General features: G+C 55.5%; 60 protein-coding genes and 1 other annotated feature (2 of these 61 cut by a window edge). Of the genes, 33 read left to right on the top strand and 27 right to left on the bottom strand.

Annotated features, from left to right (window positions below):
- Positions 1-1,338, bottom strand: partial view of a protein kinase YeaG gene (gene yeaG, locus CU081_RS18735; protein WP_006809140.1) — the 5' portion only. It extends 597 nt beyond the left edge of the window; the window shows 1,338 of its 1,935 coding nt (coding positions 1-1,338); its start codon is at positions 1,336-1,338; its stop codon lies off the left edge, out of view.
- A 432-nt stretch (positions 1,339-1,770) separates the two neighbouring features.
- Here yeaG and CU081_RS18730 point away from each other — a divergent pair, with 432 nt between their 5' ends.
- Positions 1,771-2,517, top strand: coding sequence for a MipA/OmpV family protein (locus CU081_RS18730; RefSeq protein ID WP_022650867.1), 747 nt, complete (start codon positions 1,771-1,773; stop codon positions 2,515-2,517).
- A gap of 67 nt (positions 2,518-2,584) precedes the next feature.
- On the opposite strand, the gene CU081_RS18725 is transcribed toward CU081_RS18730, so the two are convergent.
- Positions 2,585-3,469, bottom strand: a complete 885-nt coding sequence (locus CU081_RS18725) for a D-hexose-6-phosphate mutarotase (RefSeq protein WP_022650868.1) — start codon at positions 3,467-3,469, stop codon at positions 2,585-2,587.
- Positions 3,470-3,543: 74 nt separating this feature from the next.
- Positions 3,544-4,539 carry a glyceraldehyde-3-phosphate dehydrogenase gene (gapA, locus tag CU081_RS18720; RefSeq protein WP_006809136.1) on the bottom strand — a complete coding sequence of 332 codons (996 nt, stop codon included), beginning with the start codon at positions 4,537-4,539 and terminating at the stop codon, positions 3,544-3,546.
- Positions 4,540-4,880: 341 nt separating this feature from the next.
- On the opposite strand from gapA, the gene msrB reads away from it, so the two are divergent.
- Together msrB and CU081_RS18710 are read left to right on the top strand one after the other, a co-directional pair.
- Positions 4,881-5,294, top strand: a complete 414-nt coding sequence (msrB, locus tag CU081_RS18715; RefSeq protein WP_003857865.1) for a peptide-methionine (R)-S-oxide reductase MsrB — start codon at positions 4,881-4,883, stop codon at positions 5,292-5,294.
- 41 nt (positions 5,295-5,335) lie between these two features.
- Complete coding sequence (locus tag CU081_RS18710) at positions 5,336-5,614, top strand: YeaC family protein (protein WP_003857863.1); 279 nt, start codon at positions 5,336-5,338, stop codon at positions 5,612-5,614.
- 60 nt (positions 5,615-5,674) lie between these two features.
- Here the strand turns inward: CU081_RS18710 and CU081_RS18705 are convergent, their stop codons facing one another.
- From CU081_RS18705 to sppA, 4 genes are all read right to left on the bottom strand, one after another.
- A complete protein-coding gene (locus CU081_RS18705) occupies positions 5,675-6,931 on the bottom strand; it encodes a glycoside hydrolase family 18 protein (RefSeq protein WP_022650869.1) in 1,257 nt (418 codons plus the stop codon).
- Between the two features lie 219 nt (positions 6,932-7,150).
- The gene (gene pncA, locus CU081_RS18700) at positions 7,151-7,792 is read right to left on the bottom strand and encodes a bifunctional nicotinamidase/pyrazinamidase (protein ID WP_022650870.1); all 642 of its coding nucleotides are present in this window, start codon (positions 7,790-7,792) and stop codon (positions 7,151-7,153) included.
- A 9-nt stretch (positions 7,793-7,801) separates the two neighbouring features.
- Entirely contained in the window at positions 7,802-8,818 is a 1,017-nt protein-coding gene (ansA, locus tag CU081_RS18695; protein WP_023303507.1) for an asparaginase, read from the bottom strand.
- A 62-nt stretch (positions 8,819-8,880) separates the two neighbouring features.
- Complete coding sequence (sppA, locus tag CU081_RS18690) at positions 8,881-10,737, bottom strand: signal peptide peptidase SppA (protein ID WP_022650872.1); 1,857 nt, start codon at positions 10,735-10,737, stop codon at positions 8,881-8,883.
- 167 nt (positions 10,738-10,904) lie between these two features.
- Here sppA and CU081_RS18680 point away from each other — a divergent pair, with 167 nt between their 5' ends.
- From CU081_RS18680 to CU081_RS18665, 3 genes are all read left to right on the top strand, one after another.
- Complete coding sequence (locus CU081_RS18680) at positions 10,905-11,456, top strand: NAD(P)H nitroreductase (RefSeq protein WP_003857859.1); 552 nt, start codon at positions 10,905-10,907, stop codon at positions 11,454-11,456.
- Positions 11,457-11,572: 116 nt separating this feature from the next.
- Entirely contained in the window at positions 11,573-12,616 is a 1,044-nt protein-coding gene (selD, locus tag CU081_RS18670) for a selenide, water dikinase SelD (RefSeq protein ID WP_022650873.1), read from the top strand.
- 4 nt (positions 12,617-12,620) lie between these two features.
- Complete coding sequence (locus CU081_RS18665) at positions 12,621-14,528, top strand: DNA topoisomerase III (protein ID WP_022650874.1); 1,908 nt, start codon at positions 12,621-12,623, stop codon at positions 14,526-14,528.
- A 71-nt stretch (positions 14,529-14,599) separates the two neighbouring features.
- Here the strand turns inward: CU081_RS18665 and gdhA are convergent, their stop codons facing one another.
- Positions 14,600-15,943, bottom strand: coding sequence for an NADP-specific glutamate dehydrogenase (gene gdhA, locus CU081_RS18660; protein WP_022650875.1), 1,344 nt, complete (start codon positions 15,941-15,943; stop codon positions 14,600-14,602).
- Positions 15,944-16,168: 225 nt separating this feature from the next.
- Here gdhA and CU081_RS18655 point away from each other — a divergent pair, with 225 nt between their 5' ends.
- The gene (locus CU081_RS18655; protein WP_022650876.1) at positions 16,169-16,441 is read left to right on the top strand and encodes a YnjH family protein; all 273 of its coding nucleotides are present in this window, start codon (positions 16,169-16,171) and stop codon (positions 16,439-16,441) included.
- Here the strand turns inward: CU081_RS18655 and CU081_RS18650 are convergent.
- Positions 16,401-16,817, bottom strand: a complete 417-nt coding sequence (locus tag CU081_RS18650; RefSeq protein ID WP_022650877.1) for a pyrimidine (deoxy)nucleoside triphosphate diphosphatase — start codon at positions 16,815-16,817, stop codon at positions 16,401-16,403. The two genes, CU081_RS18655 and CU081_RS18650, sit on opposite strands and share 41 nt — an antisense overlap.
- Before the next feature lie 75 nt (positions 16,818-16,892).
- Here CU081_RS18650 and CU081_RS18645 point away from each other — a divergent pair, with 75 nt between their 5' ends.
- Together CU081_RS18645 and CU081_RS18640 are read left to right on the top strand one after the other, a co-directional pair.
- Positions 16,893-17,465 carry a carboxymuconolactone decarboxylase family protein gene (locus tag CU081_RS18645; protein ID WP_022650878.1) on the top strand — a complete coding sequence of 191 codons (573 nt, stop codon included), beginning with the start codon at positions 16,893-16,895 and terminating at the stop codon, positions 17,463-17,465.
- Entirely contained in the window at positions 17,455-18,072 is a 618-nt protein-coding gene (locus tag CU081_RS18640) for a CDP-alcohol phosphatidyltransferase family protein (protein WP_022650879.1), read from the top strand. The genes CU081_RS18645 and CU081_RS18640 overlap by 11 nt, the downstream gene beginning before the upstream one ends.
- Here the strand turns inward: CU081_RS18640 and CU081_RS18635 are convergent.
- From CU081_RS18635 to xthA, 6 genes are all read right to left on the bottom strand, one after another.
- Complete coding sequence (locus CU081_RS18635) at positions 18,069-19,376, bottom strand: sulfurtransferase (RefSeq protein ID WP_022650880.1); 1,308 nt, start codon at positions 19,374-19,376, stop codon at positions 18,069-18,071. The genes CU081_RS18640 and CU081_RS18635 overlap by 4 nt on opposite strands.
- Before the next feature lie 73 nt (positions 19,377-19,449).
- Positions 19,450-20,070 carry an ATP-binding cassette domain-containing protein gene (locus tag CU081_RS18630; protein WP_022650881.1) on the bottom strand — a complete coding sequence of 207 codons (621 nt, stop codon included), beginning with the start codon at positions 20,068-20,070 and terminating at the stop codon, positions 19,450-19,452.
- The gene (locus CU081_RS18625; RefSeq protein ID WP_022650882.1) at positions 20,070-21,599 is read right to left on the bottom strand and encodes an ABC transporter permease subunit; all 1,530 of its coding nucleotides are present in this window, start codon (positions 21,597-21,599) and stop codon (positions 20,070-20,072) included. Before CU081_RS18625 ends, CU081_RS18630 begins: the two co-directional genes overlap by 1 nt.
- Positions 21,572-22,732, bottom strand: a complete 1,161-nt coding sequence (locus tag CU081_RS18620; RefSeq protein WP_032645884.1) for an ABC transporter substrate-binding protein — start codon at positions 22,730-22,732, stop codon at positions 21,572-21,574. Before CU081_RS18620 ends, CU081_RS18625 begins: the two co-directional genes overlap by 28 nt.
- Positions 22,733-22,747: 15 nt before the next feature.
- The gene (locus tag CU081_RS18615; protein ID WP_032645828.1) at positions 22,748-23,431 is read right to left on the bottom strand and encodes a TVP38/TMEM64 family protein; all 684 of its coding nucleotides are present in this window, start codon (positions 23,429-23,431) and stop codon (positions 22,748-22,750) included.
- A 6-nt stretch (positions 23,432-23,437) separates the two neighbouring features.
- Entirely contained in the window at positions 23,438-24,244 is an 807-nt protein-coding gene (gene xthA, locus CU081_RS18610) for an exodeoxyribonuclease III (protein ID WP_022650885.1), read from the bottom strand.
- Positions 24,245-24,677: 433 nt separating this feature from the next.
- On the opposite strand from xthA, the gene astC reads away from it, so the two are divergent.
- The 7 genes from astC (at position 24,678) to ves (ending at position 32,257) form a co-directional block, all read left to right on the top strand.
- The gene (gene astC / locus CU081_RS18605) at positions 24,678-25,898 is read left to right on the top strand and encodes a succinylornithine/acetylornithine transaminase (RefSeq protein ID WP_022650886.1); all 1,221 of its coding nucleotides are present in this window, start codon (positions 24,678-24,680) and stop codon (positions 25,896-25,898) included.
- Positions 25,895-26,929 carry an arginine N-succinyltransferase gene (astA, locus tag CU081_RS18600; RefSeq protein ID WP_022650887.1) on the top strand — a complete coding sequence of 345 codons (1,035 nt, stop codon included), beginning with the start codon at positions 25,895-25,897 and terminating at the stop codon, positions 26,927-26,929. The genes astC and astA overlap by 4 nt, the downstream gene beginning before the upstream one ends.
- Positions 26,926-28,413: a succinylglutamate-semialdehyde dehydrogenase gene (gene astD, locus CU081_RS18595; protein WP_022650888.1), complete on the top strand. Its 1,488-nt coding sequence runs from the start codon at positions 26,926-26,928 to the stop codon at positions 28,411-28,413. The genes astA and astD overlap by 4 nt, the downstream gene beginning before the upstream one ends.
- Positions 28,400-29,725 carry an N-succinylarginine dihydrolase gene (astB, locus tag CU081_RS18590; protein ID WP_022650889.1) on the top strand — a complete coding sequence of 442 codons (1,326 nt, stop codon included), beginning with the start codon at positions 28,400-28,402 and terminating at the stop codon, positions 29,723-29,725. Before astD ends, astB begins: the two co-directional genes overlap by 14 nt.
- 9 nt (positions 29,726-29,734) lie before the next feature.
- The gene (gene astE, locus CU081_RS18585; RefSeq protein ID WP_022650890.1) at positions 29,735-30,700 is read left to right on the top strand and encodes a succinylglutamate desuccinylase; all 966 of its coding nucleotides are present in this window, start codon (positions 29,735-29,737) and stop codon (positions 30,698-30,700) included.
- Positions 30,701-31,037: 337 nt separating this feature from the next.
- A complete protein-coding gene (spy, locus tag CU081_RS18580; protein ID WP_015570753.1) occupies positions 31,038-31,532 on the top strand; it encodes an ATP-independent periplasmic protein-refolding chaperone Spy in 495 nt (164 codons plus the stop codon).
- Between the two features lie 167 nt (positions 31,533-31,699).
- Positions 31,700-32,257: an environmental stress-induced protein Ves gene (ves, locus tag CU081_RS18575; protein WP_022650891.1), complete on the top strand. Its 558-nt coding sequence runs from the start codon at positions 31,700-31,702 to the stop codon at positions 32,255-32,257.
- Here the strand turns inward: ves and cho are convergent.
- Together cho and nadE are read right to left on the bottom strand one after the other, a co-directional pair.
- Positions 32,235-33,113, bottom strand: coding sequence for an excinuclease Cho (gene cho / locus CU081_RS18570; protein ID WP_057979962.1), 879 nt, complete (start codon positions 33,111-33,113; stop codon positions 32,235-32,237). The genes ves and cho overlap by 23 nt on opposite strands.
- Positions 33,114-33,228: 115 nt before the next feature.
- Positions 33,229-34,056 carry an ammonia-dependent NAD(+) synthetase gene (gene nadE / locus CU081_RS18565; protein WP_022650893.1) on the bottom strand — a complete coding sequence of 276 codons (828 nt, stop codon included), beginning with the start codon at positions 34,054-34,056 and terminating at the stop codon, positions 33,229-33,231.
- Positions 34,057-34,287: 231 nt separating this feature from the next.
- Between nadE and osmE the strand changes: the two genes are divergently transcribed.
- The 7 genes from osmE (at position 34,288) to chbG (ending at position 40,141) form a co-directional block, all read left to right on the top strand.
- Positions 34,288-34,632: an osmotically-inducible lipoprotein OsmE gene (osmE, locus tag CU081_RS18560; protein WP_003857836.1), complete on the top strand. Its 345-nt coding sequence runs from the start codon at positions 34,288-34,290 to the stop codon at positions 34,630-34,632.
- A gap of 281 nt (positions 34,633-34,913) precedes the next feature.
- Positions 34,914-35,231, top strand: coding sequence for a PTS N,N'-diacetylchitobiose transporter subunit IIB (gene chbB, locus CU081_RS18555; RefSeq protein WP_015570750.1), 318 nt, complete (start codon positions 34,914-34,916; stop codon positions 35,229-35,231).
- 80 nt (positions 35,232-35,311) lie between these two features.
- Positions 35,312-36,670, top strand: a complete 1,359-nt coding sequence (chbC, locus tag CU081_RS18550) for a PTS N,N'-diacetylchitobiose transporter subunit IIC (RefSeq protein ID WP_017384664.1) — start codon at positions 35,312-35,314, stop codon at positions 36,668-36,670.
- A gap of 48 nt (positions 36,671-36,718) precedes the next feature.
- A complete protein-coding gene (gene chbA, locus CU081_RS18545; RefSeq protein WP_003857835.1) occupies positions 36,719-37,066 on the top strand; it encodes a PTS N,N'-diacetylchitobiose transporter subunit IIA in 348 nt (115 codons plus the stop codon).
- Between the two features lie 30 nt (positions 37,067-37,096).
- Positions 37,097-37,915, top strand: a complete 819-nt coding sequence (gene chbR / locus CU081_RS18540; RefSeq protein WP_017384663.1) for a transcriptional regulator ChbR — start codon at positions 37,097-37,099, stop codon at positions 37,913-37,915.
- A gap of 109 nt (positions 37,916-38,024) precedes the next feature.
- A complete protein-coding gene (locus CU081_RS18535; RefSeq protein WP_022650894.1) occupies positions 38,025-39,380 on the top strand; it encodes a 6-phospho-beta-glucosidase in 1,356 nt (451 codons plus the stop codon).
- 11 nt (positions 39,381-39,391) lie between these two features.
- Positions 39,392-40,141 (top strand): chitin disaccharide deacetylase, encoded by a 750-nt coding sequence (gene chbG / locus CU081_RS18530; RefSeq protein WP_022650895.1) that lies wholly within the window; start codon positions 39,392-39,394, stop codon positions 40,139-40,141.
- 109 nt (positions 40,142-40,250) lie between these two features.
- Here chbG and katE read toward each other — a convergent pair whose 3' ends face one another.
- The gene (katE, locus tag CU081_RS18525; protein WP_022650896.1) at positions 40,251-42,500 is read right to left on the bottom strand and encodes a catalase HPII; all 2,250 of its coding nucleotides are present in this window, start codon (positions 42,498-42,500) and stop codon (positions 40,251-40,253) included.
- A 203-nt stretch (positions 42,501-42,703) separates the two neighbouring features.
- Here katE and cedA point away from each other — a divergent pair, with 203 nt between their 5' ends.
- A complete protein-coding gene (gene cedA / locus CU081_RS18520) occupies positions 42,704-42,943 on the top strand; it encodes a cell division activator CedA (RefSeq protein WP_022647825.1) in 240 nt (79 codons plus the stop codon).
- A gap of 48 nt (positions 42,944-42,991) precedes the next feature.
- On the opposite strand, the gene tcyP is transcribed toward cedA, so the two are convergent.
- From tcyP to hxpB, 4 genes are all read right to left on the bottom strand, one after another.
- A complete protein-coding gene (gene tcyP / locus CU081_RS18515; protein WP_022647826.1) occupies positions 42,992-44,383 on the bottom strand; it encodes a cystine/sulfocysteine:cation symporter in 1,392 nt (463 codons plus the stop codon).
- A 127-nt stretch (positions 44,384-44,510) separates the two neighbouring features.
- Entirely contained in the window at positions 44,511-45,101 is a 591-nt protein-coding gene (locus CU081_RS18510) for a metal-dependent hydrolase (protein ID WP_015570742.1), read from the bottom strand.
- Between the two features lie 95 nt (positions 45,102-45,196).
- Positions 45,197-45,958 (bottom strand): 2-dehydro-3-deoxy-D-gluconate 5-dehydrogenase KduD, encoded by a 762-nt coding sequence (gene kduD / locus CU081_RS18505; protein ID WP_022650898.1) that lies wholly within the window; start codon positions 45,956-45,958, stop codon positions 45,197-45,199.
- A gap of 128 nt (positions 45,959-46,086) precedes the next feature.
- Positions 46,087-46,758, bottom strand: coding sequence for a hexitol phosphatase HxpB (hxpB, locus tag CU081_RS18500; protein ID WP_003857825.1), 672 nt, complete (start codon positions 46,756-46,758; stop codon positions 46,087-46,089).
- A gap of 140 nt (positions 46,759-46,898) precedes the next feature.
- Here hxpB and CU081_RS18495 point away from each other — a divergent pair, with 140 nt between their 5' ends.
- Positions 46,899-47,435: a YniB family protein gene (locus CU081_RS18495; RefSeq protein ID WP_003857823.1), complete on the top strand. Its 537-nt coding sequence runs from the start codon at positions 46,899-46,901 to the stop codon at positions 47,433-47,435.
- 36 nt (positions 47,436-47,471) lie between these two features.
- Here the strand turns inward: CU081_RS18495 and CU081_RS18490 are convergent, their stop codons facing one another.
- The 3 genes from CU081_RS18490 to pfkB form a co-directional block, all read right to left on the bottom strand.
- A complete protein-coding gene (locus CU081_RS18490) occupies positions 47,472-48,332 on the bottom strand; it encodes a fructosamine kinase family protein (protein WP_022650899.1) in 861 nt (286 codons plus the stop codon).
- Positions 48,333-48,437: 105 nt separating this feature from the next.
- Positions 48,438-48,728 carry a type V toxin-antitoxin system endoribonuclease antitoxin GhoS gene (gene ghoS, locus CU081_RS18485; RefSeq protein ID WP_003857822.1) on the bottom strand — a complete coding sequence of 97 codons (291 nt, stop codon included), beginning with the start codon at positions 48,726-48,728 and terminating at the stop codon, positions 48,438-48,440.
- 91 nt (positions 48,729-48,819) lie between these two features.
- Positions 48,820-49,752 carry a 6-phosphofructokinase II gene (pfkB, locus tag CU081_RS18480; protein ID WP_022650900.1) on the bottom strand — a complete coding sequence of 311 codons (933 nt, stop codon included), beginning with the start codon at positions 49,750-49,752 and terminating at the stop codon, positions 48,820-48,822.
- A 296-nt stretch (positions 49,753-50,048) separates the two neighbouring features.
- On the opposite strand from pfkB, the gene CU081_RS18475 reads away from it, so the two are divergent.
- Both CU081_RS18475 and CU081_RS18470 read left to right on the top strand, forming a co-directional pair.
- Positions 50,049-50,807 carry a DUF481 domain-containing protein gene (locus CU081_RS18475; protein ID WP_100185529.1) on the top strand — a complete coding sequence of 253 codons (759 nt, stop codon included), beginning with the start codon at positions 50,049-50,051 and terminating at the stop codon, positions 50,805-50,807.
- 263 nt (positions 50,808-51,070) lie between these two features.
- Complete coding sequence (locus CU081_RS18470) at positions 51,071-51,301, top strand: hypothetical protein (protein ID WP_022650901.1); 231 nt, start codon at positions 51,071-51,073, stop codon at positions 51,299-51,301.
- Positions 51,302-51,450: 149 nt separating this feature from the next.
- On the opposite strand, the gene yniD is transcribed toward CU081_RS18470, so the two are convergent.
- A complete protein-coding gene (gene yniD / locus CU081_RS18465) occupies positions 51,451-51,558 on the bottom strand; it encodes a small membrane protein YniD (protein WP_003857815.1) in 108 nt (35 codons plus the stop codon).
- Between the two features lie 98 nt (positions 51,559-51,656).
- Complete coding sequence (yncL, locus tag CU081_RS18460; protein WP_071785204.1) at positions 51,657-51,749, bottom strand: stress response membrane protein YncL; 93 nt, start codon at positions 51,747-51,749, stop codon at positions 51,657-51,659.
- Positions 51,750-52,073: 324 nt separating this feature from the next.
- Here yncL and thrS point away from each other — a divergent pair, with 324 nt between their 5' ends.
- From thrS to pheS, 6 genes are all read left to right on the top strand, one after another.
- Positions 52,074-54,002 carry a threonine--tRNA ligase gene (thrS, locus tag CU081_RS18455; RefSeq protein WP_003857814.1) on the top strand — a complete coding sequence of 643 codons (1,929 nt, stop codon included), beginning with the start codon at positions 52,074-52,076 and terminating at the stop codon, positions 54,000-54,002.
- 3 nt (positions 54,003-54,005) lie between these two features.
- Positions 54,006-54,548 (top strand): translation initiation factor IF-3, encoded by a 543-nt coding sequence (gene infC, locus CU081_RS18450; protein ID WP_023616141.1) that lies wholly within the window; start codon positions 54,006-54,008, stop codon positions 54,546-54,548.
- 97 nt (positions 54,549-54,645) lie between these two features.
- Positions 54,646-54,843, top strand: a complete 198-nt coding sequence (gene rpmI, locus CU081_RS18445) for a 50S ribosomal protein L35 (protein ID WP_001124225.1) — start codon at positions 54,646-54,648, stop codon at positions 54,841-54,843.
- Between the two features lie 50 nt (positions 54,844-54,893).
- Complete coding sequence (gene rplT / locus CU081_RS18440) at positions 54,894-55,250, top strand: 50S ribosomal protein L20 (protein ID WP_000124850.1); 357 nt, start codon at positions 54,894-54,896, stop codon at positions 55,248-55,250.
- Between the two features lie 117 nt (positions 55,251-55,367).
- Positions 55,368-55,492: a sequence feature (Phe leader region), on the top strand.
- Positions 55,373-55,417, top strand: coding sequence for a pheST operon leader peptide PheM (gene pheM, locus CU081_RS26165; RefSeq protein WP_001386830.1), 45 nt, complete (start codon positions 55,373-55,375; stop codon positions 55,415-55,417). (Overlaps the previous feature by 45 nt.)
- Before the next feature lie 62 nt (positions 55,493-55,554).
- Positions 55,555-56,284: the 5' portion of a phenylalanine--tRNA ligase subunit alpha gene (pheS, locus tag CU081_RS18430; RefSeq protein WP_033145275.1), read on the top strand. The gene runs 254 nt beyond the window's last position; 730 of the gene's 984 nt are visible here — the first part of the coding sequence; the start codon lies at positions 55,555-55,557; its stop codon lies off the right edge, out of view.

Genomic DNA, 56,284 nt, shown 5'->3' with positions numbered 1-56,284 from the left:
CAGATGTACCGGGTTGGCGGCCACCTCCGCGTGGTCGAAGTTAAAGACGCGGGAGAGGATCTTAAACGCGAAACGCGTCGACAGACCGTTCATCCCTTCGTCGACCCCGGCGTAATCGCGGTATTCCTGGTACGATTTCGCTTTCGGGTCGGTATCCTTCAGGCTTTCGCCGTCATACACGCGCATTTTTGAGTAGATGCTGGAGTTTTCCGGCTCTTTCAGGCGCGACAGGATCGAGAAGCGCGACAGCGTTTCCAGCGTTCCCGGTGCGCAAGGGGCATGGACCAGCTCACTGTGGTTGAGCAGTTTTTCGTAAATCTTGATCTCCTCGGAGATCCGCAGGCAATAAGGCACTTTGACGATGTACACACGGTCAAGGAACGCCTCATTGTTTTTGTTGTTACGGAAGGTCACCCATTCAGATTCGTTAGAGTGGGCAAGGATAATCCCGTTAAACGGCAGGGCGGAAATACCTTCCGTCCCGTTGTAGTTCCCCTCCTGGGTGGCGGTCAGCAGCGGATGCAGCACTTTGATCGGTGCTTTAAACATCTCGACGAATTCCATAATCCCCTGGTTGGCACGGCACAGCGCACCGGAATAGCCGTAGGCATCCGGGTCGTTTTGCGCGTGATGCTCCAGCTTACGGATATCGACTTTACCCACCAGCGCCGAGATATCCTGGTTGTTCTCGTCACCGGGTTCTGTTTTGGCAATGGCGATCTGCTCGAGGATAGACGGCCACACTTTCACGACGCGGAATTTGGTGATGTCCCCGCCAAACTCGTGCAGACGTTTTGCCGCCCACGGCGACATGATCGTACCGAGATAGCGATGCGGAATGCCAAACTCTTTTTCCAGAATTTGCGCATCCTCTTGCGGATTAAACAGGCACAGCGGATGGTCATTGACCGGGCTGCGCTCGCCGTTGGCGCTCAGCACATAGATCGGCACGCGCTGCATCAGCGCTTTCAGCCGTTCAGCCAGGGAGGATTTACCCCCACCGACAGGACCCAGCAGGTAAAGGATCTGCTTCTTCTCTTCCAGCCCCTGAGCGGCATGCTTCAGGTAGGAGACGATCTGCTCAATGGCATCTTCCATGCCATAGAACTCTTCAAACGCCGGGTATCGGGCGACCACCCGATTCGAAAAGAGACGGGAAAGCCGTGGCTCCAGGGCAGTATCAACCATGTTTGGCTCACCAATAGCCATCAATAGCCTTTCTGCCGCATTGGCATAGGCACTGCGATCTTGCCGACAAATGGTAAGAAACTCCTGCAGTGTGAACTCTTCGTCCTTGGCAGCTTCGTAGCGCTGGCGATAGTGATCGAATATATTCATGGCATGCCGTCCTTTCGTTTTTTAGCACAGGATAAGAGCCGTTCGTATGAGTAGTGGAGGCTCCCGGAAGAGAATTTTTCGCACCTCACTGCCAGAGCAGCAACCTGTGTGCCAGGTCGAAGGCTATGAACCGCAGGGTGTTCAGCAAAACCTCTTCTTAAATTAAAGCGTAGATGGCAATTGCAAAACTTGCATACGGATAAAATCTACTTTCAATGACATATCAATAACTCATCCAAAAATTTCCACTGCGGTTATAAGCGAAAAGCGGGTTTTTCATTTATCGGTCACATAAATGAAAGCGGGATGTCATCTGAAAAATGAAAAATAACGGGTTAATCAAACGGATTAGTGCGCAAAAAATTTTGGGATGTACGGGAATGGCGGTTACACTTCACCCGCTGATTATTTGACTACAGGAAAGAATGGATTGTGACCAAACTCAAACTTCTGGCATTGGGCATCCTTGCCGCTACCGCAGCGAGCACCGTACAGGCTGAGAGCCAGTGGACTGTTGGCGCGGGTGCTGGCGTGATTAACAGCCCGTACAAGCAGTATGACCGCGACGTTTATCCTGTCCCCGTTGTCACCTATGAAGGCGATAACTTCTGGTTCCGTGGGTTGGGCGGCGGCTACTATCTGTGGAACGATACGGCCGATAAGCTCTCCATCATGGCCTATTACGACCCAACGCACTTTAAACCAGGCGACAGCGACAGCAATGCGCTTCGTCAACTGGACAAACGCAGAAGCTCACTGATGGCGGGGCTTTCTTACGTCCATAATACCGAGTATGGCTTCCTGCGCACTGCGCTGGCGGGCGATACCCTGGACAACAGCAACGGCTTCATCTGGGATCTGGCGTGGCTTTACCGCTATACCAACGGCGCAGTGACGCTGACGCCGGGTATCGGTGTGCAGTACAGCAGCGAAAATTACAACGACTACTACTATGGCGTGTCTAAAGCGGAGTCTCGCCGCAGTGGTTTGAATAGCTACAGCGCGGATGATGGCTGGGACCCGTACCTGGAACTCACCGCATCGTATAACTTCCTCGGTGACTGGAATGTGTACGGTACTGGCCGTTACATTCGTCTGAGTGATGAAGTGAAAGACAGCCCGATGGTCGACAAGTCCTGGTCTGGCATCTTCTCCGTGGGTGTGACCTACAAGTTCTGACCAGAACGTGATGCATTAAAACGGGGCGCTAGCGCCCCGTTTGTTTTTTTATGATGCCTGAACAATATTAGCGCTTCACAATCTTGATCGTCTGGCCTAAGCGGGACGGTTTTTCTTCGCTGGTTTTCTGCGGCGCGGTCACGCACGCGGTTTCCACGCACACGAAGGTCTTGTAACCGTCATCCGAGATATCCGCCATGCTGATGGAAAGGGCAGGGCCCGGGTTCCAGCCCACCACGTTGCTGTGGTGGTGATGAACCACATCAATACCGCGGTTCAGCGCGCTGTCGTGGATGACGCTACAGGCTTCCGGGTGCAGATACACGCGGTCGGTACGATCCGGGAAAGTCTGCACGCCGTCGTCCAGCTTGCCTTCTTTCGCGTTATCCACTTTGTCGATAAAGGTATCGCCAAGTCCGCTCACCTTAACGGCCTGAATGTCGCCTACGTTGAAATAGGTGTGCAGGGCGGACGTTGTTTCGAATTCGCCGTGCGCTTCCAGTTCAATCTCGCAGGTTTTACCCAGCTTGAAGCGGGCATACAGGGTGAATTCATGTGGCCACAGGGCGCGCGTTTCATCATTCGCCTGGAGCTCAAAGGTCAACACCGCGCCGTTTTCATCTTCGTTGTGGGCTTTCAGCGTCCACTGCTGGTTACGGGCGAAACCGTGAGACGGTAATCCCTGCTGCGCTGACGGGCCAAACCATGGCCAGCAAATCGGTACGCCGCCGCGGATCGCCGCCCCTCTTTTGAACGAGGTGGCCTCGCTCAGCCACAGGCCTTCTTCTTCACCTTCTGGTTTCCAGGAGAGCAGGTGGGCGCCGTTGAGCGCGACGGAGGCTTTAACGCGCGGATGATCAACGACGATGATATCGGCACCGTCAATCTGACGGCGGGAGAGCACAGGGGTAAGTTGTTCGACTACCGGAAGTGCAAAAATTTTATTAATCATTAAGCAATCCTCTGTCTAAAAACAATAAAAAAGGCGACCGAAGTCGCCTTTTAGGATCAAGCACTCATCTCAACTTATTTGGAGATGTGAGCGATCAGGTCCAGTACTTTGTTAGAGTAGCCAGTTTCGTTGTCGTACCAGGAAACCAGTTTCACGAAGTTGTCGTTCAGTGCGATACCTGCTTTAGCATCGAACACGGAAGTGCACACTTCGCCGTTGAAATCGGTAGATACAACGTCGTCTTCGGTGTAACCCAGAACGCCTTTCATTGGGCCTTCGGAAGCAGCTTTGATTGCTTTCTTAATTTCTTCATAAGAAGCAGCTTTTTCCAGACGAACGGTCAGGTCAACAACGGATACGTTAGGAGTTGGAACGCGGAACGCCATACCAGTCAGTTTGCCATTCAGTTCTGGCAGTACTTTACCTACTGCTTTAGCAGCACCGGTAGAAGATGGGATGATGTTCTGAGCCGCGCCACGGCCGCCGCGCCAGTCTTTGTGAGACGGGCCATCAACGGTTTTCTGAGTAGCGGTGGTTGCGTGAACGGTAGTCATCAGACCTTCGATGATGCCGAAGTTGTCGTTGATAACTTTAGCCAGCGGTGCCAGGCAGTTGGTGGTGCAGGATGCGTTGGAAACGATGTCCTGGCCAGCGTAAGTTTCGAAGTTTGCACCGCGAACGAACATTGGGGTGTTGTCTTTGGAAGGACCAGTCAGAACAACTTTCTTCGCACCCGCAGTGATGTGTTTACGTGCAGTTTCGTCGGTCAGGAAGATACCGGTAGCTTCAGCTACAACGTCAACACCGATTTCGTTCCATTTCAGGTTAGCTGGGTCTTTCTCAGCAGTAACGCGGATGGTTTTGCCGTTAACAACCAGGTGGCCGTCTTTCACTTCAACGGTGCCGTCGAAACGACCGTGAGTTGAGTCGTACTTCAGCATGTACGCCATGTATTCAGCGTCCAGGAGATCGTTGATACCAACGATTTCGATGTCAGAACGTTTCTGAGCAGCACGGAAAACAATACGGCCGATACGGCCAAAACCGTTGATACCTACTTTGATAGTCATATATTCCACCAGCTATTTGTTAGTGAATAAAAGGTTGCCTGTAAAATTACAAAAACCTTACGCAGCGTCAAGCGGAATCGTGTCAATCATTGCGACAAATCAATCCTGTGACTAACGTTTGTGCGACTGACTCGCCTCACTTTCCCTTTGAGCTAGCAACCACATGGGGGCTGCGCCCGGAATTTTAAAGGCCTCGCAGGATTAAAATGTGAAATTGATCACAATTGCCTGACCGCCTTTTCGCGACACATAAGTTTAGAACAAAAGTGCACGCGCGGGTGTTAATGTTTTGTTAGAATCTGGGTTAAAAGATGTCTGTTTCAACAGCGAGATGTAAGCATATGTCGAACCAACGTAACCCCGACGATTTGAAAAAAAACCTTACAGAGATGCAGTTTTACGTGACGCAAAATCACGGCACAGAACCGCCGTTTTCCGGGCGTTTGCTGCACAATAAACGGGAAGGCGTCTACCACTGCCTGGTGTGTGATGCACCGCTGTTTAACTCCCAGACGAAGTACGATTCTGGCTGCGGCTGGCCGAGTTTTTACGAGCCTGTCAGCGATGATGCGATCCGCTATCTGACGGACACCTCGCACGGCATGGTGCGCACCGAAATTCGTTGCGGGAACTGCGACGCCCATCTCGGGCATGTCTTCCCGGATGGCCCGCAGCCGACGGGGGAGCGTTTCTGCGTAAATTCGGCTTCCATGAGCTTTACCGATGATGAAAACGGCGACCAGACCAAGGGTTGAAAAAACGATTCAGCAAATTATTCCTTTGAAAGGGAGAGATCATGAATATTGATGACATGATTGCAGGTATGACCCCGGAGGTTTATCAGCGTCTGGTGACGGCCGTTGAGTTGGGAAAATGGCCGGACGGTGTGGCGCTCACACCTGAGCAAAAAGAGAACAGCTTGCAGCTGGTGATGCTGTGGCAGGCGCGTCACAATACCGACGCCCAGCACATGACCATCGACACTAACGGTCAGATGGTGATGAAAAGCAAGCGCGAGTTGAAAGAAGACTTCGGCATCACGCCGAAGCCGATTGCGACGATGAAAATGCAATAACGGTGCGGGTTTATGCCCTCACCCAACCCTCTCCCAAAGGGAGAGGGCTTGATTGTCTTACTACTGATGCGGGATCCCAAGCGACTCCGCCAGCTGTTTCGCGAGCTGGTTTTCGTCGTCAGCCCCATACTCCCAGAACATGGCGCCGGCAAGTCCTTTCTCCTTGATGTAATCCGCTTTGATCGCCACGGAGCGCGGGTTCTCATAGGAAATCGCAAACAGCGCCTTCCCGTCGGCGGATTTCACCGACAGCCACGGCACCTTCGCCTGTTCGTCCCAGTGCTCGGTAAAGCGTTTTTGCGGATCGTTCAGCAGCTTGCGGACGATATCGTTGTATTTCACATAGGTATCTTTGGTCAGATCATAGCCAAGCGATTTGAACAGGCTCAGTTCCTGCGGCCCGAAGTAGGGCTGCGTCACCGGATTGTTTTGCGCGTCTGGTTTGCTCCAGTCGATCCCTGGCTCTACGGCACGTTTCGGCACGCGCCCATAGAAACCAATTCCGAGGTTCATCTGCTGCGGCTTCAGCCCGGCGGCCAGATAGTTATTCACCACAAACTCGACGCTGTATTTGTCTGCGGCAGCTACCGTTGGCCAGTCGCTGGAGTCATACAGATTCGCGTTAAAATACTGAGTACCGTACGCCATGTCGTAGGTCATCAGGTTGATGTAATCGAGCAGGGGGGCAATAGCTTTCACATCCACCCAGCTTTTCGGACTTTCCGCATTCGCGCCCACCGCAATCGTGACCAGCTTTTTCTTACCAAACGCGTCACGCATCTCTTTTAACAGCGCGGTGAAATTATCCCGGTCGGCAGGGGTGCTTTCGACAAGTCCCCACGCGCCGTTGACCGGATATTCCCAGTCCAGGTCGATCCCGTCCAGGCCGTATTGACTGACGATCTCCTGCGCGGAGCGAATAAACACCGCGCGACTCTCTTTGGTTGCCGCTGCGCCAGAAAAACCACGCGCCCCCCAGCCGCCAACGGAAAGCAGGACTTTCAGGTTCGGGTTTTGTTTACGAAGCTGAGGAAGTAACGCCAGATCGGATGCCACCTTAGGTGATAACCAGATTTGATGCAGTTTTGCCGGATCTTTCAGCGCGGCGTTGGTTTCGTCTTTCTCGTTGTTATAGACCAGACCAAACGAGTAGTTGAGGTGGGTGATCTGGCGGACGTCCAGTTTATTAATATCGCCACCCGGTCCGGCGGTAACATCGCCACCCCCATTGAAGTAACCCACGGACATCAGGGGCGCGGCGGAAGCCAGTGACGCGCAAAGCAAGGGTAATGCTGCCAGCAAGGGCAAACGTTTCATATAAGTTCCTCTTTGACTGAATAAAAATAACCACGCCACAGAAAAGGCGTGGCGAAAAAACAGCCTGAAGAGAATAGCATCGCCGTTTCGCTTGTGATGCGAGGGAGTTCACTTTATGGGGATTGGGGAAGAAATGCCGGGTGGCGCTGACGCTTACCCGGCCTACAAAACCAGAGAAAGTAGGCCGGGTAAGGCTAAGCCTTCACCCGGCTAAAAAGCTTACGCCTGCGTCTCCATCCAGTCAGCCAGCGTATACAGCGTTGCGCCTTCTGCTGCCATATCCATAAACGCCTGAGCGCTGTCCTGCGGCTGAATATTTACCCCGCGACAGCCGTCGGTGATGACATTCACGGTATAGCCCAACTGGAGCGCATCCAGCACGGTGAACTTCACGCAGTAATCCGTCGCCAGGCCCAGCACAATCAGCTCGGTGATCTCATGGTGGCGCAACCACGCGTCCAGCGCCGTCTTCTGACGATGACCGTTATCAAAGAACGCGCTGTAGCTGTCGATGGTTGGGTTTTCACCTTTGTGGAACACCGCGTCGATGGCCTTCTGGTTCAGCAGCGGATGCAGCTCAGCGCCCTCCGTCTGCTGCACGCAGTGATCGGGCCAGAAGTTTTGCGCCAGCCCGTCCAGATCGCCCTGGCTGTAAGGCTCAACGTTGTGCTGGCTGGCAAAGCTGCCGTGGTTTGCCGGATGCCAGTCCTGACTCGCCACCACCGCTTCACCACGAGCTTTACACCACGCAATCAGCGAATTCGCGACGTCTACGGTGCTGTCGCCTTCCGCGACGGCCAGCGCACCACCCGCACAGAAATCATTTTGCAAATCGACCAGTAACAGGGCGCGTTGCTTCATGGGATCTCCTTATTCGTCCGGCGTCAGTTCACCGCGCAGGTTTTGCATCATGGCGCGGCGAATGGAATCAATATCCAAATCCTGACTCAGTAAATAGTGAAGTTTAGTCAGCGTTGCCTCAACGGTCATATCGAAACCACTTATCACGCCTGCGTGAGCCAGAGCATTACCGGTGGCGTAGCCGCCCATATTGACCTTGCCGGACATACACTGGGTGAGGTTGACCACCACAATCCCGCGATCGCTCGCCTCCTGAAGCTCTTTCAGGAACTCACCGTTCTGCGGGGCGTTACCCACACCATAGGAGCGCAGGATCAGCGCCTTCACCGGCTGGCGCAGGAAGTTGCGCACCACGTCGGCGGAGATCCCCGGATAAATCGTCACCACGCCAATCGGCTGCGGGGTGATCGGATGAACGATCAGCTCGCCTGCGGTATTTGGCGCGGGCGGCGTGCCCAGACGACGGATATGGATCCCCGCTTCCAGCAGCGGTTGCAGGTTAGGTGAGGCAAAAGCGTCAAAGCCATCGGCGTGCGCTTTAGTGGTACGGTTCCCGCGGTACAGTCGGTTGTTGAAGAACAGCGTTACCTCGTTGATCGGGTAATTAGCGGCCACGTACAGGGAGTTAAGCAGGTTGATCTGCCCGTCTGAACGCAGTTCCGCCAGCGGGATCTGCGAACCGGTCACGATGACGGGCTTGCTCAGGTTCTCCAGCATGAAGGAGAGCGCCGAGGCGGTGAACGCCATGGTGTCGGTACCGTGAAGGATCACGAAGCCGTCGTACTGGTCGTAATGGGCTTTAATATCATCCGCAATATGCTGCCAGTCTTCCGGCGTCATGTCGGAGGAGTCCATCAGCGGCTCATATTCGTGGATGGTAAAGTCCGGCATTTCCGGACGGTGAAATTCAGGCATCAGCGCCAGCTGGCGCTGCAAGTGGCCGGAAACCGGGATATAGCCATTTTCTGAGCGCTGCATACCGATGGTACCGCCGGTATAGGCGACATATATTGATTTCTTCTGCATGGTAATGAGTTCTTGTTCTTCAAAAGAAAAAATCCCCTCTTCACGGGAAGAGGGGACGGTTTTTAACGCACGTTCGCGCAGGTCAGGCAAAACGCGTAACGGCTCTGTGGATCATTAAAGGCTGCGAGCTTGTCGCTCTCCGCTTTCATGGCTTTCGCCGCGGTCGCCACCGGCGCCGGCAGATAAGCCTGAAGCGCGTCCGGCAGCATGGCACGGACGGAGCCGGACATGCTGTCCATGACCATATCGAAGAACGTCGGTTCGTCCTGATAATAGTCCACGTGCCACTGCTTGAGCTTCGCCAGCTCCGCCGCTTTCTTCACGGCGTCGTCGAAATCACCCAGGCTGTCTACCAGACCGTTGCTCTTCGCATCCTGGCCGGTCCAGACGTGGCCCTGCGCGATCTGGTCAATCTGGTCTGGCGTCTTTTTACGGGAGTCCGCAACCAGCGTGATGAAACGTTTATAGCCACTCTCAATGCTGAGCTGCATCATCTCAGACACCTCAGGCGGCAGGGATTTGGTAACGGACACGTCTGCCAGCGGCGAGGTGGAAACGCCGTCGGTGTGGACGCCGAGATAATCCAGGCTGTTCTCAACGGTGTTGATCACACCGAAGATGCCAATCGAGCCGGTCAGCGTGCTTGGGTTAGCCACGATGTAGTTGGCTGGCGTCGAGATCCAGTACCCCCCGGAAGCCGCCATGCCGCCCATCGAGACCACTACCGGCTTGCCTGCGGCGCGCGCGGCGGCCAGTTCAGCACGGATCACTTCAGAGGCGCTGACGCTGCCGCCAGGGCTGTTCACCCGCAGGACAATTGCCTTCACTTTCGGATCCAGGCGCGCATCGCGGATCTGCGACGCGGTGGTGTCTCCGCCGACGTTCCCCGGCGTTTCTTCCCCGTCCATAATGGCCCCGTTAGCAAACACCACGGCGATGCTGTCACCGCTGTCGTCCGATTTTTTCGCGGCGTAGTCATACATGCTGATGGCGCTGTAGTTTTTGTCCTCTTTACTCCAGCCGAACTGTTTGGTCAGCGCTTTTTCAATTTCAGCGCTGGAACCCAGCTGATCGACCAGTTTGTTATCAAGCGCGTATTTCGCTGTATCGCCGTCCACCTTGCGCAGGCCGTCCAGCACGCCGCGCGCGCCCGGAAAGACCTGCTCAGCGGTAATCTGACGGTTAGCGGCAATGGTGCCGAGGTAGTTCTGCCACAGCTCACCAATCCAGCGGCTGTCCGCTTCACGGGCAGCAGGGGACATATCATCGCGGATAAACGGCTCCACGGCGGATTTATAGGTCCCGACGCGGAAGACGTGGGTAGTGACCTTCAGCTTGTCGAGTAGCGATTTGTAGTACAGACCGTTAGTGGCGAAGCCATGCAGATCGACCGTGCCCTGTGGCGAAAGCCAGATCTTATTGGCAAAGCTCGCCAGATAATATTGCCCCTGGGTGTAGCTGTCGCCAATGGCAATAACCGGTTTACCGCTGTCGCGAAATTCGCGCAGCGCTTTACCGATGTACTGCATTGACGGCTGATCGGCGCCGGCAAAATCTTTCAGGTCAAGTACGATACCGGTAATGTTACGATCGTCTTTGGCCTGACGGATGGTGTCGACAATATCAAACAAGGAGTTTTCCTGGAGACGGTCTGACGTTGCGCCGAACAGCTGGCGGCCAATCACGCCCAGACGGTTGCTGGTCGATGGCTTATCAACAATCACCCCGGTGATATCGAGTAACAGTGCGCCGCGCGTCGAATGCTGCGACTGGTTTGCGTTGCTGATATGCATCCAGATACCAGCGCATACCAGGACCAGGAAGATGAAAAAGATGTTCATCACCAGGTTGCGGACGAAGTTGAGCAGTCGCCACGTCCATTTAAAGAAACCGGCAATGATTCGCCAAAGGGTTCGCATGTATTCTCCCTAACCAGAAAAGGACTGTTTCCGTCGCCACGGGACGGTAATGTGCGGTTATCGTAATGACCCAACCGCCACTTGTCAGCAGGAATCGCCTGCCACGCTGTAACAAATTCTGCTGTCGTGTTAATTTTGTGAGTAAATTTCATGAAAGGAGTTAACCAATGGACGCACTTGAACTGCTTGTTAACCGTCGTAGCGCTTCCCGCCTGGCCGAACCGGCACCCGTCGGCGAGCAGCTGGAAAACATTCTGCGTGCCGGAATGCGTGCGCCGGACCATGGCACATTGCAGCCGTGGCACTTCTTTGTGATTGAAGGCGAAGGGCGCGGCCGCTTCAGCCAGCTGCTGGAGCAGGGGGCTGTTGCCGCAGGCCAGGATGAGAAGGGGATTGATAAAGCCCGCAACGCGCCATTCCGTGCGCCGATGATCATCGCGGTAGTCGCAAAATGCCAGGCCGATCATAAAGTGCCGGTCTGGGAGCAGGAGATGTCTGCCGGTTGCGCGGTAATGGCAATGCAAATGGCCGCCGTCGCGCAGGGCTTCAATGGCATCTGGCGCACCGGACCGCTGACCGAAAGTTCGGTCGTGCGTGATGGCTTTGCCTGTGGCGAGCACGATAAAATTGTCGGCTTCCTCTATCTCGGCACCCCGCAGCTTAAAGCCTCCAGCACCATCAGCGTGCCGGACACCACGCCTTTCGTCAGCCGTTTTTAATTACCCGCGCTAAACTGTCTGGATTCTGAGCATCCGCCGCAGAATTCAGACAGTCATACTTACCTCTTTATGGAATGAGCGCTACCATAGCGCGATTGAGATGACAGGAGACGTCCATGAGCGAGCAAACCATTCGTTTAACGCAATACAGCCACGGAGCCGGTTGCGGTTGTAAAATTTCCCCGAAAGTGCTGGAGACCATCCTGCACAGTGAGCAGGCGAAGTTTGTCGACCCGAACCTGCTTGTCGGTAACGAAACGCGTGACGATGCAGCGGTTTATGACTTAGGTAACGGCACCAGCATTATCAGCACTACTGACTTCTTTATGCCGATTGTCGACAACCCATTCGACTTCGGACGCATTGCGGCCACCAACGCCATCAGCGATATCTTTGCGATGGGCGGTAAACCGATCATGGCGATCGCCATTCTGGGCTGGCCGATTAACACCCTCCCGCCGGGGATTGCCCGCGACGTGATTGAAGGCGGACGCTTTGCCTGCCAGCAGGCGGGTATTGCCCTGGCCGGTGGTCACTCTATCGATGCGCCGGAGCCGATCTTCGGCCTGGCCGTCACCGGCGTGGTGCCCACCGAACGCGTGAAGCGCAACAGCACGGCGCAACCGGGCTGCAAACTGTTCCTCACCAAGCCGCTGGGCGTTGGCGTACTGACGACCGCAGAGAAAAAGTCCCTGCTGAAGCCCGAGCATATTGGTCTGGCAACGGAAGTGATGTGCCAGATGAACCTCGCCGGTGCGGCATTCGCCAATATCGACGGCGTGAAGGCCATGACCGACGTGACCGGATTTGGTCTGCTGGGGCACCTCTCTGAAGTGTGTCAGGGCGCGGGCGTGCAGGCGCAGGTCTGGTATCAGGATGTGCCGAAACTGCCGGGCGTGGAAGAGTACATTGCTCAGGGCGCCGTTCCGGGCGGGACGCAGCGCAACTTCGCCAGCTACGGCCATTTAATGGGCGAAATGCCGGAAGCATGGCGTAACCTGCTGTGCGATCCGCAAACCTCCGGTGGTCTGCTGCTGGCGGTGACGCCAGAAGCTGAAGCTGACGTTCAGGCGACGGCTGCCGAGTTTGGCATCACCCTGACGGCCATTGGTGAGCTGGTGACCGCCCGCGGTGGTCGCCCGATGATTGAGATTCGTTAATTCGATGCGGTTGTTTATTGCCGAAAAACCGAGTCTGGCGCGTGCCATCGCCGACGTGCTGCCCAAGCCGCATCGCAAAGGTGATGGCTTTATCGAATGCGGTAACGGACAGGTGGTCACCTGGTGTATCGGGCACCTGCTTGAACAGGCGCAGCCGGATGTCTACGACAGCCGCTACGCCCGCTGGAATCTCAACGATCTGCCGATTGTGCCGGAAAAGTGGCGTCTGCAACCGCGTCCTTCCGTCACCAAACAGCTCAACGTCATTAAGCGCTTCCTGCATGAGGCGACGGAAGTGGTCCACGCGGGTGACCCGGACAGGGAAGGGCAACTGCTGGTCGATGAAGTGCTGGACTACCTGGAGCTGGCGCCGGAAAAGCGTCAGCAGGTGCAGCGCTGCCTGATCAACGACCTTAACCCGCAGGCGGTGGAGCGCGCGATTTCGCGCCTGCGCGCCAACAGCGAATTTATTCCCCTGTGTGTGTCCGCGCTGGCACGTGCCCGCGCGGACTGGCTGTACGGGATCAACATGACCCGCGCCTACACCATCCTGGGACGCAATGCGGGCTATCAGGGCGTACTCTCTGTTGGGCGTGTTCAAACCCCGGTGCTGGGGCTGGTGGTGCGTCGCGACGAAGAGATCGAAAATTTCGTCGCCAAAGACTTCTTCGAAGTCAAAGCGCATATCGTCACGCCGAAAGACGAACGCTTTACCGCCGTCTGGCAGCCGAGCGATGCCTGTGAGTCATATCAGGACGAAGAGGGACGGCTGCTGCATCGTCCGCTGGCGGAGCACGTGGTTAACCGCATTACCGGCCAACCCGCGATAGTCACCAGCTATAACGACAAACGGGAATCAGAGCCCGCACCGCTGCCGTTCTCCCTTTCGGCGTTGCAGATCGAGGCCGCGAAAAAGTTTGGCCTGAGCGCGCAGAACGTGCTCGATATCTGCCAGAAGCTCTATGAAACCCACAAGCTGATCACCTATCCGCGTTCGGACAGCCGCTATCTGCCGGAGGAACACTTCGCCGGACGCCACTCGGTGATGAACGCCATTGGTGTCCATGCGCCGGATCTGTTGCCGCAACCGGCGGTAAACCCGGATACCCATAACCGCTGCTGGGACGATAAAAAAGTCGATGCCCACCACGCGATAATCCCGACGGCGCGCACCAGCAACGTCAACCTGACCGACAACGAAGCAAAAGTCTATAACCTGATCGCGCGTCAGTATCTGATGCAGTTCTGCCCGGACGCGGTGTTCCGCAAGTGCGTTATCGAACTGGACATTGCCAAAGGCAAATTTATCGCCAAAGCGCGTTTCCTCGCGGAAGCGGGCTGGCGCACGCTGCTCGGCAACAAAGAGCGTGACGAAGAGAACGACGGTACGCCGCTGCCGGTCGTGGCCAAAGGCGACGAACTGCTGTGCGAGAAGGGGGAGGTGGTTGAACGACAGACCCAGCCGCCGCGCCACTTCACCGATGCGACGCTGCTTTCGGCCATGACCGGGATCGCCCGTTTTGTGCAGGATAAAGATCTGAAGAAGATCCTCCGCGCCACCGACGGTCTGGGTACGGAAGCAACCCGCGCGGGGATCATCGAGCTGCTCTTTAAGCGCGGTTTTCTTGAGAAAAAGGGGCGCTATATCCATTCGACCGAGCCGGGGCGCGCGCTGATTCATTCCCTGCCGGAGCTGGCCGCCAGGCCGGACATGACCGCGCACTGGGAATCGGTGCTGACGCAGATCAGCGAGAAGCAGTGCCGCTATCAGGACTTTATGCAGCCGCTGGTGGGGACGCTTTACCAGCTGATCGATCAGGCGCGCAGCACGCCGGTGAAGCGCTTCAGAGGGATGGTTGCACCAGGCGCGGGTGCGAAGAAACCGTTTAAAAAGAAGAAAAGCGCGGCCTGATACGCCCGGTTTTCACCCTCTCCCTATGGGAGAGGGCCGGGGTGAGGGCACCCGGCCGCACGATATAAACCTTAAATCACACCCTGCCCAATCATCGCATCCGCCACCTTCACGAACCCGGCGATATTCGCCCCGCGCACGTAGTTGGTTTGCGATGCCTCCCCGCCGTACTCCACGCAGGCATGGTGAATATCCAGCATGATGTGGTGCAGGCGCGCATCCACTTTCTCCGCTTTCCAGCCGAGACGCGCGGCGTTTTGCGCCATCTCGAGGCCGGAGGTGGCCACGCCGCCCGCGTTAGCGGCCTTGCCCGGCGCAAACAGCACGCCCGCGTCCAGGAACAGGTCCGTGGCGTCGATGGTGGTTGGCATGTTCGCCCCTTCGGCCACCGCTTTTACGCCGTTGCTAATCAACGTGCGCGCGGCTTCAGCATCCAGCTCGTTCTGCGTGGCGCACGGCAGGGCGATATCCACCGGCACGCCCCACGGCTGTTTCCCTTCCAGGTAGGTCAGGCCAAACTCCCGGGCGTAATCCGCCACGCGGCCATCGCGGCTGGCTTTGATTTCACACAGGCGCGCCAGTTTCTCCGCCGTGAAGCCCGCTTCATCCACCACCGTGCCGCTGGAGTCAGAGGCGGTCACCACGCGAGCGCCAAACTGCATCGCTTTCTCAATCGCGTACTGCGCTACGTTACCGGAGCCGGACACCGCGACGCGCATGCCTTCAAAGCCTAAACCGTGACGCTTGAGCATGGCTTCGGTGAAGTAAACCAGACCGTATCCGGTCGCTTCCGGGCGGATCAGGCTCCCACCAAACGACAGCCCTTTGCCGGTAAAGACGCAGGCGCTGTTGTTGGAGAGCTTTTTCATCATCCCGGCCATAAAGCCTACTTCACGTCCACCGACGCCGATATCACCGGCAGGCACGTCGGTATCCGGGCCGAGGTGACGGTAGAGCTCGGTCATCAGCGCCTGGCAGAAACGCATCACTTCGCCTTCGCTTTTGCCTTTCGGATCGAAATCGCTGCCGCCTTTCCCGCCGCCCATCGGGAGCGTGGTGAGGGCGTTTTTAAAGGTCTGCTCGAAGCCGAGGAACTTCAGAATCGACAGGTTTACGGACGGGTGGAAGCGCATGCCGCCCTTATACGGGCCAATGGCCGAGTTAAACTGCACGCGCCACGCGCGGTTGACCTGCACCTGATTGCGATCGTCCACCCACGCCACGCGGAACTGGATGACGCGCTCTGGCTCAACCAGACGTTCAAGCAGCGCCATCTGGCGGTAGCGCGGATTTTCCTCAAGGAAGGGCCACAGGGTGGTCATGACTTCACGAACGGCCTGGGCAAACTCGCTTTGGTGCGGGTCGCGCTGCTGAACATGGGCAAGAAAGCTTTCCAGAGAGCGTGTCTGATCCATAGATATAAGAACCTCTTATAATAATTTATGCGTGTGGCGGAGATGTTTTGTGTCGTTTTTTTGACTATACCACCCGCACCGCTTTGAGAGGCAAGCAGAAATTTATGCTGCAAGGGAAATTAATGACAGGGCGCGCGTCATAACTAAAAGCGATGACGAGATACATTAAAGATCCCGTCCGGATCGACCGTTATAGATATAAACGATGCAAAGGAAACAAAGTCTATGAACCGTTACGCAATGGCCGCGTTATGTTTGATGGTGTCCGCCGGGGCACAGGCTGATCGCATTCGCCCGGATGTCGAGGTTAACGTGCCGCCAGAGGTCTTTAGTGCTGGCGGCCAACGTGCGCAGCCGTGTAATCAGTGCTGTATCTATCAGGATCAAAACTATTCCGAAGGCGCAGTGGTCAGGTCGGATGGCGTGCTGTTGCAGTGCCAGCGTGAAGAACGCACCCTCAGTACAAACCCGCTGGTCTGGCGTCGCGTAAAAGAATAAACGCTTCCAGCAGCGGTATATCCGCCGGGGCTAAATCATACGTGAACGCGTCTTCTGGCGTACACCATACCAGCGCCGAGTGATAATGCGCCTTCAGCTCACCGCTAAATTCAGGCACATACCAGGCGTGGAGGTGAATCAGCCGCTGCGACACCTCCCGCTGGTGGCTTGCCACATACCGCGCGGGCACGGCCTCAATGCCGAGCTCTTCGCGCAGTTCGCGGATCAGCGCTTCCGGCTGGGTCTCACCGGCTTCAACCTTCCCGCCCGCAAATTCCCACATTCCTGGCTGATCGGCATGTTCGGGACGCTGCGCCAGCAAAATCTTGCCCTCATTTTCGAGGATGGCCGCAACCACATCGAGTGTTTTCAGCATGTTCGTCAATAATTAATAGCGAAAAACGACATATTATCGTGCCCTTCCAAAGAGTCCAGTCATCAGGAGAATCAGGTGAAAGAGACATCCGCCTGGGTTGCGCCCATGGAAACCCTTCCCGTCAGCCTTAGCCCCATCGCCGCCATGCAGAAAAAACACTTCGGCGCGGTGCTGAACCCCACTCGCTGGTGGGGGCGTATGCCGCGTCTTTTCTGGCTGGTGGCGCTGTTTGTCGGCTACCTGGAGCGGCGCAAGGCGCGTTTGACCCCGGTTCTGCGATCGCTACTAATGACGCGGGTCTCGCAGGTCTGCCACTGCGCATTTTGTATTGATGCCAACAGCCTGCGTCTGGCCGAGCGGAGCGGGGCGCTGGATAAAGTGCAGGCCGTCAGCGACTGGCAAAATTCCACCCTGTTCAGCGAAGAGGAGCGCGCGGCGCTGGCTTATGCGGAAGCGGTCACCGCCACGCCGCCTGAGGTGGATGAAAATATCAAAAGCCTGCTGAAGCGCCACTTTACGGAAGAGACCATCACCGAAATGACGGCTCTGATTGCCTTTCAGAATCTTTCCGCCCGCTTTAACGCCGCGCTGGATATCCCGACTCAGGGGCTGTGCGCCACGTTTAAAGGTAAACCACATGCTGGATAAACATCTGCACCCCCGGCTGAAACCCGGGTTAAATCAGCTGGCCGCCGCGCTGGATAAACCGTTTATCACGCCTGATGGCTTAACGCTCGCCGGGTTTGCGATTGGTGTGCTGGCGTTACCTTTTCTGGCGCTGGGCTGGTATCCGGCGGCGCTGATCGCCATTGTGCTGAACCGGCTGCTGGATGGTCTGGACGGCGCGCTGGCGCGTCGCCGTGGCCTGACGGACGCGGGAGGATTTCTTGATATCGCCCTCGACTTCCTGTTTTACGCCCTGGTGCCGTTTGGTTTTGCGCTGGCCGCTCCGGCTGATAATGCGATCGCCGCCGCCTGGCTGCTGTTCGCGTTTATGGGGACGGGCAGCAGTTTTCTGGCCTTTGCCGCGCTGGCGGGGAAGCATGATATCGACAACCCCGGCTATGCGCACAAGTCGCTTTATTACATTGGAGGATTAACGGAAGGAACAGAGACCATCGCGCTGTTTGTGCTGTGCAGCCTGTTTCCGGCGCATTTCGCGCTCTTTGCATGGGTGTTTGGCGCGTTGTGCTGGCTGACCACCACAACGCGCATCTGGAGCGGTTATATCACGCTGAAGTCACTTCCCCGCTAGCGTGCGCTCTCCGGTCCGCGCTCCCCGGTGGAGACCGGGTTCTGCGGATGGCTGCTCCATTCGTACCAGCCGCCGTCGTAGACGGCAACGTTCTGCCAGCCCATGGCGCGGGCGTACATAAAGGCTTCAGACGCGCGCCAGCCGGTACCACAGTAAAACGCAACGTGCTGCTCCGGCAGGATATTCCACGTTTTCCACATGGCGGCAATATCATCGGCGCTGCGCATGGTGCCATCCGGATTGTGGAAATCTTCCATGTGGGTCGCGTCGCTGCCCGCATGGCCCCAACGCGCACCGGCAATTTCACCTTTTGGCTTGATATAGCTGTAGCCGCTGGTTTCACCGATAAACTCTGGCCAGGAACGAATGCTCACCAGCGACGCGTCCTGACGGTGCAGCATTCCCCGGGCCTGCTCCATATCCACCATCAGCTGCGGCTGGCCCGGGATCGGCGCGCCAAAATCAGGGGCTGGCTTCACGTTTGCAGGCGTTCCGCGCTCAACGGGCAGGCTGGCGTCGGACCACGCCTTCCAGCCGCCATCCAGAATCCGCACATCCTTCACGCCCGCGTAGAGCATGATCTGCGCCACGCGCGCGGCGGCATACACGTCGCGACCGTACAGAATGACGGTGGTATCGTGACGGATCCCGTGCTTCGCCAGCATCGCTTTCAGCTTTTCGTCAGAGACCTTATTCCACAGCGGTTCGCTTTCCACTTCATTGGTGTCGATATAGCCCGCGCCGGGAATGTGGCTCAGGAGATAAAGCTTCGGCGCACCCCAGCCAGCCTCGATCACCTTCCACTCTCCGGCTGGTGCGACGGTAACGGGTTTGCCCTGCTGCAACTGGCGGATCCACTGCGGATAAACCAGCTGTTCGAAATGCGCCAGACGTTGCAGACGGTCGGATTGTTGCAGGGCATCGCTCAGGGTAGAGACGTGGGTAAAGCCCGCTTTCTCCAGCCGTGTTTTGACGGTCTGGTTGTCATTATCGTTGCCATAGAGCGCAACCGGCATGTCTGGCGTAAGCCGATGCTGTTTTGCCCAGCCGCTGAGCTGTTCATCGCTCATTGCCCCAAGCCAGCTGGCAGAGAGATTAAGTGCGGCGGGCTCGTGCCCGGACGTTCCGCTCAGGGTCTGCGGCCAGCCGTTAAAGAACGCACTGATGCGCGTATCAATTACCGCGCCGTTTTGCGCCTGGAGCTGGTCCAGCGTGAGGGAGTGGGGCATATCAGCCGCCGTGGAGGAGAGTGAGGCGAGGCCGCAGATCAGGGCCAGCGCGGTCAGTTGAGAAACACGTTTCATCGAAAAACCTGACGTCGTTAAAAGAGGGGGGCATTGTCGTCTCTCCTGAAGCCAAAAACATTGCGTTAGCACATTATTGCCAGCGAGAAATCTCAATCACCTCGCCGCCGGGCGGAATATCGTCCTCATCATGCGTGACCAGCACCACCGGGATCCTGCGCTGGCGAGTGACCTCGAATACCCACGCCCGGAATGAGGCGCGCAGCGTTTTATCCAGTCGACTGAACGGCTCGTCGAGCAGCAATGCCTGCGGCTGGGCGAGAAGGGCGCGCAACAGGCTGACCCTGGCGCGCTCGCCGCCGGAAAGGGTCGCCGGATCGCTGGTGTAGTGGTTTGCCAGCCCGGCAGTCTCCAGGGCCTGCTCGACCGCGTTGCGGCGGGCGCGCCCGACGATGTGCGCCGGCAGCGCCAGCATCAGGTTTTGCCCCACGCTGAAGGCGTCAAACAGCAGGGCATCCTGAAACAGAATGCCGATCCCGCGCGTTTCCACGGGGAGCATATCGCAGCGACGATCGTTCAGCCACAGCTCGCCGTGCGCCTTAAAATCAGCGGATAACGCACCCACCATCCAGGCGAAAAGGGTCGATTTCCCACTCCCGGAGGGCCCCATCAGCGTGACGATCTCCCCCGCCGGGACGCGGAAGTTGACCTCATGTAAGAGCGGCGCAATGGTGAGATTTTTCACGGTCAGCATTAACGTAATCCTTGTCTGTGACGGCCCACGAGCCGGGAGAGCAGCGCGGCAAGGGCAAATACGCTGCTGGTCAACAACAACAGACCCAGCGCCCGGCTGGCGAGGATCGGAATGCTGCCGCCGCTGCTGAGGGCGACCGCCTCCGTCGTCAGGGTGGTGAAACGTCCCGCCCCCAGCCAGAGGGTAGGCATGTACTGGGCCATGCTCACGGAAAAGCCGGTGGCAAAGGCCAGCAGGGCCGGACGAACCATCAATGGGCATTTCACTAGCCAGAAAATTTTCGCCCGCCGCCAGCCCAGCGTTCTGGCAGTGAGGATAAGCCGGGGATCGAGCCGGCGCCAGGCCGGTTGTAGCACCAGGAGCATCCACGGGAGAACCCATAGCATATGGCTCCAGAGCACCGCAGCGTACTGGCCGTCGATGCCCAGCCACAGCGCCACGGCATACTGCCCGGACACGAGGGGCAGCGCCGGGAGGGCAAGCGGCAGCCAGATCCACACCGCGCCGCGCTGGGATCCCCACTCAAGCCAGATCATGAGGATGGCCAGCGCTGTCAGGCTGGACAGCAGTCCCAGAGAAAGGCTGTCGCTGACGGGGCCGATGTCGTCCCGGCGTGCCAGCATCAGCAGAACCAGCGCACAGAGCACGCCGCACAGCGGCAGTAACCCGCCCAGCGTCCGTGCGGGCAGCGCGCTATGCGAAGCGCGACGTACCCCGGAGGGGTCAGGCTGGGCGCGCCGCCATGCCGTCCAGAAGCCGTATCCCACCGCGGCAAGCGCCGCCAGCAGAAGGAGCAACACCAGACACAGCAGCGTTCCCTTGGTTTGCTGCTGCGCATCGCCCTGGGTGAGCCACTGCCAGGCCAGCACCGCCAGCGTAGGCGGGTTGCCCGGCCCGAGCACGATCGCCACATCCACCACGGAAAGGGACCAGGCGAGCACCGCCAGCATCACGGCGCCCAGCGCGGGGGCGATTGCCGGGAGGACGAGCCAGTTGAGCGCCTGCATTCGTCCGTAGCCGAAGGTATGCATGACAATTTTCTGCTGTGCGAGGCGCTTTTCAGGCAGCGCGGCGTAGATTGCCCACAGAACGAACGCGCTCTCTTTGACCGCAAGCGTCAGGCCAAGCCCGATACCGTAGCGGTCAAGCTGCGGCGAACAGACTGTACAGAACCGGTAAAACTGCCCCCCTTCCGCAAACAGCAGCAGCGCGCTGGTGGCGAAGGCGACGTGCGGCACGGCTAACAGCCACGGCAAACGGGTGCTCAGGCGCTGCCAGCCTTCACCCGGCCAGAGAAGCGCAAGCAGGGTCAGGGCGATAAACAGTGAGCCCAGCGTCGCGATAAGCGCTGACACCAACGTGGCGGCCAGCGCCTGCGGCAGCTGCGGGTCGGCAAACAGCGTCGCCCAGTTGCCGGGAGAAAACGCCGGGGCCAGCAGCATGCCGCTGGCGGGAAGCAGGGGCAGATAGATGACCGCCATTGCCGCCCAGACCAGCCCGCTTAGCGGGTTCCGTAGCGGCGAAGCCATTCCTGCTCCAGGGCGTTAACCCAGGCGGCGTGCGGTTCGGGAAGCACATCAGGCGTGCCTGAGGGGGTAAAGGCGCGAAGCTGTTTTGCCGCTTTCGCAGGCAGTTTTTCGCCATCCAGCACGCTCGGGTCACCCCAGACGTCAGGATTAGCTTTGCGGATCTGCGCCTGTGGTGACAGCAGGAAATTCGCCACCACTTTCGGGCCTGCGCTCGCGCTGGCGTTTGCCGGGATAGCGACAAAATGGACGTTGCCGATCATGCCTTTGAGAAAGCCGAAACTGTAGCTGTCGGCAGGCAGTTCACCGCTCGCCACCTTTTGCATCGCATGGGCGGGGTTAAAGGTGAGCGACAGGTTCAGACTGCCGCTGGCCAGCAGCGTATCCATGCGCGCAGGCGATGGAGGAAAATCGTTCCCTTCGCGCCACAGCAGGGGGTGCAGCGTATCAAGGTAATCCCACAGCGGCGCGGTGACCTGCGCAAAGGTACTGTCTGGCGCGTTTTTTAGCGCCTCCGGATGGGCGGTCAGCGCCAGCAGTAGCTGTTCCAGAAACGCCGTGCCGGTAAAATCCGGCGGTCGTGGATAGCTCACCTTGCCAGGGTGCTGTTGGGCGTATAGCAGCAGCGCGTGGGGATCTGCTGGTGGTGTCGGCATACTCGCTTTACGGGCGATAAAGGTTAATTGTGCGCCGCCCCATGGGGATTCCGCTCCATCGGTCGGGATGGCAAAATCTTCCGTGACCGGTTTACGGGTATCGACGTAGCGCCAGTTGGGCAGGGTTTGCGCCCAGCCGGTGAGCAGCAGGTTTGCCGCTTTCAGGTTGCGGAAGTTTTCCCCGTTTACCCAGAGCAGATCCATCGACCCGTTACTGCTACGTCCTGCGGCATGTTCCGTCTGGATCCGCTTCACCGCGTCGGCGGCATCGGCCAGATGAACGATCTTCAGGTTGATGGCGTAGTGCGTTTTCATCTCGCCGCTTACCCAGTCGAGGTAGCGGTTAACGGCCTCGTCACCGCCCCAGGCGTTAAACCAGACGGTCTGCCCGGTGGCCTGTTGCTGAATGGATTGCCAGCTCTCTGCGGCGAAGGCAGAGGTTGCCAGCAGCAGACTCGTCAGAAACGCGCAAAAACGCACCCGGCGCATAATGCCTCACTTTTTAATCGAAGGGATGTAACGGGAAAACAGCCAGCGAGTGACCAGCGGTAATAACCCTAATAGTGTAAAGGCGAACAGCAGTCCCGGCGACAGAATATCGCGCAGCGAGGTGAGTTTCCCCAGCTCGCGTCCGGCGTTCAGATAAATGACGGTGGCAGGCAGCATTGCAAGCTGGCTGACCCACCAGTAGTGACGCACCCTGAGACGGGTTAGCCCCATCAGCAAATTGACCAGAAAGAACGGGAACAACGGCATCAGGCGCAGGGCAAAAAGGTAGCGTGCGCCGTCGCGATCCATCCCCGCATCGATCGTATTCATCTGTGCGGCAAAGCGCCGCTGCACCCAGTCGCGCAGCAGATAACGGCTGACGAGCATGGCAAGCGTGGCGCCGAGCGTCGAGGCAAATGACACCAACAGCGTCGCCTCCCACAGGCTGAAAAGCGCCCCGCCGAGCAGCGTCAGAAGCGCGGCTCCGGGGATAGATAGCGCGGAGAGCAGAACGTAAACCGCAAAATAGAACAGCGCGCTCTGAAGGGGCGCTTGCTCCACACGAGCGAGCAACGTTTGCTGGTGTATTTTTAGCGTGTCGAGGGAGAGCATGCCCGGAGGAAGCAAAACAACAATTAAAACAAATGCGCCCAGAAGGGCGCACAGGAGACTAATTTTTTTAATATTCACTGAAGTTTACAGCTTGAACGTTGCCCATACCGGCGCATGGTCGGACGGCTTTTCCATGCTGCGGATGTCATAGTCGATACCGGTTTCGATGCAGCGTTCGGCCAGGGGGGCGCTCGCCAGCAGCAAATCAATACGCAGGCCCCGGTTGTCATCGAAGCCTTTAGAGCGGTAGTCAAACCACGAGAAACGGTCCTGCGTTTCCGGGTTAGCCGTGCGGAAAGTATCCACCAGCCCCCAACCCAGCAGGCGCTCCATCCACTCGCGCTCCTCCGGCAGGAAAGAGCATTTGCCGGTGCGCAGCCAGCGCTTACGGTTCTCTTCGCCAATACCGATATCCAGATCCGTCGGGCTGATATTCATGTCGCCCATGATAAGCACCGGGTTTTCTTTTTTGAGTTCGGTTGTCAGGTAGTTTTGCAGATCCTGATAAAACTTCGCTTTGGCCGGGAATTTGGTTTCATGATCGCGGCTTTCACCCTGCGGGAAATAGCCGTTGATGACGGTCACATTGCCGAGTGCGGAAGGAATTTCCGCCATGATGATGCGGCGCTGCGCCTCTTCACCGTCACCCGGGAAGCCACGGCGCACCGACACCGGCGTATCTTTGGTCAGCAGCGCAACGCCGTAGTGGCCTTTCTGACCGTGGTAAAAAACGTTATAGCCCAGCTTCGCTACCTCTTCGAGCGGGAACATATCGTCGTGAACTTTTGTCTCCTGCAAGCCGATCACATCTGGCTGATGTTGCTCAACAATCGCTTCAAGCTGGTGAGGGCGGGCACGCAGGCCGTTGATATTAAAAGAGACAAATTTCATAGTCGCTGCCAATGCAAGGTGAATAGTGCAAGGATGGTAGCAGAATTTACGTCGTCTGTTATCCGCTTCGCCCAATTACTGCGACAGATAATGCCAACGGTGCAATATTTGCACCATTTCGGCGCGTTTTGCCCTCGAACAGGGCGTAAACGACCGATAAATTTCGCGAGCGATCACAATTCCAGAATTATATTTGGCCTCTGCATACTCTTTCTTGTTTTCATGCGGCAAAGCGCCGCTTGTCGTAAAAATATTCACTATTTATGCATTATAAGTGAATATCTCCATATTGTAACTCATTGATATTCTGTTACCCAAACCCATTTATGCATTTTTATCGCTGGCTGGCACGAACGCTGCAATCTACATTCACAGTGCAAACACTCAATTATTTAACATTTAAACAACCTTTTATTTACCGGATGAGGTCGCTATGTCTCTGTCAGTTACGCGTGAAAATTTCGATGAATGGATGATGCCGGTATACGCTCCGGCGGCTTTTATTCCGGTACGTGGGGAAGGCTCTCGCCTGTGGGATCAGCAGGGCAAAGAGTATATCGACTTTGCAGGTGGGATTGCGGTGAATGCGCTGGGGCATGCAAACCCGGCGTTGCGGCAGGCGCTGAATGACCAGGCGGCGAAATTCTGGCATACCGGCAACGGTTATACCAACGAACCGGCATTGCGTCTGGCGAAGAAGCTGATCGACGCCACCTTCGCAGAAAAAGTCTTTTTCTGTAACTCCGGCGCGGAAGCGAACGAAGCGGCGCTGAAGCTGGCGCGCAAATATGCGCACGATAAATTCGGCGCGCATAAGAGCGGCATCGTAGCCTTTAAAAATGCTTTCCATGGCCGCACGCTGTTTACCGTCAGTGCGGGCGGTCAGCCCTCATATTCTCAGGATTTTGCGCCGCTGCCGCCGGATATCCGTCATGCGGCGTATAACGATTTACACTCTGCCAGCGAGCTGATTGACGACACCACGTGTGCGGTGATTGTCGAGCCCATGCAGGGGGAAGGCGGCGTCATGCCCGCCCAGAAAGCGTTCCTGCAAGGGCTGCGCGAGCTGTGCGATCGGCATAACGCGGTCCTGATTTTTGACGAAGTCCAGACCGGCGTGGGCCGCACGGGTGAGCTGTATGCCTACATGCACTATGGCGTGACCCCGGATGTGCTCTCAACAGCCAAAGCGCTCGGCGGCGGTTTCCCGGTGGGGGCGATGCTGACCACCGAAAAATTCGCCAGCGTGATGACCGTGGGCACTCATGGCACCACATACGGCGGCAACCCGCTGGCAACCGCTGTCGCCGGACAGGTGCTGGATATCATCAACACCCCTGAGGTGCTGAACGGCGTGAAGCAGCGTCACCAGTGGTTTGTTGAGCGACTCACGGCCATTAACAGCAAAACTGGCCTGTTCAAAGAGATCCGCGGTCTGGGGCTGTTAATAGGCTGTGAGCTTGCCCCTGAGTTTGCCGGCAAAGCGAAGCTGATTTCACAGGAAGCGGCAAAGCAGGGCGTAATGGTGCTGATTGCCGGTGCTAACGTGGTGCGGTTTGCCCCTGCGCTGATCGTCAGCGAGGAAGAGGTCAGAACTGGCTTAGATCGTTTTGCGCTGGCCTGCGAACAGGTGAAGTCCGGGGTGTCATCATGATGGTCATCCGTCCCGTTGCGCACGGCGATCTCGCCGGGCTTATGCAGCTTGCCGGTAAGACAGGGGGCGGGCTGACCTCGCTGCCTGCCGATGAAAAAACGCTGTCGGCGCGCATTGAGCGCGCCCTGCAAACCTGGCAGGGGACGTTGCCAAAAAGCGAACAGGGCTATGTGTTCGTGCTGGAAGATACCGACACGGGGACCGTGGCGGGGATTTGCGCTATCGAGGTGGCCGTCGGGCTTAATGATCCGTGGTACAACTACCGCGTCGGCACGATGGTCCACGCCTCGAAAGAGCTGAACGTTTACAACGCGCTGCCGACGCTCTTCCTCTGTAATGACCATACCGGCGCCAGCGAACTCTGCACCCTGTTTCTCGATCCGGACTGGCGCAAAGAGGGCAACGGTTATCTGCTCTCCAAATCGCGCTTTATGTTTATGGCCGCCTTTCGCGACCGCTTCAACGAAAAAGTGGTCGCGGAGATGCGCGGCGTGATTGATGAGACGGGCTACTCGCCGTTCTGGGAGAGTCTGGGCGAACGCTTCTTCTCCATGGAATTTAGCCGGGCGGATTACCTGTGCGGCACCGGTCAGAAGGCGTTTATCGCCGAGTTGATGCCGAAGCATCCTATTTATACCCATTTCCTAACACCAGAAGCGCAGGCGGTGATCGGCGAAGTTCACCCGCAAACCGCCCCGGCCCGCGCGGTGCTGGAGAAAGAGGGATTTCGCTACCGTAACTACGTCGACATCTTCGACGGCGGCCCGACGCTGGAATGCGACATTGACCGCGTTCGCGCCATCCGTAAAAGCCGCCTGGTTGAGGTTTCAGAAGGCCAGCCCGCGCCGGGCGAGTGGCCAGCCTGCCTGGTCTCGAACGAGAATTACACCAACTTCCGCGCCATGCTGGTGCGAACCAACCCATCATGCGAGCGTCTGGTACTGACGGCTGCGCAACTGGATGCCCTGAAATGTAACGCTGGCGACACGGTTCGCCTGGTGCGGCTCTGCCCTGAGGAGAAAACAGCATGACTCTATGGATTAACGGTGACTGGGTTACGGGCGAAGGTGACGCGCGGACAAAAACTAACCCGGTCGGCCAGGAGGTGCTCTGGTCTGGGAACGACGCAAGCGCCGGGCAGGTTGAGCAGGCCTGTCAGGCTGCACGCCGCGCGTTTCCGGCGTGGGCGAAACGGCCATTCTTCGAGCGCCAGGCGTTGGTTGAGAAATTTGCTGCGCTGCTGGAGGCCAATAAAGCCGAGCTGACCCGCATCATTGCCTGCGAAACCAGTAAGCCGCGCTGGGAGGCAACAACCGAAGTCACGGCGATGATCAACAAAATTGCGATATCGGTGAAGGCGTACCATACCCGCACCGGCGAGCAGCATACCGAGATGCCAGACGGCGCTGCCACGCTGCGCCACCGTCCGCACGGGGTACTGGCGGTGTTTGGCCCGTATAACTTCCCCGGGCATCTGCCGAACGGGCACATTGTGCCTGCGCTGCTGGCGGGGAATACCGTCATCTTCAAGCCGAGTGAGTTAACCCCCTTAACCGGAGAAGCAGTGGTAAAACTCTGGGAGCAGGCGGGGCTGCCGCCGGGGGTGCTGAATCTGGTGCAGGGCGGGCGTGAAACCGGTCAGGCGCTGAGTGCGCTGAGCGACATTGACGGTCTGCTGTTTACCGGCAGTGCCGGAACGGGCTATCAGCTGCATCGTCAGCTGGCGGGGCAACCGGAAAAAATTCTGGCGCTGGAGATGGGCGGCAACAACCCACTGATTGTGGAAGATCCGGAGGATATCGATGCCGCGGTCCACTTGACCATTCAGTCGGCGTTCATTACCGCCGGACAGCGCTGCACATGCGCCCGCCGCCTGCTGGTTAAGCGCGGCGCGCAGGGGGATGCGTTCCTGAAGCGTCTGGTGGAGGTGAGCGCGCGTCTGGTTCCCGCGAAATGGGATGCCGACCCGCAGCCGTTTATCGGCGGGCTGATCTCCGGGCAGGCGGCGCTGAACGTACTGAAAGCGTGGCAGGAGCACGTGGCGCGCGGGGCGAAAACCCTGCTGGAGCCGAAGCTGGTTCAGCCCGGCACGTCGCTGCTGACGCCGGGGATTATTGACATGAGTGCGACAAGCAACGTGCCGGATGAAGAGGTCTTTGGCCCGCTGCTGTGCGTCTGGCGCTATGACGATTTTGAGTCGGCGATCGAGATGGCCAACAATACCCGCTACGGCCTGTCGAGCGGCCTGATATCGCCGCATCGCGAGAAATTCGACCAGCTGCTGCTGGAAGCGCGCGCCGGGATCGTGAACTGGAACAAACCGCTGACCGGTGCGGCGAGCACTGCGCCGTTTGGTGGCGTAGGGGCGTCGGGCAACCATCGCGCCAGCGCCTGGTATGCCGCCGATTACTGCGCGTGGCCGATGGCAAGCCTCGAAACCCCGGCGCTGACGCTGCCGGAGACGTTGAATCCGGGGCTGGATTTTACAGAGGGTGACGCCCATGAAAGCGCGTGAGGTTAACTTTGACGGCCTCGTGGGGCTGACGCACCACTATGCCGGGCTGTCGTTCGGTAATGAAGCCTCGACGAAGCACCGTTTCCAGGTCTCGAACCCGAAGCTGGCGGCGAAGCAGGGGCTATTGAAAATGAAGGCGCTGTCCGATGCCGGTTTCCCGCAGGCGGTGATCCCACCGCAGGAGCGCCCAAACGTGGCCGTGCTGCGCCAGCTGGGGTTCAGCGGTACGGATGAACAGGTGGTGGAAAAAGCAGGCACGCAGACGCCACACCTGCTTTCCGCAGCCAGTTCAGCCTCCTCGATGTGGGTGGCGAATGCCGCCACCGTTGCGCCGTCGGCGGATACGCTGGACGGCAAAGTGCATCTGACCGTTGCTAACCTGAACAACAAATTCCACCGCGCCAGCGAAGCGGAGACCACCGGGCGCGTGCTGCGCGCCATTTTTAATCATGATGCGCATTTCGAGGTACATTCGGCGCTGCCGCAGGTCGCGATGTTTGGCGATGAAGGGGCGGCAAACCACAACCGTCTGGGCGGCGACTATGGCGAGCCGGGTTTGCAGCTGTTTATATATGGACGGGAAGAGGGCGGCCACGCCGCGCCGGTTCGTTATCCGGCGAGACAAACCTTAGCCGCAAGCCAGGCGGTTGCGCGGCTGAACCAGGTTAATCCTTCTCAGGTGATTTTTGCCCAGCAAAATCCGCAGGTGATCGACCAGGGCGTGTTTCATAACGACGTCATTGCCGTTTCCAACCGTCAGGTACTGTTCTGCCACGAGCAGGCGTTTGCCCATCAGGAAAAGTTGCTGGCCACGCTGCGCGAACGCGTGCCGGGATTTATGCCGATTCAGGTGCCCACGCAGGCGGTAAGCGTGCAGGACGCGGTCGAAACGTATCTCTTCAACAGCCAGCTGCTGAGCCGGGATGACGGCAGCATGATGCTGGTGCTGCCGCAGGAGTCCCACAACCATCAGGGCGTCTGGCGCTATCTCAGCGAACTGGTGCAGGCGGATAACCCGATTGATGAACTGCGCGTGTTTGATCTTCGGGAAAGTATGGCCAACGGCGGGGGACCGGCGTGCCTGCGACTACGCGTGGTGTTAACGCCGGAGGAATTGCAGGCCGTGAATCCGGCGGTGATGATGAACGACACGCTGTTCAATACTCTCAATGACTGGGTGGACCGCTATTATCGTGACCGTCTGGTTCAGGCCGATCTGGTTGATCCGCAGCTGCTGCGCGAAGGCCGCGAAGCGCTGGATGCATTATCAACCATCCTGCAACTGGGATCGGTTTATCCGTTCCAGCGCTAAGGAGACGATATGGAAAACTTACTGGCGCTGACGCTGGCCGAAGAGACACCGGAGCGGCAAGAGGGGGCAGGCCCTTCGTTCCACTGGCGATGGCTGGGGCCGGGCGTGCTTGAACTCACGCCGACGGGGAAATATAACCTGTCGCTGCTGCTTTCTACCGGCATTCACGGAAACGAAACCGCGCCCGTGGAGATTGTCGAACTATTGCTGCGCGCGCTGTATCGCGCAGAGATCACGCTGCACTGCCGTCTGCTGGTGGTACTGGGAAATCCGCCTGCGCTGGCGCAAAATAAACGGTATCTCGTGAGCGACATCAACCGCATGTTTGGTGGTCGCTGGGCGCAGTTTCCACAGAGTGATGAGACGACTCGCGCGCAATGGCTGGAGAAGGTGGTCACGGCGTTTTTTGCCGGGGCGGGGGAAACGCGCTGGCACCTTGATCTGCATACGGCCATTCGCGCCTCGTACCATGTGCGTTTTGGCGTGTTACCGCAGCGTCATCAGCCGTGGGATGAGGCGTTTCTGACCTGGCTTGGCGATGCGGGGCTGGAGGCACTGGTCTTCCACCAGACGCCAGGCGGCACGTTTACCCACTTCACCTGCGAGAATGTTGGCGCGTTATCCTGTACCCTGGAGCTGGGAAAAGCGCTGCCGTTCGGGCAAAACGACCTGACGCGTTTTACCCCTACGCATCAGGCGCTCCGGGCGTTGCTCGCCGGGGTTGCGCCGGAACCCACCCGGGAACCCGTCGTGCGCTATCGGGTCGTGCAGCAGATCACGCGTCAAAGCGAGGCTTTCCAGCTTCATATGGCACCCCATACGCTGAACTTTACGCCGTTTCGCCAGGGCGTCCTGCTGGCGGAAGATGGTGAGACGCGCTATGCGGTACAGAAATCCACGGAATATGTTTTATTTCCTAATCCGTCGGTCGCGTTTGGTTTGCGAGCAGGTCTGATGCTGGAAAAAATGCCCTGAACGTCTCCCCTCGCGCAGACCGGAGGGGAAATGAAGAATAAATTTCTTAGCGTTAAAAGCGCTCTGGTATTGTTTGCGGAATATTCCTGGAGAATTGCTTTATTATTAAACGGCACTTCGCTATACTTCTCCATAATCTCTTTAAAATCATCCTGTTGAATATTTTTGTTTCATCTCTCCACGCTTTTTCCTTAATTTCTCCACAATTGGCGAAAAGTTGTTTTTTACACTTTCATTGTTTTACCGTTGCTCTGACTAATTGACGATAAACGCCGTAAAGTTAATCTCGTCAACACGGCATAGCGCCGAAGAATAACTGAAAGTAAGGAAAGACATTATGCGTAAATTAACTGCACTGTTTGTTGCCTCTACCCTGGCTCTGGGCGCTACCAGCATGGCGTTCGCCGCCGATACCGCGACCACTACCGCCGCGCCGACGGAAGGCAAAATGATGATGCATCATAAAGGCAAGCCGGGTATGCACCATGAGATGATGATGTTTAAAGATCTGAACCTCACCGATGCGCAGAAGCAGCAGATCCGCGACATTATGAAAAGCCAGCGTGACCAGATGAAACGTCCTCCGCTGGAAGAGCGCCGCGCAATGCATGACATCATTGCCAGCGACAGCTTCGATAAAGCAAAAGCGGAAGCGCAGATCGACAAAATGGCCGAGCAGCATAAAGCACGCATGCTGGCCCACATGGAAACCCAGAACAAGATTTACAACATTCTGACGCCGGAACAGAAAAAGCAATTTAATGCCAATTTTGAGAAGCGTCTGACAGAACGTGCAGCGCCGGAAGGTAAAATGCCTGCACCAACCGAATAATCGGTTCACTCTCTTAAGACCGCCGGGCTCCTGTCTACAAAAGCGAAAACGCTGTGGACAGGACCGGCGGTTTTTCTTTTATCCCATGCCTAAGGTCTGGCCTGACTGCTGCCGATAATACGTCTGTGAAAATGCCCTGGCGCACGGTGCGTCCTTCAGGAGTGGTCATGGAATTCTTTGATATCCGTAAAATGCCGGTCAGTCTCTGGCGTAATGGTGCGGGTGAGACGCGTGAGATTTGCTGTTTTCCTCCCGCGACGCGGGATTTTTTCTGGCGGGCCAGTATTGCCTCCATCGCCAGTAACGGCGAATTCTCCGCGTTCCCGGGCGTTGACCGGGTGATTACGCTGCTGGAAGGCGGCGAGGTGACCCTGGATGCAGGCAGGGCGTTTTGTCATACCCTGAAGCATCACCAGCCTTACCGATTTGCGGGCGATCTGGCGGTGAAAGCCGTGCTCACAGAGGGGCAGATGTCGATGGACTTCAACATCATGACCCGACGGGATTGCTGCCAGGCAAAGGTGCGCGTTGCTACCCGAACGTTCACTACCTTCGCGTCACGCGGTGGGGTGGTCTTTGTATTAAGTGGCGCCTGGCAACTGGGCGACAAATTACTGACCGCCGATCAGGGTGCCAGCTGGGAAGCGGGCAGTCATACCCTCCGTTTACTGGAAACGAAGGGGTCGCTGCTGTTCAGTGAAATTACCTGGCTGCCGGGTCACTGAGGACGATGATCTCATGTTTTCCGGTTAATAGTGGCTTACAGAGAATTTTGTAACCATCCTGATCGAACCCGGCAGGGGTGCGCAGCAGGGCGGTAGCGTCATCCAGACTTTCAACGGCGCCAAGCCAGAGCCAGTTGCGGATGATGTGATAGTGCGTCATCGCATCGCGGGTTTCTTTCAGCGCCACCGCGCCTTCCCACGGCCAGCAGTTAACGCTGATAGAGGCCAGGCCCGCCATAAACCGGGCATGATGTTCTTCAACGCTCTCTTTTCCACAACACGCCCCGGCGCAGCGTTTCAGCGCGGAGCGGAAACAGGCGCGACCGCGGGTGGTGGCTTCCAGTCCTAACAGGCCGTAACAAAGCTGTAATTCATCAGCCAGGGATTGCAGGGTTTGCAGTGCGGCACGTTTGTTGGCAAACAGACCGTAAAGATTGGGTTCATGCGAAAAATCCACTTCCCGGGCATAAACAACCTGCGGTTTTCCTGCGTTAACCTGCAAGGAACACAGCTGGCGGTTGCGGCGCAGGCGTTTGTTAAACAGCGGCTGCTGTTCCTTGATGAGCCGGGCTTCGAGCAGAAGCGCGCCCAGTTCGCCTGCCGTCTCGATCCAGGTGATCCGCCGGGACTGCCTGAGCATCGATGCTTCATCCGGCGTACGCAGGTGCGACATCACCCGGCTGCGGATATTCACGCTTTTGCCGATATAGAGCGGCATGGTATCGCTGTCGCCGTGGAAGAAATAGACGCCAGGCTGTTTAGGCAGAGCCTCAAGCCAGGGGCGAAGATGCTCGGGATATTCGTAGATAGCCGCCGCTTCAAACTCAAGACGCGGGGCGGATTGACGCCTGCTCACATACTGCTCCATATACTGTTCAGGCATACAGTGTAGCAGGTGTTCGGTGGTTAAAAAAGAGCCGGGTGGCGGTTACGCCTTACCCGGCCTGTAAAACTGAGTTACCGTTTTGCTTTTACTTTTTCCAGAAATCATCAAACACCGTAATCGGCGGACGGCGCTTGTGCTCGGTTTTCAGATACCAGCCTTCGATAATGTTAGCGGTACCTTCGTCGAGCGTTTTGCCTTCCAGATAATCATCAATGTTGTCATATGTGACGCCCAGCGCGGCTTCATCCGGCAGGGAAGGGCGATCGTCCTCCAGGTCCGCCGTTGGCGCCTTCTTATACAGGTGCTCCGGGCAGCCCAGCGCCGCCAGCAGTTGCTTGCCCTGACGCTTGTTCAGGCGGAAGAGGGGGTTGATATCCGTGCCGCCATCACCGTATTTGGTGAAGAAGCCGGTGATGGCTTCCGCGGCGTGGTCGGTGCCGACGACAACCCCTTTGGTCATCCCTGCGATACTGTACTGCGCTTTCATGCGCTCACGGGCTTTCTCGTTGCCGCGAACAAAATCGCTCAGTTCAATACCGGCTTCACGCAAGGCCTGCTCGCTTGCCAGTACCGAACCTTTGATGTTTACGGTAAGAACACGGTCCGGCTGAATAAACGCGATCGCATCCTGACAGTCCTGCTCGTCAGCCTGCACGCCATACGGCAGACGTACGGCAATAAATTGCAGCGCGGTGTCACCGGTCTCGTCACGCAGCTCGGAGATGGCCATCTGGCTCAGCTTGCCGGCCAGAGTGGAATCCTGACCGCCGCTGATACCCAGCACCAGCGTCTTCAGGAAAGGGTGTGCAGACAGGTAAGCTTTCAAAAAATCAACGCTACGACGGATCTCTTCATTGGCATCAATCGCAGGTTTCGCGCCCAGCGCCTGAATAATTTCTTGTTGCAGAGCCATTACGCCCTCCCTATGCAGAACCAAACAGAAAGTGTGATCTGTTAAAACTAACCCTTTGTCGGGGAAACGACAAGGATCACAGTTTTGAGTGTACTGTTTTACAGCGATTTAGCAGCTTACCGTTGTTTTATTAGAATTTTCCGAAATTCATCTGGCGTAACTCGCAAAGTTGAACAATAGTAATTTTTATCCCATGCTTAGTTAACACGCTGATAAACAAGAGGACGGAATATGAACAAGAACGTAGCAGGAATTTTAAGCGCAGCGGCGGTACTGACTATGCTGGCAGGGTGTACAGCTTACGATCGCACCAAAGATCAGTTCACACAGCCAGTGGTAAAAGACGTTAAAAAAGGCATGACGCGTTCCCAGGTTGCAGCCATTGCCGGTAAACCTTCTTCAGAAGTTACTATGATCCACGCGCGTGGTACCTGCCAGACCTATATTCTGGGTCAACGTGATGGTAAGGCAGAGACCTACTTTGTCGCCCTGGATGATACGGGTCACGTGATCAATTCTGGTTACCAGACCTGTGCCGAATACGACACCGACCCACAGGCACCTAAGGCACAGTAAGCCTGTTTGCCTGAGAGCGTTAACAAACCGGCCTGAAGGCCGGTTTTTTTATGCATACGTGAATCTTATTTCTTGGCGCGAATTATTTGCCTGAAATGTGAAGGTAGTCAACAAGCCAGGTCAATGAGAGACAATTTCAGTCTATCCAGAATTATCCCCTCCCTGTACCATTGCGTATACTCACTTCAACGATAAACAATGTTCAGCACACTGCCCGTCAGCCAGGATAGCGAGTCGAGTGATAGCGAGACGGCGGGTAGCCAAACAAGAGGGAAGTTATCATGGAAAAGAAACATATCTATCTGTTTTGCTCTGCGGGCATGTCCACTTCGCTGCTGGTTTCTAAAATGCGCGCGCAGGCCGAAAAATATGAAGTCCCTGTGGTGATTGAGGCGTTTCCGGAAACGCTGGCGGGCGAGAAGGGCCAGACAGCAGACGTTATTTTACTCGGGCCGCAAATCGCTTATATGCTGCCAGAAATTCAACGTCTGCTACCCAATAAGCCGGTCGAAGTGATCGATTCCGTTTTATACGGCAAGATTGATGGTTTAGGTGTATTAAAAGCTGCCGTTGCGGCGATTAAAAAAGCTGCTAATTAATTTTTTATTTTTCCCGTCAAAGAGTTATTTCACACACAATCTGCCGTAACGATCGTTGCGGCCTTTAAGGGTATTTTCCTATGAGTAAAGTCATCGCTTCACTTGAAAAGGTACTCCTTCCTTTTGCTGTTAAAATAGGAAAGCAGCCTCATGTTAATGCCATTAAGAACGGCTTTATTAAATTAATGCCGTTGACATTAGCCGGGGCAATGTTCGTTTTAATTAACAACGTTTTTCTGAGCTTTGGAGAAGGATCCTTTTTTTATTCATTAGGAATTAGGCTAGATGCTTCAACTATTGAAACCCTTAATGGTTTAAAAGCCATTGGCGGCAACGTATACAACGGTACGTTGGGTATTATGTCGCTAATGGCGCCTTTCTTTATTGGAATGGCGCTGGCGGAAGAGCGTAAAGTGGATCCGCTGGCGGCAGGCTTACTGTCCATTGCCGCGTTCATGACCGTCACACCGTACAGCGTGGGCGACGCTTATGCCGTTGGCGCCAACTGGCTGGGTGGGGCAAACATCATTTCCGGTATTATTATCGGGCTGGTGGTGGCCGAAATGTTCACCTTCATTATTCGCCGTAACTGGGTTATCCGCTTGCCGGATAGCGTTCCGGCCTCTGTTTCTCGTTCATTTTCCGCGTTGATTCCGGGCTTCATTATTCTCTCCATCATGGGGATTATTGCCTGGGCGCTCTCTCACTGGGGAACTAACTTCCACCAGATCATTATGGACTCTATCTCAACGCCGCTGGCGTCGATGGGTAGCGTGGTCGGTTGGGCGTATGTCATCTTTACCTCCCTGCTGTGGTTCTTCGGCGTGCATGGTTCACTGGCACTGGCGGCGCTGGACAGCGGTATTATGACTCCATGGGCACTGGAAAACGTCGCGCTTTACCAGCAGTACGGCTCCGTCGATGCGGCGCTGGCGGCCGGTAAAACCTTCCATGTGTGGGCGAAGCCGATGCTTGACTCCTATATCTTCCTGGGCGGTACCGGGGCGACGTTGGGTCTGATCATCGCGGTCTTTATTGTCTCTCGCCGCGCTGACCATCGTCAGGTTGCGAAGCTGGCCCTGCCGTCAGGCATCTTCCAGATTAACGAGCCGATCCTGTTTGGTCTGCCAATTATCATGAACCCGGTGATGTTCATTCCCTTCATCCTGGTTCAGCCGCTGCTGGCCGCGATTACGCTGACGGCGTACTACCTGGGCATTATCCCGCCGGTGACCAACATTGCGCCGTGGACGATGCCGGCTGGTCTGGGCGCGTTCTTCAACACCAATGGTAGCGTGGCCGCCTTCCTGCTGGCGATATTCAACCTCGGGATTGCAACCCTGCTCTACATGCCGTTCGTGGCGATTGCGAACAAGGCCGCAACGGTTATCGATGAAGAAGAGAGCGAAGAGGATATCGCCCTCGCACTGAAATTCTAAAATTGCACGGCGCGGGGCAACCCGCGCCAGCGGAAAGGAGCTTAAAAAATGTTAGATTTAGAGAGTATCGTTGCCGAAGAAACCGCAGAGAACGATCTGGAAGAGGTGGTGATGGGCCTCATCATCAACTCCGGGCAGGCACGCAGCCTGGCGTATGCGGCGCTTAAGCAGGCTAAGCAGGGCGACTTCGTTGCCGCGAAAACCATGATGGAGCAGTCCCGTACGGCGTTAAACGAAGCGCATCTGGTGCAGACGAAGCTTATCGAAAGCGACCAGGGCGAAGGGAAGATGAAAGTGAGTCTGGTGCTGGTACATGCGCAGGATCATCTGATGACCTCCATGCTGGCGCGCGAGCTGGTAGCGGAGCTCATCGAGCTTCACGAGAAGATGCAATAAGTCAGGATGAAGTAGCAGGAGGTCAGCACGATGGAAATCAAAACCGCACATGAGCAGCAGCTGTTTAATGGCAAGAATTTTCACGTGGTGATTTACAACAAAACGGAGAGCGCCAGCGGTCTGCACCAGCATGACTACTACGAGTTCACGATTGTTCTGACCGGCCGCTACTATCAGGAGATCAACGGTAAGCGCGTCCTGCTTGAGCGTGGCGATTTCGTCTTCCTGCCGATGGGATCTTATCACCAGAGCTTTTATGAGTTTGGTGCGACGCGCATTCTGAACGTAGGCGTGAGCAGGCGTTTCTTCGAGAAGCATTATCTGCCGCTGGTGCCGTTCTGCTTTGTGGCGTCACAGGTGTATCGCGTTAAAAATGAGTTTATGACCTGGATTGAAACGGTTATCGCCTCGCTGAATTTCCGCGACAATGAATTTGATGAATTTATTGAAACCGTGACGTTCTACGTCATGAATCGCCTCCGCCATCACCGTGAAGAACAGCAGGTGGTGGATGATATTCCTCAGTGGCTGCGTAGTACCGTGGAGCTGATGCACGACAAAGGACAGTTCAGCGATAACGCCCTGGAGAATATGGTGGCGCTGTCGGGTAAATCGCAGGAATATTTGACGCGCGCCACGCAGCGTTATTACCGTAAAACGCCTGTGCAAATTATTAATGAAATCCGCATTAACTTTGCCAAAAAACAGCTGGAAATTACTAATTACTCTGTCACCGATATCGCTTACGAATCGGGTTACAGCAGTCCCAGTCTGTTTATTAAAACCTTTAAAAAATTGACTTCATTCACACCGAACAGTTACCGCAAAAATTTAACGGTAATTAATTAACTTTCGGCGGTTTATCCGCCAGGAACAGTGACGTAATGGCTTGCCCAAATAGCGGGAAGAGCACGCTATACCTTGCAGGCGATTAACCTGATACGCTAAGGGAGATATTATGCAACAGAAATTAAAAGTCGTAACCATTGGTGGCGGCAGCAGCTATACTCCGGAATTACTTGAAGGTTTCCTGAAACGGTATCATGAATTACCGGTCAGCGAATTATGGCTGGTGGATGTTGAAGAAGGTCAGGAGAAGCTGAATATTATTTTTGAACTGTGCAAACGCATGGTTGAAAAAGCGGGCGTGCCCTTAACCGTGCATAAAACGCTGGATCGGCGCCTGGCACTGAAAGATGCTGACTTCGTGACCACGCAGCTGCGCGTCGGCCAGCTGAAGGCGCGTGAGCTGGACGAGCGCATTCCGCTGAGCCATGGTTATCTGGGCCAGGAAACCAACGGGGCAGGTGGCCTGTTTAAAGGCCTGCGTACTATTCCGGTCATTTTTGACATCATTAAAGACGTGGAGGAGATCTGCCCGAACGCCTGGGTGATCAACTTTACCAACCCGGCCGGGATGGTCACCGAGGCAGTCTATCGCCATACCGGTTTCAAACGCTTTATCGGCGTCTGCAATATTCCGATTGGCATGAAGATGTTCATCCGCGATGTACTGGAACTGACCGAGCACGATGATCTGTCCATTGACCTGTTCGGCCTGAATCACATGGTCTTTATAAAAGATGTGATTGTGAACGGGCAATCGCGCTTTGCGGAACTGCTCGACGGCGTCGCCTCTGGTCGCCTGACTGCGGCCTCGGTGAAAAACATCTTCGATCTGCCGTTCAGCGAAGGGCTGATCCGCTCCCTGAATCTGCTGCCGTGCTCGTATCTGCTTTACTACTTCAAGCAGAAAGAGATGCTGGCCATTGAAATGGGCGAATACTACAAAGGTGGCGCACGCGCTCAGGTTGTGCAGAAAGTAGAGAAGCAGCTGTTTGATTTGTATAAAGATCCGAACCTGAACGTCAAACCGAAAGAGCTGGAGCAGCGCGGCGGGGCATACTATTCGGATGCGGCGTGTGAAGTGATTAACGCCATTTACAATGACAAGCAGGCCGAGCACTATGTGAACGTTCCCCATCACGGGCACATCGACAATATCCCGGCAGACTGGGCCGTTGAGATGACCTGCATCCTTGGACGCGAGGGTGCAAAACCGCATCCCCGCATTACCCACTTCGACGATAAGGTGATGGGGCTGATTCACACCATCAAAGGCTTTGAAGTGGCGGCGAGCAATGCTGCCCTGAGCGGCGAACTGAATGACGTGCTGCTGGCGCTGAATCTCAGCCCGCTGGTGCATTCTGACCGTGACGCTGAAAAACTCGCGAGTGAGATGATCCTGGCGCATGAAAAATGGCTGCCAAACTTTGCTGCAACGGTTGAGAAACTGAAACTCACACACCGTTAAGAGGAGGCGCGATGGAAAACCTGCTGATCGTCAATGCCGATGATTTTGGCCTGTCAAAAGGGCAGAACTACGGCATTATTGAAGCCTGTCGCCGGGGCGTCGTGACCTCTACAACAGCGCTCATCAACGGTGAGGCGGTGGAACATGCGGCGCAGTTAAGCCGTGAGCTGCCCGAGCTGGGCGTGGGCATGCATTTTGTGCTGACGCTTGGGTTGCCCCTTTCACCGATGCCGGGTCTGACGCGCGAGGGAAAACTGGGGAAATGGATTTGGGAAATGGCGGAGCAGGACGCTCTGCCGCTCGATGAGATTGCCCGCGAGCTGGAGTGCCAGTTTAACCGCTTTGTGGATGTGTTTGGCCGCGAACCTACCCATATTGACAGCCATCATCATGTGCATATGATCCCGGCGATTTTCCCGCTTGTGGCAGAGTTTGCGCAACGTAAAGGCGTGGCGATGCGCGTGGATCGTGAGGTGCGCGGGTTGCCGGACGTCGCGGTGACGTCAACGGAGGGGTTCAGCAGCGCATTTTATGGCGACGAGATCGATGAAGCGCTGTTCCTGAAGGTGCTGGATGACTCCGCCGCAAAAGGGGAGCGCTCGCTTGAGGTAATGGCGCACCCGGCGTTTGTCGATGAGATAGTACGTAAGAGCGCCTACTGCTGGCCGCGTCTGGCAGAACTGGATGTGCTGACATCGGCGTCGTTAAAGTATGCGATTGCCGAGCGTGGGTATCGTCTGGGGACGTTCAGGGATCTTTGAGGCAAAGCCCGGTGGCGAGGTAAAAGCAAAACGGTAACCTTTTGGTTACCGTTTTTATTGTTTTCTCCCTCTCCCAGGGGAGAGGGCCGGGGTGAGGGCTTCAGGTTTTTTACGCCGGTATCTGGTCAATCTTACTGCTGCGCGACCACACGCGGTGCGCGGCGAGCAGGTCAAACAATCGGGTCATAAACGCATCATCGACGTTATCACCTTCGACAATGCCTTCTTCCCCTTGATCCGGTACCTTCAGCAGAGTTTTAAACTTCCGCGCATCGCCTGCCAGAGCGATTGGCTTCAGGTGCTTATAGGCTTCCAGCAGATAATAGGCGGCATCACCGTTACCGAGCAGGCTCTCAACGTCGCCGCACGGCATAATCACCGCATCAACCGTCAGCGACGGTGCTCCGGCGAAGGTCGCGGCAATCGGCAGGACGGAGCCATCATCGGCCGTCACTTCACCCATGCGAGAGTAAAGCAGTTTGGCATGTACGCCCTGGGTTTTGAGCGCCCGCATGATCCCCAGTACGTCGCTGGCGCGCGGTTTATCGTTCAGCAGAATAGCCACTACGCGGCCTTTAATTGACCCGCCAGGTACCGCGTACAGGCTCAGGGACGGATCCTTCTTCAGCCCGTTCACGTCTTTTGGCGGTGCGGCATGGCATTGCTCATCGGTGAGCGTGATGCCGAGATTATTCGCCACGCCCTGAGCAAGCTGGATATCAATATGCGCCAGATGGTCGACCACGCGCTCGCGAATGTAGGTACGCACCACTTTGCTCAGCTCAAAGCTGAAACCGCCGATAATGTGCTGCTGTTCAATCGGGGTCTGGCTGTTCCAGAACAGGCGAGGCTGAGCGTAATATTCGCCGAATGACGGGCTGCGCTCGCGAATTTTTGTTCCGTCCACGCGCTCCTGATACGACTCGAATCCGCCACGTTTTGGCCCCGGCGGGGTTTCACGCGGCCAGTTATCGTTAATGGAGTTTGGCTCGTAGTTCGCCGGGTTGGTATCGATATCCTGGCGATGCATCCCGTCACGCTGGAAGTTATGGTACGGGCAGGTCGGACGGTTGATAGGAATTTCGTGGAAGTTCGGTCCGCCGAGACGGCTGATCTGCGTATCGGTATAAGAGAACAGACGGCCCTGGAGCAGCGGATCGTTGGTGAAATCCAGCCCCGGCACAATATGGCCCGGGTGGAACGCAGCCTGCTCATTCTCCGCGAAGAAGTTATCCGGGTTGCGATTAAGCACCATTTTGCCCACCAGCTGAACCGGCACCAGCTCTTCGGGAATAAGCTTGGTCGGGTCGAGCAGGTCGAAGTCGAATTTGAACTCGTCCTCTTCCGGGATCAGCTGTAACCCCAGCTCGTATTCCGGGAAATCACCGGCTTCAATGGATTCCCACAGTTCGCGACGGTGGAAGTCCGGATCGCGCCCGGTCAGCTTCTGTGCTTCATCCCACACCAGGGACGCTTTCCCCGCGACCGGTTTCCAGTGGAAACGCACAAACGTCGCTTTACCTTCAGCGTTAATCAGACGGAAGGTATGAATACCAAAGCCTTCCATGGTGCGATAGCTGCGTGGGATCCCCCGGTCAGACATCGCCCACATCACGTTGTGAAGGGTTTCCGGTTGCAGGGAGACGTAGTCCCAGAAGGTGTCATGCGCACTTTGTCCCTGCGGTATGGCCCAGTGTGGCTCTGGTTTTACCGCATGGACAAAGTCAGGGAATTTATGCGCATCCTGAATGAAGAAAACCGGGGTGTTATTCCCGACGAGGTCGAAAATGCCCTCTTCGGTATAGAATTTGGTGGCGAAGCCGCGGATATCACGCACCGTGTCGGCCGAACCCGCGCCGCCCTGTACGGTAGAGAAGCGCACAAATACCGGTGTAATTTTGTTCGGATCGGAAAGGAAATCCGCCTTCGTGATCTCCTTCAGGCTCTTGTACGGCTGGAAATAGCCGTGCGCCGCAGAGCCGCGAGCGTGAACGATACGTTCAGGAATACGCTCATGGTCGAAATGGGTGATTTTTTCCCGCAGGATGAAATCTTCCAGCAGCGTCGGGCCGCGCGTTCCGGCGCGCAAGGAGTTCTGATCATCGGCGATGCGCACGCCCTGATTGGTGGTCAGCGCATAGCCTTCACCCCCTTTGCGGTGCGGGTCGAGAGATTTTAACTTTTCGTTGTCCGCATCGGGTGACTTCATGCTTCCCGGTGCAGTAGGTTGCTCGCCCGGCGCGGAGAGGCCCGGCGACGGTTTATGAGAGCCATCCGCAGGGGCGAGTGAGTCCATTCCCGGTTGAGATTCTTCGGTGCCATGAATAGGGGATTGATGGGGTTTATCATTGTTCGACATTGCACGATTCTCCTTTGTTCGTTCCTGAAAACCCTATTAAGGATAGAACAATGTGATGAATTAGCAGGCGAACTAAGCGTTTTCAGAGGAAGTGATTAGCGAAAGGAGCCATCTGCCACATGTCAGGCGCGACGGGTGGGGGGAGAATCGGCTATGATAGAAATTTCCTGCTTTAAGAATTTGCTTTAGTGAACCCGTCGCTTATGAAACCTCTTCGTCAACAAAACCGCCAGGTTATTAGCTATGTGCCCCGCGTTGAACCCGCGCCGCCTGACCATGCCCTGAAAGTGGATGGTTTTCGCGATGTCTGGATGTTACGGGGTAAATACGTTGCCTTCGTGCTGATTGGCGAGCACTTCCGTCGCTCCCCTGCGTTTACGGTGCCAGAATCGGCGCAGCGATGGGCTATGCAGACCCGCCAGGATGAAGAGGTTGAAGAATAACAGCCATAAAAAAACCGCCCTCAGGCGGTTTTTTTATTTCGGCAGTGATTAACGATGGGCCAGTTCGGCATCATCTTCACTGTCGAGAATTGTTTTGTCGGTCTGCTTCAGCCACTGGCTGGTCAGGGTACCGGCGGTCATTGAGCCACTCACGTTCAGGGCGGTACGACCCATGTCGATCAGCGGTTCAACAGAGATCAGCAGGGCAACCAGCGTCACCGGCAGTCCAAGCGCAGGCAGAACGATCAGCGCAGCGAAGGTCGCGCCGCCGCCCACGCCCGCAACACCGGCGGAGCTAATGGTCACGATACCGACCAGCGTCGCAATCCAGACCGGATCCAGCGGATTAATCCCCACGGTTGGGGCAACCATCACAGCCAGCATCGCCGGGTAGAGACCCGCACAGCCGTTCTGCCCAATGGTGGCGCCAAAGGAGGCCGAGAAGCTGGCGATAGACTCCGGTACGCCCAGACGACGGGTCTGTGCTTCCACGTTCAGCGGGATAGATGCCGCGCTGGAACGGCTGGTAAAGGCGAAGGTCAGCACCGGCCAGACTTTACGGAAGTATTTCAGCGGGCCAACGCCGTTCACCGCCAGCAGAATGCCGTGCACAACAAACATGATGCCCAGACCGAGGTACGAGGCAATCACAAAGCTGCCAAGCTTAATGATGTCTTGCAGGTTAGAACCTGCAACGACTTTGGTCATCAGAGCCAGGACACCGTACGGCGTCAGTTGCATGACCAGACGCACCAGCTTCATCACCCAGCTTTGCAGGGTATCGATGGCCGTCAGAACGCGCTCGCCTTTCGGCGCATCGTCCTTCAGCAGCTTCAGCGCAGCCACGCCCAGGAATGCCGCGAAGATCACCACGCTGATAATGGAGGTTGGGCTTGCGCCGGTCAGGTCAGCAAACGGGTTCTTCGGAATGAAGGAGAGCACCATCTGCGGAACGGTCAGATCGGCCACTTTACCCACGTAGTTGGTCTCAATCGCCGTCAGACGCGCGGTTTCAGCGCTACCCTGCACCAGACCTTCAGCAGTCAGGCCAAACAGATTGGTTACCAGCACACCCACCAGCGCCGCAATCAGCGTGGTGAAGAGCAGGGTACCAATGGTCAGGAAGCTAATTTTACCCAGTTGAGAGGCATTGTGCAGGCGGGCTACGGCGCTCAGAATAGAGGCGAATACCAGCGGCATAACGATCATTTGCAGCAGCTGTACATAGCCGTTACCGACAATGTTGAACCACTGAATGGAGTCTTTCAGTACCGGGCTGTCGGAGCCGTAAATAGCGTGTAAGGCCAGGCCAAACACCACGCCCATGACCAGACCGACCAGTACCTTTTTCGCCAGGCTCCACTGTTTGTGGCGAGCCTGGGCGAGAAGCAATAGCAATACGACGAACACAACAATGTTCGCGATGAGTGGAAAATTCATCCCCGTTCTCCTGATTTATTATACGGTCGGTTTTTACCGAACCTGTTGGCGCAAGGTTATCAGAAGTGTGATGTCACGCTTATATCCATATGGAATGGTTTATGACAAAAGTGATTATATTGTCGGTTTAATGTTCAATCTGGTGATTAATAAAACGATTGAACTGAAATTGCAGCGAGTTGATCATCTGCGATGACCAGCGCACTGCACCATTTTCGGGCAATGTCTGCGGCATCCAGACGGCATACGCAAACAGCGCCATGCACAGAACGCGCTCCAGCTGGTTGCCTTTTTGCGGCACGAGGATTGGCAGGCGGAAACGCCAGCGGCAGGGCCAGAGCAGCGGTACGCCCGCTGGCGTCAGCATATCGGCGAGGATATGGCTTAAGTAGCCAAGCACCATGCCCTGAATGGCATCCGCCGGGACGATCCAGCTCTCCGGAACCTTTAAATAGAAGAGTGTAAGCAGGCCAAATACGGCCAGCAGGCTGTGGGTAAACCCGCGATGACCAAAGGCTCTGGCGATGGGCTTTGAAATCCACTTTAGCCGCTGGCCAAGGAATGACTTTGGATGATCTATGTCCGGCAGCAGGCAGGTAAGTACGGCGGAAGGGACAATATGCCACCAGTCCCCCTGTGCCAGCACAGGGGTCAGTTCAGCGTTTTTGGCAAACACTGCACAGGCAAGTGAAAAAAGCAGGTGGCCTTCCGCCGTCATGATAAAACCCGGTAAACTGTCGATTCATACAGTATAGGGTTTTTATACAGTGTGTGAAAGAGGTGACGGTGTAACTCTTTGTCACAAACGCGCGGTTAGCGCGCCAGCCAGCCACCGTCTACGGCGAGAGTATGACCGTTAACGTAATCAGATGCTCTTGAAGCCAGAAACACCACCGGACCCTGTAAATCCTTCGGGAGACCCCAGCGGCCCGCCGGAATCCGGTCGAGGATCGCCTGGCTACGCTGCTCATCATCGCGAAGCTGCCGGGTGTTATTGGTCGCCATATAACCTGGCGCGATAGCGTTCACGTTAATACCTAGCGGCGCCCATTCGTTCGCCAGCAGGCGGGTGAGGCCCAGCACGCCGCTTTTGGACGCCGTATAGGAGGGCACCCGGATGCCGCCCTGGAAGGAGAGCATGGAAGCAATGTTAATGATCTTGCCGCCCTGACCCTGCGCGATAAACTGTTTCGCCACTGCCTGAGAGAGGAAAAAGACTGATTTCAGATTGAGATCGATGACCTCGTCCCAGTCCTTCTCACTAAATTCCAGCGCATCGGCACGGCGGATGGTGCCGGCATTGTTAACCAGAATATCGATGCGGCCCATCTCAGCGACTGCGGTATCCACCACGCTCTGAATACTCTCCTGCTTGCCAAGATCGGCGCGAATCGCGATAAAGCGTCGTCCCAGCGCCGTAACGCGCGCTGCCGTTTCGTCAGGAACCTTGCGGTTAACCCCCACGATATCGCATCCTGCTTCGGCGAGGGCAATGGCCATGCCTTGCCCCAGACCGGTATCGCACCCGGTCACCATCGCCACTTTTCCTGCCAGAGTAAAAGCATCCAGTATCATACGCGCCTCAGAAGTCAGGTTATTGTCATTCTGCACGTAAGAATAGGAGTCTGGAATGAGAAAAGCAAATAAAGTAAAACGTTGTTTTGATTTTGCGGGGCAGGCAGCCGAAGCTGCCTGAAAGAGCGTTACTCCCCACGCAGATGGCGGGCAGTCAATTCTTCAAGAGACGTCAGCCTGACATCCGCCAGGGCAAAACGGGGATCGTGTCGGCCTTCTTCAGCCGGCACAACGATGGAGCGCATACGTGCGGCTTTGGACGCCACCATGCCGTTAACCGAATCTTCCAGCGCCACACAGGTAAGCGGATCCAGCCCCAGTTTCGCGGCGCAGTCCATATACACCTGCGGATGTGGCTTGCTGTACGGAAGCTTTTCGGCCGAGGCCAGCGCGTCGAAGCTGTCGCGCAGCCCGAACATCGTCAGCACTTTTTCCAGCATATGCAGCGGTGAGGCGGAGGCCAGTCCCACTTTCAGCCCTTGCGCCTTGCACAGGGCGATAGCGTCGCGTACGCCCGGTAACAGAGGCTTATACTCTTCTACGAGGGAGATGGCGCGGTTGATAATGCGCGCCGTAACTTCGTCGCGATCCGGGCCAACCCATGGCTGGTGGGCATACCAAAGGTCAACCACCATATCGATGCGCAGCCCCAGGGTATCGGGAAGCTCGTTACGACGACTGATATCGACGCCGAGGCTGGCCATCACGTCCAGTTCAGCCCGATCCCACAGGGGTTCGGAATCAATCAGCAATCCATCCATGTCAAAAATAGCGGCAAGTATCTGGCGCGGTGTCGACATTACAACATCTCCTTATCTTGGGGTAAGACGAACGGTGCTAAGCACAAGCAATTTAGCATATTGCATGCAAAGAGCGGGCGAAATTGACCGACAGCAGGTAGACTTAGGCACAAATAACGCGTCTTTATGAAGAGGAACTAATGACGTATCAACAAGCTGGACGCATCGCGGTCTTAAAACGTGTTGCTGGTTGGGTTATTTTTATTCCCGCCCTGATTTCAACGCTGATCTCCGTACTCAAATTTATGTACGATCACAGCGAAAAACAGCCGGGCATCAATGCCGTTATGCTTGATTTTGCCCACGTCATGATTGAGATGATGCGGTTTAACACTCCGTTCCTGAACGTCTTCTGGTTCAACTCCCCCACGCCGGATTTTCACCACCAGCTGAATGTCGGTTTCTGGATAATCTATGCGTTGATATTTATCGCGATGGCGTTGCAGGCCTCCGGCGCGCGCATGAGTCGCCAGACCCGCTTTTTACGCGAAGGGGTGGAAGATCAGCTGATACTTGAGAAGGCGAAAGGCCCTGACGGGATGAGCCGCGAGCAGATCGAATCGCGCATTGTCGTTCCGCGTCATACCATTTTTGTGCAGTTTTTCCCGCTCTACATCCTGCCGGTCATCATCATTGTGGCCGGGTATTTCTTCTTTACGCTGCTTGGCTTCCTGTAAATCCTAAGGGAAGGGGCGTGATGCTGCCCCTTCCCGCTATGCCGCCAGAATACGGTCCAGCGCCCGCTGGGCATTTACCAGATGACTCCCGCCAAACAAAATAGCCCGGTTTAGCAAGGTGTACAGCTGATAAACCGGCTGACGATCAAGGAAACCCGCAGGTAACGGCGAGACAGACTGATAGCCATCATAAATTTGCGGCGGCTGTTCAGGGTGCAACGGCAGCATCGCGAGGTCACACTCTCTGTCGCCCCAGTAGCAGGCCGGGTCATATATATAGGGACCATCAGGCCCAAGCGCGCAGTTGTTTGACCATAAATCACCGTGCAGAAGGGAAGCCTGAGGCTGATGCGAAGCCAGACGCTGCTGAATATGTTCAACAATCGCGTCGATGTTGCCGAACGCTAATCCCTTTTCAGCGGCCAGCTCCAGCTGCCAGCCGATGCGCTGTTCGGCGAAAAAAGTCGACCAGCGGCGCTGCCATGCGTTTGGCTGTGGGGTGGTGGAGAGGTCGTTATCGAAATCGAGCCCAAACTGAGGTTGATCGCTCCACTGGTGCAAACGGGCGATCTGTTGCCCGAGAATAAAGGCGTTGTGCGCATCCAGAGGACGCGCGGGAAGATAGTTCATCACCAGAAAGCTATAGTCACGATCGCTGCCGACGGCTAAAACCTGCGGAACGGTGACTGTTTTACTGCGCGATAACAGCTCAAGCTGATCGGCTTCGGCAGTAAAAATGGGGAGCAATTCGCGCTCATCACATTTAACGAAAAGATCGCGCCCGGCGTAACGTAAATGCCATGCGGCATGGATCTCTCCGCCTGGCAGTTCGTTACGCAGTTCAATTTCACCTTCACCCAGCTGCTCACTTAAAAGATGACTGATAGCCTGCCACATGATGTCTCTCCCATGTTGTCTGCCAGATCATAAAGTTAGCGCAAAACGGCTATAAAAAAACAGGAACTAACGCACAACTGAGCGGTTTAATTTTATACAGGGCACTTATTGTTCTTTTTTATGCCAGTTTTCCCAGCTATCCACATCAATTTCCGTGGCTTTGTCAGTCACGCTTTCCACCAGGCTACTGGCCAGCGCCTTCACCTCTTCCTGACTCAGCGGGCTTATCAGGCCAAATGCCAGTGAGCCGAGATCGTGAATATTGCCCTCATCGTCCGTCAGCGTAAGCAGAAAATTGGCGCGCGTGAACGCGTTGTTGAGTTCATTCAGTTCGGTCAGCGACGCCTCATGAATATTCACGGTTACGACGTAGCGGGTGATATCACCACTGCTCATAATTCACCTCGTTGTTATCCTGAAAGTTTTCTTAGCATAGTCGATAAGCTCTGTTTAGCGACTTCCCCTTCCATGGGAAGGGGAAGCAGGTTCAGCTTCTCTCGAGGTAATCGACAATTTTCTGGGTATCCGCAAGCGAACACAGACGCGTTCCCTGGTTTATGGTGGCTGCACTCCCTGCCGCGACGCCATAGCGTGCCATCTCCAGAAGCGAAGCGCCCTGCGCCAGCTTCAGCACCATCGCGCCAACCATACTGTCACCGGCACCCACGGTGCTCTGGCTTTTCATCGGCGGTGGCACAACCTGCACAAAGCCCGTCTTATCGACGGCCAGCGCCCCCTGAGGACCGAGAGAAACAACAACGCGATGCGCTTTGCCCGTACGTACCAGCTCTTCTGCGGCAGTACGAACGTCATCAGGCTGGCTGAGTTCTCGATTAACCAGGGCACTGAGCTCTTTCTGGTTAGGTTTAACGAGTTCAAGTTGTCCGGGTTCTAACGCCGCCTTCAGGGCTTCGCCCGAGCTATCGACAACGCAGCGGATGCCGCGCTGGAGCGCAGCCTGAACCAGCGCCGTCAGTTTCTCTGTTTTGACGCCCGGCGGCAGGCTACCGCTGATCACCAGTAATGAGCCGCTTTCAATGGTCAGCACTTTCTCTTCCAGTTGACGAAACTCATCATCGGTCAATTTCGCACCCGGCATCACAAAGCGATATTGCTCGCCGCTGGATTCAACATGGACATGCAGGTTCTGCCGGGTCCAGTCTTTAGCGTCGACGGTGTCTACGGCCACCTGTTCATCTGCCAGCAACGCCACCAGATGTTCTCCCGTGGCGCCGCCAGCGGGGAAGATGGCGGTGGCTTTTCCGCCGAGATGGGTAATAGCGCGCGCCACGTTGATGCCGCCGCCGCCCGGCTCAAACACCGGCGCGCTACAGCGCAGCTTACCTTCCGGGTAGATTTGCGGCGTCATGGTCGCGGAGTCGAGGGAAGGGGAGAGTGTCAGCGTATAAATCGAAGCCATCATGACCTCCTTTTATCATGGGTTCTTTTAAGCCTGGCACCGTTTGGCAGGAAGGCAACGTAAATAACAGTATGATTTTAAAAATGAATGCTGACAAATAAGCTGCGCCGGGCATATAAAATAAAACGCGTTTTGGGATCGTTCTTATTCAAAAAATGAAAGAAGAAAATATTGCTATGTTATTTGCGGCTTTTTATAATTTGTTACCTTTCTATGGTCGCCTTGTCATTGATCCGCAAGAAAGTTTCCGAGACCGTGACGGTCTCTTTTTATGTTGTACGGACTCCTTAAATAAAATGAAGCTTTTGAAGACAGTACCCGCAGCACTGATGCTGGCGGGTGGCGTATTTGCGTCACTGAATGCAACCGCCGATGATACCGTTTTTACTGTCATGGACGATCCCTCCACTGCCAAAAAACCCTTTGAAGGTAACGTGAATGCCGGGTATCTGGCGCAATCCGGTAATACGAAAAGCTCCTCCCTGACCGCAGACAGCACCCTGACCTGGTACGGCAACACCACGGCCTGGTCGCTGTGGGGAAATGCCAGCAACACCTCTGCTAACGATCAACGCTCATCGGAGAAATACGCGGTAGGCGGACGTAGCCGATACAACATGACCGATTATGACTACCTGTTCGGGCAGGCGAGTTGGCTGACTGACCGCTACAACGGCTATCGCCAGCGTGATGTCGTAACTGCGGGTTATGGTCGTCAGTTCCTCAATGGGCCGGTGCACAGCCTGCGTTTTGAATTCGGTCCGGGTGTCCGTTACGACGAGTACACCAACGGCGAAGATGAAACCCAGCCGCTGGGTTATGCATCGGGCACCTACGCATGGCAGATGACGGATAACGCAAAATTCACCCAGGGTGTGTCGGTGTTTGGCGCTGAAGATACAACGCTGAACTCTGAAAGTGCGTTGAACGTGGCCATCAACGAACACTTTGGACTCAAGGTGGCGTACAACGTAACCTGGAACTCATGCCCACCTGATTCTGCACCGGAACATACCGATCGCCGAACCACGATTTCATTAGGTTATAAAATGTAATATCGTCGGGCCGAGAATAATCCCGGCCCGTTTTTTATTTTCTGAAACTGTGCTTATTTATATTAAACGGCGTTTTAAAATAATGTGTCTGGTTTCATCTTCATAATTTCTCCATAATTAGCTGGCCAGGGCTTATTCAGTTTATTTGACACGAATTGATAAATAATTTGACTAGGCAAGAATGTGATCCAGATCTACACTTACGGCACAGGCGAAAAACTTGCCTCAGGCATATCGCATTAAATAAGTATGAGAATAAAATTATGAAAAAAATCAAAACCGCTACAGCAGCGATGGTGCTTTCCGCACTTTCATTTGGCGTATTTGCTGCTGATAATACGCAACCTGCCAATGACGTTAACAGCCCAATCGGGATCGCTAAAGCCTCTGATGTAGAAGCAGGCTCCAACATTGCCCCTGGCTCTCAGTCTACCGGCCAGTCAATGAATGATGCATTTGATGTACATAAGCTGGTGGCGGGTGAGTGGTCCTGATATTTCAACTGCCACATGTGACGGAATATATACGCTGCCACAGCCTGTCGAAAACCGGATTATGACGTACCGGTTTTGGACCATAAATTATCGTAAAGATAGTTAAGATTTATTCAGTAAATTCACGGCAGGTTTTCGCTGACAAAATATTAGCCCCAGATCATAGCGGCCCAGCGCAGCAGCAACATCGCGCCGCAAATAGCAATTAACACCACAACCATTTTCCAGTGCTTCACGGCAAATCTTTTTGTTGGCATAACCTAATCCTTATCTGTTGATACCCTTAGTCTACCAAAGTCTGCGCCAGAAAGCGCTCAACAAGGGAGAAGAGGTTATGCCGGAACACCGGTTCGGCTTAAAACCAATGGAATCTGTCAGCCAGAATCAATACCAGGCCAGCAGCGGAAAGTAGATTTAATATCACAACGGTTCTACTCGATACGTTCATGTGATACCCCTTCGATGTTTAAGGACCAGATCAAGAATAGCTCAGCACTTTCGGATTGCGAGCACCCGTCAACAAAAGTTCATTAATGCAGACAACAGGATGTGCGGTTCAAAACGGTCGCAGGAAGGTGCATTCGCCCTGTCAATAGTGTTACCATTACGTCGCCTGTCGTAAACCCGCATTATTCTGAAATCGGCCGGTGAATGATGACGAACCAATTTGACGATTGTTGGTCAGATGGTTTCGTAATCTACTGTTTAATCACGATTATTTTCTTTGTATATGCTCTTATGTGTGGGGCATCACTGCAAATAAGGATATAAAATGCCTGTAATTACTCTTCCTGATGGCAGCCAACGCCATTTCGACCACGCTGTTAGCCCAATGGATGTTGCCCTGGATATCGGTCCTGGACTTGCAAAAGCAACCATTGCAGGCCGCGTAAACGGCGAGCTGGTAGACGCGTCCGATCTGATTGAAAGCGATGCAACGCTTGCGATCATCACCGCGAAAGACGAAGAAGGTCTGGAGATCATTCGTCACTCCTGCGCGCACCTGTTAGGCCATGCTATCAAGCAGCTGTGGCCAAACACCAAAATGGCGATCGGCCCGGTTATCGACAACGGTTTCTACTACGACGTTGACCTTGACCACACCCTGACCCAGGAAGATATCGACGCGCTCGAAAAACGTATGCACGAGCTCGCCGAAACCAACTATGACGTCATTAAGAAGAAAGTCAGCTGGCACGAAGCGCGTGAAACCTTCGTGAAGCGCGGCGAGAGCTACAAAGTCTCGATTCTTGATGAAAACATCGCTCATGATGACAAGCCAGGCTTGTACCATCACCAGGAATACGTCGACATGTGCCGTGGTCCGCACGTGCCGAATATGCGCTTCTGTCATCACTTCAAACTGATGAAAATCGCAGGCGCTTACTGGCGTGGCGATAGCAACAACAAGATGTTGCAGCGTATCTATGGTACCGCGTGGGCCGATAAGAAAGCCCTGAACGCATACCTGCAACGCCTGGAAGAGGCGGCTAAGCGTGACCACCGTAAAATCGGTAAGCAGCTTGACCTGTATCATATGCAGGAAGAAGCGCCGGGGATGGTGTTCTGGCATAACGACGGCTGGACTATCTTCCGTGAACTGGAAACGTTCGTGCGCTCCAAGCTGAAAGAGTACCAGTATCAGGAAGTGAAGGGCCCGTTCATGATGGACCGTGTGCTGTGGGAAAAAACCGGCCACTGGGACAACTACAAAGATGCGATGTTCACCACTTCGTCTGAGAACCGTGAATACTGCATCAAGCCAATGAACTGCCCGGGCCACGTTCAGATCTTCAACCAGGGTCTGAAATCCTACCGCGATCTGCCGCTGCGTATGGCGGAGTTCGGTAGCTGCCACCGTAACGAGCCATCAGGTGCGCTGCACGGTCTGATGCGTGTTCGTGGCTTTACTCAGGATGATGCGCATATCTTCTGTACTGAAGATCAGGTCCGTGAAGAAGTTAACGCCTGTATTCGTATGGTCTACGATATGTACAGCACCTTTGGCTTCGAGAAGATCGTGGTCAAACTCTCAACGCGTCCGGAAAAACGTATCGGCAGCGATGAGACATGGGATCGCGCAGAGGCGGATCTCGCCGTAGCGCTGGAAGAGAACGGTATTCCGTTCGAATACCAGCTGGGCGAGGGCGCATTCTACGGTCCGAAAATTGAATTTACCCTGTATGACTGCCTCGATCGCGCATGGCAGTGCGGAACGGTACAGCTGGACTTCTCCCTGCCGCAGCGTTTAAGCGCCTCTTATGTTGGCGAAGACAACGAGCGTCAGGTGCCGGTTATGATTCACCGTGCGATTCTCGGTTCACTGGAGCGCTTCATCGGCATCCTGACCGAAGAGTTCGCAGGCTTCTTCCCAACCTGGCTTGCGCCGGTGCAGGTCGTGGTGATGAACATTACCGATTCTCAGGCGGATTACGTTAAAGAATTGACGCAGAAACTACAAAATGCGGGCATTCGCGTAAAAGCAGACTTGAGAAATGAGAAGATTGGCTTTAAAATCCGCGAGCACACTTTACGTCGTGTCCCGTATATGTTGGTCTGTGGTGATAAAGAGGTGGAAGCAGGCAAAGTTGCCGTTCGCACCCGCCGTGGTAAAGACCTGGGGAGCCTGGACGTAAGTGAAGTGATTGAGAAGCTGCAACAAGAGATTCGCAGCCGCAGTCTTCAACAACTGGAGGAATAAGGTATTAAAGGCGGAAAACGAGTTCAAACGGCACGTCCGAATCGTATCAATGGCGAGATTCGCGCCCAGGAAGTTCGCTTAACAGGTCTGGAAGGCGAGCAGCTGGGGATTGTGAGTCTGAGAGAAGCGATCGAAAAGGCTGAAGAAGCTGGAGTAGATTTAGTTGAAATCAGCCCTAACGCCGAACCGCCAGTTTGTCGTATCATGGACTACGGCAAGTTCCTTTATGAAAAGAGTAAGTCTTCTAAGGAACAGAAGAAGAAGCAAAAAGTTATCCAGGTTAAGGAAATCAAATTCCGTCCTGGTACCGACGATGGCGATTATCAGGTAAAACTCCGCAGCCTGATTCGCTTTCTGGAAGATGGCGATAAGGCCAAGATCACGCTGCGTTTCCGCGGTCGTGAGATGGCCCACCAACAGATTGGTATGGAAGTGCTTAACCGCGTCCGTGACGATCTGAGTGAACTGGCAGTAGTCGAATCCTTCCCTACGAAGATCGAAGGCCGCCAGATGATCATGGTGCTCGCTCCTAAGAAGAAACAGTAAGGCCTTCAAGCAGCAAAATCTGTGGAGCCTTCGGGTTTCATAGGTTTTGTTCGCCTATGTTTCGTTTATTTAACAATGCGAAGTGGAAGTTATTAAAATGCCAAAAATTAAGACCGTACGCGGTGCTGCTAAGCGCTTCAAAAAAACCGGTAAAGGTGGTTTTAAGCACAAGCACGCTAACCTGCGTCACATTCTGACTAAGAAAGCTACCAAGCGTAAACGTCACCTGCGTCCAAAAGCCATGGTTTCTAAAGGCGATCTGGGCCTGGTCATCGCGTGCCTGCCGTACGCATAAGTCGTTAACGTTTAACTTTTTTAACTTAGAATAGATACAGGAGAGCACACATGGCTCGCGTAAAACGTGGTGTAATTGCACGTGCACGTCACAAGAAAATTTTGAAACAAGCTAAAGGCTACTACGGTGCGCGTTCACGCGTATACCGCGTTGCCTTCCAGGCTGTTATCAAAGCAGGTCAGTACGCTTACCGTGACCGTCGTCAGCGTAAGCGTCAGTTCCGTCAACTGTGGATTGCGCGTATCAACGCAGCAGCACGTCAGAACGGTATTTCTTACAGCAAATTCATCAACGGCCTGAAAAAAGCCTCTGTTGAAATCGACCGTAAGATCCTGGCTGACATCGCAGTATTCGACAAAGTAGCGTTCACCGCTCTGGTCGAAAAAGCGAAAGCAGCACTGGCATAAGCCAGTTGAGAGAGGGGGCTTTGCCTCCTCTTTTCATTTAACACCATCAGAAGATTGACATTTATCCGTGCAGGCTTTTCAATAAGGTCTTAACGGTTTTTACCCTACAAGGTAACGCAAGCATGAATGCTGCTATTTTCCGCTTCTTCTTTTACTTTAGCACCTGACTTCAGGAGGCTAGCGCGTGAAAGATGAAACGAAAAACAGCGCCAGATAAGCCTCCCGATGGAGGCTTTTTTTGTGCCTGAAGTTAAGAGAATACGTCCAACAATTCGGTGTCTGCACCGACATAATGAGGAAAACCATGTCACATCTCGCAGAGCTGGTTGCCAGTGCAACGGCCGCCATTAACCAGGCCTCAGATGTTGCCGCGTTAGACAATGTCCGCGTCGAATATCTGGGCAAGAAAGGGCATTTGACCCTTCAGATGACTACCCTGCGTGAACTGCCAGCAGAGGAGCGCCCGGCAGCCGGTGCAGTGATTAACGAAGCCAAAGAGCAGGTACAGCAGGCGCTGAACGCGCGTAAAGCCGAGCTGGAAAGCGCAGTACTGAATGCGCGTCTGGCGGCAGAAACGATTGACGTTTCTCTGCCGGGTCGTCGTATCGAAAACGGCGGTCTGCATCCGGTTACCCGTACTATCGATCGTATTGAAAGTTTCTTCGGTGAGCTCGGCTTTACCGTGGCGACTGGCCCGGAAATTGAAGATGATTACCATAACTTCGATGCCCTCAACATTCCTGGCCATCATCCGGCACGTGCTGACCACGACACTTTCTGGTTTGACGCTACCCGTCTGCTGCGTACCCAGACTTCCGGCGTTCAGATCCGTACCATGAAGGATCAGGAACCGCCAATCCGTATTATCGCGCCTGGCCGCGTATACCGTAACGACTACGATCAGACCCACACCCCAATGTTCCACCAGATGGAAGGTCTGATTGTTGATAAAAACATCAGCTTCACCAACCTGAAAGGCACGCTGCACGATTTCCTGAACAACTTTTTTGAGGAAGATTTGCAGGTTCGCTTCC

The sequence above is a fragment of the Enterobacter sp. CRENT-193 genome (assembly GCF_002787395.1).
Lineage (GTDB): Bacteria > Pseudomonadota > Gammaproteobacteria > Enterobacterales > Enterobacteriaceae > Enterobacter > Enterobacter hormaechei_C.
The sequence above is the reverse complement of the archived record's forward strand: the minus strand, read 5'-3'. Positions and strand labels throughout refer to the sequence as shown.

Bases quoted from the DNA above. Each gene is read 5' to 3' on its own strand.
- tcyP (WP_022647826.1), bottom strand. From the start codon at position 44,383: ATGAATTTTCCACTCATCGCGAACATTGTTGTGTTCGTCGTATTGCTA.
- CU081_RS18490 (WP_022650899.1), bottom strand. From the start codon at position 48,332: ATGTGGCAGGCTATCAGTCATCTTTTAAGTGAGCAGCTGGGTGAAGGT.
- CU081_RS18650 (WP_022650877.1), bottom strand. From the start codon at position 16,817: ATGCTGAAAACACTCGATGTGGTTGCGGCCATCCTCGAAAATGAGGGC.
- xthA (WP_022650885.1), bottom strand. From the start codon at position 24,244: ATGAAATTTGTCTCTTTTAATATCAACGGCCTGCGTGCCCGCCCTCAC.
- CU081_RS18680 (WP_003857859.1), top strand. From the start codon at position 10,905: ATGGACGCACTTGAACTGCTTGTTAACCGTCGTAGCGCTTCCCGCCTG.
- astC (WP_022650886.1), top strand. From the start codon at position 24,678: ATGTCTCTGTCAGTTACGCGTGAAAATTTCGATGAATGGATGATGCCG.
- astD (WP_022650888.1), top strand. From the start codon at position 26,926: ATGACTCTATGGATTAACGGTGACTGGGTTACGGGCGAAGGTGACGCG.
- kduD (WP_022650898.1), bottom strand. From the start codon at position 45,958: ATGATACTGGATGCTTTTACTCTGGCAGGAAAAGTGGCGATGGTGACC.
- CU081_RS18725 (WP_022650868.1), bottom strand. From the start codon at position 3,469: ATGATTAATAAAATTTTTGCACTTCCGGTAGTCGAACAACTTACCCCT.
- msrB (WP_003857865.1), top strand. From the start codon at position 4,881: ATGTCGAACCAACGTAACCCCGACGATTTGAAAAAAAACCTTACAGAG.
- ghoS (WP_003857822.1), bottom strand. From the start codon at position 48,728: ATGAGCAGTGGTGATATCACCCGCTACGTCGTAACCGTGAATATTCAT.
- CU081_RS18710 (WP_003857863.1), top strand. From the start codon at position 5,336: ATGAATATTGATGACATGATTGCAGGTATGACCCCGGAGGTTTATCAG.
- sppA (WP_022650872.1), bottom strand. From the start codon at position 10,737: ATGCGAACCCTTTGGCGAATCATTGCCGGTTTCTTTAAATGGACGTGG.
- cedA (WP_022647825.1), top strand. From the start codon at position 42,704: ATGAAACCTCTTCGTCAACAAAACCGCCAGGTTATTAGCTATGTGCCC.
- yncL (WP_071785204.1), bottom strand. From the start codon at position 51,749: ATGAACGTATCGAGTAGAACCGTTGTGATATTAAATCTACTTTCCGCT.
- CU081_RS18705 (WP_022650869.1), bottom strand. From the start codon at position 6,931: ATGAAACGTTTGCCCTTGCTGGCAGCATTACCCTTGCTTTGCGCGTCA.
- CU081_RS18470 (WP_022650901.1), top strand. From the start codon at position 51,071: ATGAAAAAAATCAAAACCGCTACAGCAGCGATGGTGCTTTCCGCACTT.
- astE (WP_022650890.1), top strand. From the start codon at position 29,735: ATGGAAAACTTACTGGCGCTGACGCTGGCCGAAGAGACACCGGAGCGG.
- CU081_RS18535 (WP_022650894.1), top strand. From the start codon at position 38,025: ATGCAACAGAAATTAAAAGTCGTAACCATTGGTGGCGGCAGCAGCTAT.
- astA (WP_022650887.1), top strand. From the start codon at position 25,895: ATGATGGTCATCCGTCCCGTTGCGCACGGCGATCTCGCCGGGCTTATG.
- CU081_RS18635 (WP_022650880.1), bottom strand. From the start codon at position 19,376: ATGAAACGTGTTTCTCAACTGACCGCGCTGGCCCTGATCTGCGGCCTC.
- thrS (WP_003857814.1), top strand. From the start codon at position 52,074: ATGCCTGTAATTACTCTTCCTGATGGCAGCCAACGCCATTTCGACCAC.
- selD (WP_022650873.1), top strand. From the start codon at position 11,573: ATGAGCGAGCAAACCATTCGTTTAACGCAATACAGCCACGGAGCCGGT.
- CU081_RS18640 (WP_022650879.1), top strand. From the start codon at position 17,455: ATGCTGGATAAACATCTGCACCCCCGGCTGAAACCCGGGTTAAATCAG.
- ves (WP_022650891.1), top strand. From the start codon at position 31,700: ATGGAATTCTTTGATATCCGTAAAATGCCGGTCAGTCTCTGGCGTAAT.
- spy (WP_015570753.1), top strand. From the start codon at position 31,038: ATGCGTAAATTAACTGCACTGTTTGTTGCCTCTACCCTGGCTCTGGGC.
- ansA (WP_023303507.1), bottom strand. From the start codon at position 8,818: ATGCAGAAGAAATCAATATATGTCGCCTATACCGGCGGTACCATCGGT.
- CU081_RS18630 (WP_022650881.1), bottom strand. From the start codon at position 20,070: ATGCTGACCGTGAAAAATCTCACCATTGCGCCGCTCTTACATGAGGTC.
- gdhA (WP_022650875.1), bottom strand. From the start codon at position 15,943: ATGGATCAGACACGCTCTCTGGAAAGCTTTCTTGCCCATGTTCAGCAG.
- hxpB (WP_003857825.1), bottom strand. From the start codon at position 46,758: ATGTCGACACCGCGCCAGATACTTGCCGCTATTTTTGACATGGATGGA.
- chbA (WP_003857835.1), top strand. From the start codon at position 36,719: ATGTTAGATTTAGAGAGTATCGTTGCCGAAGAAACCGCAGAGAACGAT.
- nadE (WP_022650893.1), bottom strand. From the start codon at position 34,056: ATGGCTCTGCAACAAGAAATTATTCAGGCGCTGGGCGCGAAACCTGCG.
- chbG (WP_022650895.1), top strand. From the start codon at position 39,392: ATGGAAAACCTGCTGATCGTCAATGCCGATGATTTTGGCCTGTCAAAA.
- CU081_RS18495 (WP_003857823.1), top strand. From the start codon at position 46,899: ATGACGTATCAACAAGCTGGACGCATCGCGGTCTTAAAACGTGTTGCT.
- CU081_RS18510 (WP_015570742.1), bottom strand. From the start codon at position 45,101: ATGACGGCGGAAGGCCACCTGCTTTTTTCACTTGCCTGTGCAGTGTTT.
- yniD (WP_003857815.1), bottom strand. From the start codon at position 51,558: ATGCCAACAAAAAGATTTGCCGTGAAGCACTGGAAAATGGTTGTGGTG.
- pfkB (WP_022650900.1), bottom strand. From the start codon at position 49,752: ATGGCTTCGATTTATACGCTGACACTCTCCCCTTCCCTCGACTCCGCG.
- CU081_RS18665 (WP_022650874.1), top strand. From the start codon at position 12,621: ATGCGGTTGTTTATTGCCGAAAAACCGAGTCTGGCGCGTGCCATCGCC.
- rplT (WP_000124850.1), top strand. From the start codon at position 54,894: ATGGCTCGCGTAAAACGTGGTGTAATTGCACGTGCACGTCACAAGAAA.
- CU081_RS18655 (WP_022650876.1), top strand. From the start codon at position 16,169: ATGAACCGTTACGCAATGGCCGCGTTATGTTTGATGGTGTCCGCCGGG.
- CU081_RS18475 (WP_100185529.1), top strand. From the start codon at position 50,049: ATGAAGCTTTTGAAGACAGTACCCGCAGCACTGATGCTGGCGGGTGGC.
- chbC (WP_017384664.1), top strand. From the start codon at position 35,312: ATGAGTAAAGTCATCGCTTCACTTGAAAAGGTACTCCTTCCTTTTGCT.
- katE (WP_022650896.1), bottom strand. From the start codon at position 42,500: ATGTCGAACAATGATAAACCCCATCAATCCCCTATTCATGGCACCGAA.
- chbB (WP_015570750.1), top strand. From the start codon at position 34,914: ATGGAAAAGAAACATATCTATCTGTTTTGCTCTGCGGGCATGTCCACT.
- chbR (WP_017384663.1), top strand. From the start codon at position 37,097: ATGGAAATCAAAACCGCACATGAGCAGCAGCTGTTTAATGGCAAGAAT.
- rpmI (WP_001124225.1), top strand. From the start codon at position 54,646: ATGCCAAAAATTAAGACCGTACGCGGTGCTGCTAAGCGCTTCAAAAAA.
- osmE (WP_003857836.1), top strand. From the start codon at position 34,288: ATGAACAAGAACGTAGCAGGAATTTTAAGCGCAGCGGCGGTACTGACT.
- pncA (WP_022650870.1), bottom strand. From the start codon at position 7,792: ATGAAGCAACGCGCCCTGTTACTGGTCGATTTGCAAAATGATTTCTGT.
- gapA (WP_006809136.1), bottom strand. From the start codon at position 4,539: ATGACTATCAAAGTAGGTATCAACGGTTTTGGCCGTATCGGCCGTATT.
- CU081_RS18625 (WP_022650882.1), bottom strand. From the start codon at position 21,599: ATGGCTTCGCCGCTACGGAACCCGCTAAGCGGGCTGGTCTGGGCGGCA.
- astB (WP_022650889.1), top strand. From the start codon at position 28,400: ATGAAAGCGCGTGAGGTTAACTTTGACGGCCTCGTGGGGCTGACGCAC.